This window comes from Clostridium sp. TF11-13AC, assembly GCF_003481065.1.
GTDB classification, from domain to species: domain Bacteria; phylum Bacillota; class Clostridia; order Lachnospirales; family Lachnospiraceae; genus Otoolea; species Otoolea fessa.
The window spans coordinates 433,890-491,560 of the sequence record NZ_QUKJ01000002.1; the positions used below are offsets into that span (position 1 = coordinate 433,890).

Sequence of the window (57,671 nt, forward strand, 5' to 3'; positions counted from 1 at the left end):
TGCGCTATGCCGACGATCCGGAGGCAGATTACTTCCTCATCAAGGAGCTGACGCCCAGCTTTTTAGACGGCATCTCCGGCACATACAAAGATCCCGATGGGTATTTTATCTGTGAGAAAGACCCGGAAGGGTTTGAACAGTTTGAAGCCACTTTCCCGGCAAAAGAAAAGCAGAAGCTGCCGGGACGGCTGTTTTGAGCAGGAAAAATAGGTGGTGTAAAAATCATGGCATCCAGTAAAGAGTACTGATGGATTGCTATGGTGATGCTCCCTTGGAAAACGTCGGCTATGCTGTCATCGACCTGGACGGTGATGGGATTGAGGAACTGGTGATCGGTACAACGGAACGCTTTACAGACGAATTTTATGGAAAGTTGATTCTCGCGCTGTACACACGGGATGGAGAAGACACGAAGCACACAGTGTTTCAAAGCATTGCCCGTGACCGTTATTACTACGCCGGAGAGAATAAATTTGCCAATCTCGGTTCCAGTGGCGCAGGTGACAGTGTGGACATCACAGTGCAGTATGCAGGTGGTACTCTGACCGATATAGGAATTGTCACAGATCCCGCCGATTATGTCCAGATGGAGCTAACACCCATGAGGGAGTGGATACAGACGATTGGTTTGCCGGGTTGCCCGGATGTCTGATAAGGGAAAAGATGAACAGGCTCCATTTGCAGAAAAACTTTCGTTGGCGGATGAGGCTTATTAAAAACTGTTGACCGGCGAAGCGGAGACACTGCTTTCTTCAGCCGTTATCAATGATACAGAGCGGTTTTGGGCAAATTCTCCGGTAGAGCCAATAGAGGCTATAACTTCCGGTTAGTAGACCAAAAACAGAAAGAATCTCTCAAAGCAAGGATTTTTCTTAATGAAAGCAGTCACGAAATTTTTGCGCGTGTCTCTTGACAAGTAACCATTCGGTAACTATAATAGAGTTACCGAATGGTTACTTTGATAAACGAGATAATTATGGCAGGGGGTACAAAGAAACGGATGAACTATATTCGGATCACAAAAGACAATATTGACAAGGAACATATCTGCTGCGCCATGTCCGGTAAGCAGAGTGTTGTAAAAAAGGAATGGCTGCGGCAGCGCTTTGATGATGGACTTGTTTTCTATCGCAGTGAGGAACGCGGTAAATGCTTTATTGAATACATTCCGGCTGAAAACGCCTGGGTGCCGATTGCGGCAGATGGTTATCTTTACATTAACTGTCTATGGGTATCCGGCTCCATGAAGGGACACGGATACTCAAATGATCTGCTGGAGGCGTGTATCTGTGATGCCAGGGTGCAGGGAAAGAAAGGTATTTGCATTTTGTGCGCGGAGGGCCGAAAGCGGGAATTCCTCGCTGACCCGAAATTCCTTACTTATAAGGGTTTCCGTGTGGCAGACATATCCGACTGCGGGATCAATCTTATGTATCTTTCCATTGAATCGGGGGCACAACCGCCGTATTTCAAGGAATGTGCGAAACATCCGGTGATTGAAGAAGCAGGTTTTGTTCTTTATTACACCGATCAATGCCCATATACCTATTATTGGGTACCAAAGGTGCAGGAGGCGGCAAAGGAACATGGTATCCCGTTCAATGCCATCCACATCACTGACAAAGAATCAGCACAGAATGTACCTGCACCGGTCACGACTTATGCACTGTTTCGGGACGGTCAGTTTCTGACACAGAGTATCCAGTCAGATAAAAAATTCCTGGCGCTGGCAGGTTTACAAAATTGATTTTACTCCGCTATTTTTGTGTCGCTTTTGAGTCGCAACATAAACGCTCCGCAAGGATGCGAAGCATCGTCACGCTTCTGTTTGTCGAACTTTACGGAGATATTGGTGCGATCACCCCAAAGGGTGTTGCGAAGGATACCCCTGAACGCTTTGCGTTGTTCAGTGCTCCGTTTATTCGCCTCTGGATTTGGGTCCTGACACCGTTGTAATACACAATAAAGCTATCGCGCGATTCACAAGGAGTGAGTATAAAGCCCTGCAAAAGTGCTTTCGGATTTAAAAAAGGGATTCCGATACTGACAGAAAGGAAAAACATGGAGAAAAAATTGCAAAATCTAACCTCTAACAAAAATGAAACACCCGCACCGCAGGGAGGCAAATGGCCGGACGAGACGATCATTCGCTATATCATCCGTGCTTTTTTGCTGCTTATTGTATTCGCATGGGCGCTGGTAAACCTTGACGCTGTTTTGTGTTTTCTCGGCAAGGTGCTTGCACTGTTCACTCCGTTTCTGATCGGCGGCGCGATTGCTTTTTTGATCAACGTAGTTCTTCGGCCAATGGAATGCTGCTGGAACAAGGCGTGCCGCAAAGCTCCTGCAAAGCTGACCCGCCCCGTGTGCCTGACAGCAAGCACCGTGCTTATCCTTGGAATTCTATTTGCTGTGGTATTTATGATGCTCCCCAGCTTGCGGGAATCCGGCGATGAGTTTATCCAAAACATTCCGATCTATGTGGAGGAAATCGGGCGGTGGTGGGCTGACGTTGTCCAGTTTGCTGCAAAATATAACATTGTCCTGCCCGAATATGTCATAGACTCTGACCTGTTGATTGAGAAGGTCACCGTCTTGATCAGTGACGAGAAAAGCGGGATTCTCACCGTGACATGGGGCGCGGCAACCTCTGTCCTGTCGGTTTTTGTAGATGTTCTCTTGGGGCTTGTTTTTGCACTTTATTTGCTTGCGAAGAAGGAGGTCGTCGCGGCACATTTGAAAAAACTCATTGAGACAGTCCTTCCGCAAAAGACGGCACAGCGGCTTCTTAGTATTGCCGCGCTGACCAATCAGACCTTCACAAATTTTGTCAGCGGCCAGCTTACCGAAGCGGTTATCATCGGTGTTCTGTGCTTCTTTGGAATGCTGATTCTTGGGATTCCGTATGCCGGTGCTGTCTCCGCGTTTGTGGCCGTCACTGCGCTGATGCCGATTTTTGGCGCATGGATTGGCGGCGGCTTTGGTGCGTTTTTGATTCTGCTGGCAGAACCTGGCAAGGCTCTGTGGTTCATTCTCTTTCTGATCGTTTTGCAGCAGGTGGAGGGCAATCTGATTTATCCCAAGGTGGTCGGCAAGTCCGTCGGACTTCCTGGACTGCTTGTGCTGATGGCTGTTACGATTGGCGGCGAAGCATTCGGCATCTTAGGGATGCTGTTCAGCGTTCCCGTCTGCGCCGTGCTGTTCAGCCTTTATCTGGAGTTCATGAAGAAAGCAAGCACCCTTTAAGTTGTGGTCTATTCAACAAAGACCACGGCAATTATCGAGCATATTATTTACGATGAGATGGATGACCATTACGGCGCAGAGCTGGAATATCCCTGGAATGACTGGAAAGCTGTGCTGAGGCGCAACGACAATAATAAATGGTATGGTGTGGTTCTGAAAGTATCTGCTGATAAGTTGGGGGAGTCGGAAGCAGCCGGCATTGATCTAGGGCTGCCGTTCGAGGAAAAACGAAGGGTTTTCGAGGGAGGCAAGTCAAATGGAAGACGTTCGACTTGAATTATTCATTAGTTCTTGATAAGTAACCATTCGGTAATCATAGCGTAGTTATCGAATGGTTACTTTAATGAAGAAAATAATTATGGCAGAAGGCACAAAGAAACGGATTTTGAGAACAGTACTGGAACTGTTTGCGCATACGTGCCCAGTAAAGGATAGAGTTGTATCTTAACCTGAGTATAGTTATAATACAATTATGACAGCTGCTTTCCCAGGATTATCAATGACGAAAATGATGTATGACGATGATAGGCAGCAGGGAATTTCCTGGGTATAAAAAAGCTTGCGAAGCTAATGAGAAGGGATGACATCATGGGACATTTTTATTTTGTAAGACACGGACAGACTGTGTGGAATGTGGAGAATAAAATCTGCGGAGCAACAGACAGTCCGTTGACGGAGCATGGACGGCAGCAGGCGGCTGAAACCGGGAAAAATATTGTAGAAAGCGGAATCAAGGCAGATGAAATTCTCTATTCACCCCTTAGCCGTGCAGCAGATACAGCAAAAATTATTTCTGAAATGAGCGGGATTCCCTGTAGGGAAGAACCAAGACTCATAGAGCAGAACTTTGGAAAATGGGAGTCTACGCCGAGAGACGGCAAAGAGTTTAAGATGGCGAAAGCGTCATTTGCCTGCCGATATGAAGGGGGAGAATCCATGCTGCAGCTTGCGCAGCGTATCTATAATCTGCTGGATGAGATAAAACAGGAGTCTGACCATAAGACATACATTCTGGTGGCACACAATGGAATTTCAAGGATGATTCAGTCGTATTTTACGGATATGACCAATGAAGAATTTGCATCCTTTGGTGTAAAAAACTGCCAGGTGGTGCGGTATGACTTCTAATCTGGAGCGAGGTGGGCAGTAAAGCTTACCGGGAAGCAGCGGGAGAGTAAAAATCACGTAACTGTGAAGGTACTGAACAGTTACAAAATCACAAACTTAAGGAGGAGAGATGAATCCAAATAAAAAGGAGGATGCGAGCTACCTGCAGACGGTTGGCCGTGCCCTAACTATTTTAGAAATGTTCAGACAGCAGAATACACTGTCTCTGCCGTCGATTGCCAGGGAGCTGGGGGTGGGAAAAACCATCGCCTATCGATTGGTACATACTTTGACCGAAGAGGGATTCTTAATACAGGATCCTTTTACGAAACAGTACTCTTTGGGAGAGCAGGTGCTGATATTGGGATTTTGTGCGGTGCATAGGCTGGATGTTAAACGAATTGCTCACGATTTTCTTTGGAATTTCCATGAGCGCACCAAGATCAGCACTTATCTTACTATTCCGTGTGGGAATCAGAGTTTGTGTGTGGATCGTGTGGTTTCAGATAATACTGGGCGTTTGAGTTCAGTGTTTGTGGGGGGAGTATACCCGTTGTTTCGTGGGGCAAGCAATCGAGTATTACTGGCATTTGCTTCGCCTCAATTTCAAAGCAACTATCTCAATAGCTTAGAGTTGGCAGAAGAGGAGAAGACTCAGCTGAAGGAGGATTTGAAAGCTGCTCGAGCTCGTGGATATGATATTACTCATAACAGGCTGACAGAGGGACTGTTTGCCGTCGGATTTCCTATCTATAACTCAGCTAACCAGCTAGTGGCTGGTCTGAGTGTAGGGGGAGTATATGATTTGGAACGACCAGACGCTGTGGAGAAATATATTCAGCAGGGGCGTCAACTGGCTGTTGAGATCAATAATCAAATGGGCTCAAACTATTACAGTAGAATATCTGATTGATTTGTTGAGATGCAAAGAAGAATGATAATATGAGAAATTCGGACAGAAGAAATACTCTTTTGTCTGGGTTTCTTTTTTTATTGCTAAAAATATTGACATAAAATTAATCTGTTAGAAAATGATGTAATATATTGACAAGACTCTGACAAGATGCTAATATAAAAACATAATTCCTATCTAAGTAATGCTGTTTCTATAATAGGAACCTCAAACAAATGAACGATAGAAAGGAGCGTGAGAATCATGAAATACAAAGGTGCAGCAATCCAATATGACTGCCATTTTATGGATAAAGAGAAAAACTTGGCTGCTCTGACGAACTTGGTGCGTCAGGCAGCAGCTCAAGGGGCGAAGCTCATTGTCCTGCCAGAAATGTGTGCGACTGGATACTATTTTGATAGCATGGAACAGGCGGCCGAGATGGCAGAGCCCATAGCAAATGGGCAAACGGTACGATTATTGGAGAATTTAGCAAAGGAGTTAGATTGCTATTTGGTTGCAGGACTTCCTGAGTCGGATGGAGAGAGGTTGTACAATTCAGCGGTTCTTATAGGACCGGAGGGGCTGATTGGCCGACATCGGAAAATGCACCATTATGTTCCTGATAGTACATGGGCTAAAACGGGAGATGAACCGGTAAAGGTGTTTAATACTCCTATTGGAAATATAGGCATACAGATTTGTATGGATCTAAGTTATCCGGAAGGACCTAGGTTAAGCAGGCTTATGGGAGCACAGGTTTTGTGTTCGCCTATGAACTGGAACGAGCCATCTATCCCTTCATCTATCTGGCTGACACGTGCTAAGGAAAACGGTATGTATGTGATTGCTTCTAATCGACACGGAAATGAAAAAGGATTCGATTTCTGCGGCGGAAGCGGGATTATTGATCCAGAGGGCAGAGTAGTGGCGTGTCATCCTTATGGAGATGGAATTGCTATGGCTGAGATTGATTTAGAGATGAAGCCGGATCGAAGCGAGATTCCTTTACGCCGCCCGAAGCTCTACCGTGAACTTCAGTTACAGCGTTATCCATGGTATCAGAGCCAGTATTACCAAGCATATGCTACGGAGCCATTGCTTGAGGGAAAGCAATTTTCAACGGCGGTATGCAGCATGAAACCGGAGAATCGGGAAGAAGGGTTTATGGCTGTAAAGCAGGCTATCAGTCAAGCTGGGAAGCAAGGAGAGCGCTTGCTGGTTCTGCCAGAACTGGTGCTTGGAGGTGTACCTGATGACTTGCAGCAAGCACAGTGCGTGGCCATTCGAGAGGATGATCCGGTGTGGAAAGAACTATCTTCTCTAGTCATGGAGAATCATGTGGATGTGATTCTGGGCTTTGTATTAGAAGAAAACGGGAAGCTATGGAATGCAGCAGCATGCTTGTGCGAGGATGGTTCTCGACATTACTATCGGAAGAGTCATCTGACTGAGAGGGAAGCACAGTGGGCGGAAGCAGGAGACCGTGCCGGACTGGTCCTTGATCGCCCTTATGGCAGAATCGGTGTACTGTTAGGCAACGAAATTTTTATTACGGAAGTACCTCGATTGCTGGCCAATAGCGGATGCGATATTTTAGCTGTTCCAGCGGTGGAAAATCCGTCGTGCCCTCCTGGTATTCCAGAGGTTCAACAGGAGGTGGAACATTATCATCTTGCTAGGGTAAGGGCTAATGAAAATAGTACATACGCAGTCTTTGCGGCTCAAAAAGGAGTGAGCGGCATATTTGGTCCAGATATGTTCCTAGTACCGCGGAATGAAGTGGTGCTCAACGAGAGCGGATTTGCAGATATGACAATGGATACTCGATTTATATTGTCAGATGAAAGTGGATGTCCAGCGATAAACCTGGTTCGAGAAAAGCCAATGCTTGGAACCAGACATACTACATGGTATGACAAGTTGATAGAAGAAACGGATTGTGTGCTTTAAAAGAAGGGAGAGCCATATGAGCGATAAAAAACATGATGTGAATGCTGTGACAACTGAGCCTAACGTGGAAGATCAGGATTATATTTATACTCCGGTTCCTCAAAATAAGCGGTACGGATGGATTAAGATGTTTTTCGTCTGGTTATGTTGGAATGTAGTAGTAGGAGACCTGGCTACAGGTACGGCGTTAGGATCCAGCATGAAGTTTCGGGATGCTCTTATTGCCCTGTCAATCGGCGATATTATATTAGTGGCGGTCATGATTATGACTGTGTATATCGGTTCAAAAACCGGATTGGCAGCAATGTCATTGATTCGGTTTACCGTAGGTCGGGTAGGAACTTATATTTTCTCGGCGATTATCTGTGTGACCTCAGTGGGTTGGTTTGCCACCCAGTTGGGCTTCTTTGGGCAGATTTGGTCTCAGTATATTCCGATAAGCGTACCGATCCTGGCAGTGCTGGGCGGAATTATGATGGCATCTACAGCGATTAAGGGATTTAAGGGAATGGAGAAGTTAAGCACATTTGCAGCGATTCCGTTGCTTCTGTTTATTGTTTTGGCATTGGTTAACTGTGTAAGATTGATTGGTGTAGATTCTTTGTTCTCTTATAGCCCTGCGGGAAGTCAGATTGGCACCATGGCTACTGGCGTGACCACAGTTATTGGCAGCTGGGCAGCCGGAATGGCTACCGTTCCCGACTGCGGTCGATTTGCAAAGACAGATATCGTAAAGATCTCTATCGTTTGGATCGCTGGTCTTTTCTTTGGTCATTTCCTGCTTCCAATTGCTGGTATTGCAGCTGCTCTGCATCTGGAAACATGGGATTTCGGAGTAGTATCTGATTACATTGGCGTACTGGCAACTGGTTCAGGAATCATTGGTGCTCTGCTTATTACTTTAGCTGCATGGACAACTAACCAGCAGAACCTGTACTCTGCATCCAATGCGACATGCAACATTATTGAAGTGAAGAAAAAGAGCACTGTTACCATTGTTCTGGGCGCGATCGGAATTGCTTTAGGTTTCTGTGGTGTGGTGGACTACTTTGTGCCGTATATGACATGGCTTGGTATTGTAATCCCGCCAATGGCTGCAGTTATGGTGGCTGATTATTTGGTACTGCCTTTGTTTGGAGTAAAACATAATTATAATTATAATGACATTTCGTACGAAAACCTTCCACTTATCAAGTGGCCTTCCGTTCTGGCTTGGGGATGTGGTGTAGCAGTTGCTATTTTCTCTCCGGGCATTCAGGCTATTAATGGTATGGTAGCTACGGTTGTGCTGCATGTGGTGTTTAATCTGGTGGCAAATAAGAAGAATTAAGGTGGAAGCATCTTGAGGTAGAATATAGAAAGGGAGGAAGTTATGGAACATATTGGAATGAAATTGACAGAAGAACATGTCCGTTGGGCGGCTCTTGGTGGCTCTATTCTTGGCGGCGGTGGAGGCGGTTCGGCAAAGACCGGAGCTGAGTTCGGAGATCTGGCTGTGCGGTTCAGCCAGCTGGAATTAACCCCGTTGGATCAGATTGATCCGGAAACCGTGGTTGTCACAGCCTCTATGGTAGGAGCTCCTGCCGCACAGGAGAAGTTTGTCTCCCCGGCAGATATGATGCGCTGCGTGGAGCTCTTTACTCAAAGCACGGGTATTCGTCCAGGAGGTATCGTTACTAATGAGAATGGAGGCGGTTCTACGTTCAATGGCTGGCTAGAGGCATCCATGCTGGGAATCCCTCTGATAGACGCTCCCTGCAACGGCCGTGCTCATCCTACGGGAGTGATGGGAAGCCTGAATCTTCATCGTGATCCCAATTATATTACTACCATGACCTGTGTGGGCGGACGAAAGGAATTGGGCCGACACGTGGAATGTACAGTTACAGGTTCTATTGATCATTGTTCTAAACTGGTGCGGGCGGCTGCTGTGGAGGCTGGAGGTCTTGTGGCTGTAATCCGGAACCCGGTGAAGGCTTCGTTCCTGCAAAAAAACAGCGCTGTGGGGGGCTTGTCACTGGCTATTGAGACGGGACGCCGTTATTCACAGGGATTAGAAAAGTCGGTAGAAAATGGTGTGCAGGAGGTTTGTGAATTTTTAGGCGGTGAGATATTGGCTCACGGTCCGGTAGAGGAGTATCAGCTGCGCAGTGAAGGCGGCTTTGATGTAGGTATCGTTAAGATTGGTGGATATGAGATGTCTTTCTGGAATGAGTACATGACGGTGGATGGACCAGATGGACAGCGCAAAGGCACATTCCCTGATCTGATTATGACATTTGACAGCCAGACTGGACGGCCAACGCCTACATCTGACTTGAAGCAGGGCCAAGAAGTTTATCTCATTCATGTGGGTTATCAGCATCTGAAGTTGGCGGCTCCCATGTTTGACAAGGACTTATTGGCGGGCGTAGAGAAGATTATCAACCGTCCTATTGTGGATTGTGTGTCATTCTGATAAGGAGATAAGGGAATCTATGCGAAAGACCCCGCCGCCAAAATACTGGCAGCGGGGCCTTTATAGATAGGACGTAACGGTTCAGTAGGTTTGTGCATTTATTGCGCGTGACTGTGAAGGTACTGAACAGTTACGATAGGACAAGCATAAGATGGAGGAGATTAAGATGGTGAAGATGAAAGTTGGAGCAATAACCATTGGGCAGTCACCCAGGACGGATGTGGTACAAGAACTGTTTCCGCTGATGGGGGAGCAGGTGGAACTAATTCAGGCAGGTGCATTAGATGGACTCACTCGGGAGGATATCCAGGCATTTGCACCAGGACCAGAGGATTATACTTTAATCTCACGACTTCGAGACGGAAGTTCGGTTATGCTTGCCGAACGACATATTCTGCCCCAGCTGCAGCAGTGTATCGAACGGTTGGAAGAGCAGGGCGTAAATTTGATTCTGTTTTTGTGCACGGGGGATTTTCCGGCTGTGTTTCATTCTAAAGTGCCATTGATTTTTCCGTGCAAGGTGCTTAATGGGCTTGTGCCAGCCTTGTCTAATCGAGGAAAGATCGCTGTAGTGGTTCCAACACCGCAGCACGTGGATCAGACAGAGAAAAAGTGGAATCAGTATGTAAAGGAGAGTATTATTATTCCGGCTTCTCCCTACGGTAGCCAGGATGATTTGGATGCGGCGGCTAGAGCTGCAGCGAAAATGGATGTGGATCTGGTGGTAATGGACTGCATTGGCTATAATATCGGAATGAAAGAACAATTTCAAAAATTATCTGGAAAACGGGTGATTTTGTCCCGGACACTTGCAGTTCGGGTTATGATGGAACTGCTGTCATAAGAGGGAGGGAAATGCGATGGAACTGGCGGAAATTGGAAAAAATATTTTAACAAACTGCATGAATGTCAAACCAGGGGAGAATGTACTGATAGTGACCGATGATGAGAAGTATGCCATTGGTCAGGCCTTGTATCAGGCGGCTAAACTTTTGAAAGCAGAAGCTATGTTAATGACCATGACTGCTAGAGAGGTGTCTGGTCAGGAACCACCCGCTGTAGTGGCAGCTGCCATGAAAGCGGCAGATGTGGTAATTTGCCCCATGAAAACATCTATTACGCATACACGAGCCAAAATTGAGGCAGCGGAAGCTGGAGCAAGGATTGCTACAATGCCGGGAATCACGGAGGAAATGTTTGCCATGGGTGCTATGACTGCAGATTACAGTCGTGTTATGGCACTTACAGAGCAGGTGACTGATTTATTGACGAATGCCAATACAGCCCGCATAGAGAAAGATGGACATGTTTTAACGCTGGATCTTCGGGGACGGCGTGGAGTATCTAGCCCTGGTGTCTATCGGGAAAAGGGGCAGGCGGGAAATCTTCCTTCCGGAGAGTCCTACATAGCTCCGATAGAGACAGGAGCAAATGGTACGATGGTAATTGATGGATCTATGGTTGGAATCGGTTTATTAGAACAGCCTTTGGAAGTGAAAGTGAAGGACGGGGTTCTTCAAAGCATCCAAGGAAAAGAAGCAGAGAAACTGGAGATTCTCTTGAGAAATAAGAACAATGCCACTCTGTGTGAACTGGGCATTGGAACCAACTATGCGGCCAGACTGATCGGCGTTATTCTGGAGGATGAGAAAGCTTATCAAACGGTCCATATTGCCTTTGGTACTAACGTAGGATTTGGAGGAAATAATCAGGCAGACTGCCATATGGACGGAATTATTAAGAATCCCACATTGTATTTGGATGACAAGCTAGTTATATTAGATGGAGTTTTCCAGATTTAAGGAGATACTCCAATTGCTGCCTGAGTATTTTGCTCATGAAATTATTTTTAGGAAACCAAGAGAGAAGGAACGTATAATATGAAAACTTATAAAGTTGGTCTGATTCGGGTGCTGACCACAGAGGACGAGGAATTGCTGCAGCTGCATGGAAAGCTGATAGAATCGTATTTCCCTATGTTCCAGGTAGTGTCACGATGTATTCCGGATCAACCGGAGGGAATTCATGACGATGAAACATTCGCTGTAGGTGTACCTAAGGTGGTGAATCTTGCAGTGGAACTGTGGAAGGAAGGCTGTCAGGCTATTATTATCAGCTGTGCCGGTGACCCGGGAGTTCCGGAGGCAAGACAGGCTGTACCGATTCCGGTTATAGGAGCGGGATCCAGTACTGCAGCGTTGAGTCTGTTTTTTGGCAGTCATCCGGCTGTGTTGGGGATTACTGAAGATGTACCGTCAGGATATCAGCGGATATTCGGTGATCGGATTGTAGACAATGCAAAGGGAGATGGGGTAGAAAATGTCCTGGATTTGATGACAGACAGAGGATATGAAGCCACCATGAAAGCAGCGGCTGCGCAGAAAGAGATGGGGGCCGATGTGATTGCCCTTAGCTGTACAGGAATGTCCAGTATCCGTATTGCTCCCTCCATCGAAAAGACAGTAGGAATTCCGGTTCTGGATCCTGTTTTGTGTGAGGGACTGCTGACATTGTTTGAGCTATTGAGAAGAGAAAATATGGAGGATTAGGAGTTAGAATTAGGAAGCTTCGTCTATACTAAAATATAGGCGGAGCTTTTTTGTGTATAATGATTGTATCTTAAATGGAAGATCGATTATAATATAAATAGACAGAAAAACTGGCGGTTTATATAAATATTATGCTGGGTACACATACATTCCCAGCAGCTGCTGAACACAGTAAAAGGCAATGGAGGCACCGGATAACCATAGCTGCAACTGTGGCGCAGAAAGTGAATGAGTGAAATTATGAAACGAATTAACAATGTTATGCCAATTATTTCTGGACCCTGTTTTGGTTTTGCCGGAATTTTTGTACACGAGTTACGGATCGTACTTGCTAAGCTTGTGCTTTCGGGTAAAGAGCAGGAAGTTGTGGAGGAATAGGATCATGTCAAAAGATGAGTATTTGATTACCGATGCGCCGCTGAAAGCGTTGACGGTTTTTGCAATGCCGATGATTCTCGGCAGTTTTTTTCAGCAGGTATACAATATGGCGGACTCCATTATCGTCGGTCAGTTTGTGGGTTCCTCCGCACTGGCGGCGGTTGGCGCCTGTGCAGCGCTGACGAATGTTTTCATTTGTGTGGCACTGGGGGCCGGTGCTGGTGCAGGTGTGCTTGTGAGCCGCTATTTCGGTGCCAAAGAGTATGGAAAAATGAAAACCATTGTGTCTACATCACTGATCAGCTTTTTACTTCTGAGCATCATCCTTGGTGTCTTTGGCTTTTGTTTTTCCCATGGGATGATGAGCGGATTACAGACTCCCGCCGATATTCTGGAGGAAGCAGTGCTGTACCTGCGGGTCTATTTTGTGGGCTTTCCGTTTTTGTTCATGTACAATATTCTCTCTACTATGTTCACTTCCATTGGTGAATCAAAAATTCCGTTGGGACTGCTGATCTTTTCATCAATCCTGAATATTGTAATGGATCTTTGGATGGTAGCTGGTCTGGGACTTGGCGTGTTCGGTGCGGCGCTTGCAACTTTGATCGCACAGGGCATTTCGGCAGTGTTTTCACTTTTGATTTTCTTTTACCGGATGCGGCGGTATAAGAGTATCTTTGCCTGGTTTGACGGACAGGAGCTGCGCTCGATGCTTCGGATTGCTGTTCCGTCGGTTCTTCAGCAGTCTACCGTATCCATCGGTATGATGATCGTACAGGCGGTGGTAAATCCTTTTGGCACACAGGCACTCGCCGGATACGCGGCAACGATGCGGGTGGAGAATGTTTTTTCCCTGATTTTTGTGTCCATCGGCAATGCGGTTTCTCCGTTTGTTTCCCAGAATCTTGGCGCAAACAAAACCCAGCGCATCAAAAAAGGCTACCATGCAGCATTGGTGCTGGATGTGTGTTTTGCGGCGCTTGCTTTCCTTGTCATTGAAACGCTGCACACGCAGATTTCCTCACTGTTCCTTGGAAAAGACGGAACCGCCCTGGCTTATCAGGTGTCTGGGGATTATATGAGATGGCTTGGTTACTTCTTTATCTTTATGGGAATTAAAATGGCGACCGATGGAGTCCTTCGCGGACTCGGAATCATGCAGCCATTCCTCATTGCCAACATGGTAAACCTTGCGATCCGCCTGTCCGTGGCATTGATCGGTGCACCACGTTTTGGCATTGATTTTGTTTGGCTTGCCGTGCCGGCAGGATGGCTTGCCAACTTTTTGGTGTCCTATGCGGCACTGAGAAAATCCTGGCCGGCTGAGAACGTGGAGCCATCCCGATAAATTTGGATGTATGGAAACGAAATACATACTTTTGCCTTGTTTGATTTATGAATATCGATTTTGTTAAAAATAGGTATTTGCTTTAGAGGAAAAAACGAATATAATAACATAAACTGACAGAAGGAGAAATTTGTGATGAAGAGACGGGAAGGTTTTACACTGGTTGAGCTATTGATAGTGGTTGTTATTATTGGAATACTGGTATCAATTTCAATTCCGATTTTTACGGCACAGATGCACAAGGCTAAGGTGGCGGCAGACTGGGCGAATCTTAGGGCATATTATGCGGAAATACAGGCAGATTATATGTCTACCCAGAAGCAGAATCCGAAGGTTAAAGTGATTGATGTAGCAGGGAGCGATTATGACTGGCAGTCGGTGACTTTTTTAGATGGGCATAAGGTTAAGATGAAGGCTGGATACTGTGCAGTTAGGTTTAAGAAGGATAAAGGATATTCAATTGCGTATGATTGTAATAAATCACATGAAAAATGTAAATTGGGTTTGGGGGAGAACTATGACTAGTCAATGATATAGTATTGAGAATACATAAGGAATTTACGCAGAAAGCGTAAATTCTGTGCATCGCGAAGCGTGTTACTGAGAACGCAGTGAACAGTAACAAATTAATAGTAAAGTGGATAACATCTACTTCTAATGCTGGACATCCACCCCAAAGTCAAGTATAATAAACTAGAACGGTTGTACGATTATAATAAACGGGTAATCAGAGCACAAGCGGACATCTGATTTCCCGTTTTTGTGTTGCAATGTATCCGGAAGAAGCTGCCGGCGGCAGGTTCTGTAGGTGAATAGAAAGACAAATAGAAGGAGGTACCCTATCCGATGTCAAGAAAAAATCCGTTCGTCATGCCCATCCTCAAATGGGTAGGCGGCAAACGGCAGCTGCTGGACAGCATCAATCCGCTGATCCCGGAATGTTCGACCTATTATGAGCCGTTTATCGGGGGCGGTGCGGTGCTCTTTGGGAGACAGCCGAACAAGGCGGTGATCAATGACTCCAACGAAGAGCTGATCAATGTATACCGGACGATCAAGGAAGAGCCGGAAGAGCTGATTGCGGCGCTGAGCGCACATAAGGAACAGAACTGCGAGGAGTATTATTATACGGTGCGGGCGTGGGATCGTGACAAGGAGACGTATCAGACGCGGACCAACGTCGAGCGGGCAGCGCGGATTATCTATCTGAACAAGACCTGCTACAACGGTCTCTTCCGCGTCAACAGCTCCGGCGAGTTCAATTCTCCGTGGGGCAGATATAAGAACCCGAATATCACGAACGAGGCGACTATCCATGCGCTGAATACGTATTTAAATAAAGCGAATATCACGATCAAATGCGGCGATTACCGCGAGGCGTTAAAGGGCATCCGGAAGGGCGCGTTCGTCTATTTTGACCCACCTTATATGCCGATCAGCTCGTCGGCGTCGTTCACGGGCTACACGGCTGGGGGCTTCGGGGAGGAAGAGCAGATCGCATTAAAAGAGCAGTGTGACATGTTGAATGCAAAGGGCATCAAGTTCCTGCTTTCCAATTCGTCCTGCGAATTTATCGAGGATTTATATAAAGATTACATCATCGACCACGTGGATGCCAAGCGCGCGATCAACGTGAAACCGGAGAAGCGCGGGGAAATTCAGGAAGTTCTGGTACACAATTATGAGCTTGATTGACGATAAATGGAGAATTTTATTTGATAAATACCGGATTGAGCGGGAAATTGAGAAACATGGGCGGTTTTACATTACCGCCGACCAGATCCGCGAAGTCAAGGAACCGCGTCTGATGACGAAATTTGATACGCGGGAATCCCTGCCGCGGGTGTTTGGAAAGAAAATTTCGATTCTTCCGGTGTCGCGCGGCGGCTATGTGCTGGGCGAGTTTGACTTATATCAGGATTTTCCGGAGATTCCGTCCGGTATCAAGCGGGTGACGAGCGCGAAGATACCCGATTACTTTGAGTCCATCGACCTTCATGACATCCGTTCGGAAGCCAGCGCGATCAACGTTATGAGCATCACGGGGATTCTGGATGATTTTCTGGGCGAAGATCGCATGGTGCAGACGGTTTCGGGGCGGATGGGGTCTGGAAATTTTGAGTTTTATGTCAGCGACTATCAAAAATCAGAGCTGATTGAGAAAAAGCCGCTTATCCAGGTACAGAATTCGCAGGTCGAGATCGACGGCGGATTTGAAAATGAGAATGTATTTACGCTGATCGAGGGAAAAAACGTCGTCCACAGCAATTTTCTGATCCGGCAGCTCTATTATCCGACGAGACTCTGGGCGGGGAAGATACACAAGCGGATCCGTCCGGTGTTTATGGTGTATTCGAATAATATTTTCCGTTTGCTGGAATATGAATTTACGGATCTGCGCTATTACAATTCGCTGCGGCTGGTACAGGAGCGAAATTACAGCTTAGAGGAAATTGAGATCACGCTGGATGATTTATACGATGTCTGGACACGGACGAAGGTCAAACCGGAACCGCCGGTTACCTTTATCCAGGCGGACAGCTTTTACAAGGTTATTTCACTGGTGGAACGGCTGAACGAGAATCCAATGACGGGCGGGGAGATCGCGCAGCTTTTTGGATTTAAGGAGCGACAGTCGGACTATTATTTCAACGCGTGCCGCTATCTGGGGCTGGCGGAGAAGCAGACGGATGAGGACGGCGTGAAAGTGCATATCACGGCGATAGGAAGACGGCTTTTGAAACTGCCGTATAGGGCGCGCCAGCTCGAATACGTCCGCCTGATTCTGGAACACCCGATTTTCCACGATTTATTTGAAGCTGCCCTTCAGATCGGAGATGTTCCGGACAAGGAGTATGTCGCAAAGAAAATGCGGGAATACCAGGTCTGTGGGGAGAATCTGATCGTGCGGAGGTCAAGTTCAGTGCGGGCATGGCTGTACTGGATTCTGACGCTTGTGAACGAAGGGTAGGGAAATGGTGCGGAATTATTATATGTATCCGTTATCATACTAAGGGGGTAATTTCGTCTCAGATGCGGCGGCGTCCGTGCATGTGATGCCAGACCGTTAGAAAAACAGACTATTTGGACAGAGAATAAAATATAGAAAGTTACAGGACAGCATATGGGCAGACAAGAGCAGACAAATCATCTTTTCAGCAATCGCGATCTGCGGATTCTTCTGGTTCCGCTGATCGTAGAGCAGATTTTAAACTCCCTGATGGGTACCGCGGACAGCATTATGGTCAGCAACGTGGGATCGGCGGCGATCTCGGCGGTTTCGTTGGTTGACTCCATCAATATTTTAGTGATACAGGCATTCTATGCGCTGGCGGCAGGCGGCACGATCGTCTGCTCCCAGTACATCGGACAGAAAGATAAGAAAAATGCGGAGGAATCCGCGAGACAGTTATCTTTTGTGGTGGCGTGCATCTCGTCGGCGGTCATGGCAGTCTGCCTTCTGACACGCGGACCGCTGCTGCGGCTGATTTTCGGCAGCGTCGAGGCGGATGTCATGGAGGCAGCGCAGACCTATTTCTTCTACACGGCGCTTTCGTTCCCATTTATCGCCCTCTATGATGCCGGTTCCTCGATCTACCGGGCGCAAGGAAATACAAGGCTTCCGATGACGATCGCGGTCGTCTCTAACGGGTTAAATATCGCCGGAAATGCGGTGCTTATCTGGGGCTTCCATCTTGGAGTTGCCGGTGCGGCGATTGCCACGCTCGGTTCCCGCGTTATCTCGGCAGTGGTGGTGTTCGCCTTTTTGCACAATCCCAGCCAGGAAATTGCGGTGCGTGACTATCTGCATATCCGTCCGGACGGACGCCGGATTATGCGGATTCTCTCATTGGGAATCCCAAACGGTATCGAAAATGCGATGTTCCAGTTTGGAAAACTTGCGATTCAGTCAACCGTCTCGACCCTCGGGACGATCGCGATCGCAGCCCAGGCGATGACGAATATTCTGGAAAACTTAAACGGCATCGCGGCGATCGGTATCGGAATCGGCATGATGACGGTGGTCGGACAGTGTCTCGGCGCGGGGCGCAAGGATGAGGCGATCTATTATATCAAAAAATTGACGGCAGTGGCGGAGGTCGTCATCATCGCAAGCTGTGCGCTCGTATTTCTGGCGACGAAACCGGTCACGATTCTGGGCGGCATGGAGCCGGAGAGTGCGAAGATGTGTCTCTACATGGTCGGATGGATCACGGTGGTAAAGCCGATCGTCTGGACGCTCGCATTTATTCCGGCATATGGAATGCGGGCTGCCGGGGATGTGAGGTTTTCGATGATTCTCTCCTGCATCAGTATGTGGGCGTTCCGGGTGACGCTGTGCATTTATCTCTGCCGCGTCCACGGCTTCGGACCGATCGCGGTGTGGATCGGCATGTTTACAGACTGGACGATCCGGGGCATCGTATTCACATTCCGCTTTATGGGCCGGAGATGGCTCGCGCATAAAGTTGTGTAAAAAACAGAGGGAGCAAAATGAAAATGGAGTTACAAATACTGGATTGGATTCAGCAGATGCGGACGCCGGTGGGCGATGTCTGGATGGTGTTTATTTCGCGGCTTGGAAATGCAGGAATGATTTGGATTCTGTTTACATGCCTGCTGCTTATGATTCCGCGGACGAGAAGATGGGGAGCTGCGCTGGCGGTAGCGCTCTGTCTGGATGCGATCATCTGTAATATCTTACTAAAGCCTATGGTTTGCCGGATCCGTCCGTGCGATGTGAATCAGACAGTTCAGCTGATCATTGCCCGCCCGGCGGACTATTCCTTCCCGTCGGGACATACGGCAGCTTCGTTTGCTGCGGTCGCGGCTCTGTACTTTGCCGGGGCGAAAAAATGGTGGAAAATCACGTTGCCTCTGGCGATCCTGATGGCGTTTTCAAGAATGTATTTATATGTGCATTACCCGACCGATGTTTTGGGCGGCATGATTGTGGGGTGCGCGGCGGGGTATTTTGGAAACCGGCTGGCGGCGCATCTGATACGGTCCTGGAGACAGAAGATGAAAAAACCAGAGGACAGAAAAAATAGATAATTTTATGTAAGAGATGCCAGAAGTTACTGTTCACGCATACGTGAACAGTAATGCCAGAACACCTGTAATTACCCCGTTTTTCTCTTGATATCCTTTATTTCCGATGGTATAATTTATAATCGAAATAATTTCTTTTATGATAGAAAAGGGATGATTATGATGGGGTTAGACCAGAATCAGTAATTTTATTCATTGTTAAAAGGTACGGCGTGATCTATCGACTCCAAAGCTTAGGATGATAGGAACTGCGTTTTTTGATGATGAGGTACCTGGAAAGCGACCAGGGGTAATGTGCTCTCGGAATCTTTCTGTGCTTGATTTTGTGAGATGATTTTTTTGTCAGTTGTGCCCAAATTTCTGAGGCGTTGGCGTTGCGTCCGCCTCTGAAATTCGGGTGCGGCTGGCGGAAAATCAGCCACAAAAGCAGGTGCAGAAAAGACTCCGAGAGTACATTATAGAGTGATGGAGGAGAAAGACATGTTAAATTACAAGAAATATAAGAGAGTTCCGGTGGTAGATTACCCGGAGCGTGAGTGGCCGAATAAAGAGATTGAGAAAGCGCCGATCTGGTGCAGCGTTGATCTGCGCGACGGCAACCAGGCACTGGTTGAGCCGATGGTCGTAGAGGAGAAGATCGAGATGTTCAACCTCCTGGTAAAACTTGGATTTAAAGAGATCGAGATTGGCTTCCCGGCAGCTTCCCAGATCGAGTACGATTTCCTGCGCCAGTTAGTAGAACGCAAGCTTATCCCGGACGACGTAGTTGTACAGGTTCTGACCCAGTGCCGCGAGCACCTGATCAAGAGAACCTTCGATGCCATCCAGGGTATTCCGAAGGCGATCGTACATATTTACAATTCGACTTCTACCTTACAGCGTGAGGTTGTATTCCATGCAGACCGCGAGGAAGTAAAGCAGATCGCGATCGATGGTACCCGCATGGTAAAGAAATATATGAAAGATTACGACGGAAAAGTAATCCTTGAGTACTCTCCGGAGAGTTTTACCGGAACCGAGCTTGATTTTGCACTGGATATCTGCACCGCTGTACAGGAAGAGTGGGGCGCAACTCCGGACAATAAGATCATCATCAACCTTCCGGCAACGGTTGAGATGACGACTCCGAACGTATACGCAGACCAGATCGAGTGGATGAACAAGCATTTTAAGAACCGTGACAGCATTATTTTAAGTATCCATCCGCACAATGACCGTGGTACCGGCATTGCAGCGACCGAGCTGGCTCTCTTGGCAGGTGCAGACCGTGTCGAGGGTACACTGCTTGGAAACGGCGAGCGTACTGGTAATATCGACATATTAAATATCGCTTACAATATGTTCTCCCAGGGTATCAACCCGGAGTTAAATCTGGAAAATGTAAAGGAGATCACCGAGGTTTGTGAGCGCTGCACAAAGATGGCCGTTGACCCGAGACATCCGTATGCAGGCAAGCTGGTATTTACCGCATTCTCTGGTTCCCATCAGGATGCAATCAGCAAGGGTATGCAGGCGCTGCAGAAGAGAAACGACGGCATCTGGGAGGTTCCGTACCTGCCGATCGATCCGAGTGATATCGGACGCGAGTACGAGCCGGTTGTCCGCATCAACAGCCAGTCCGGCAAGGGCGGCGTAGCCTTCGTCATGGATTCCTTCTACGGATTCCGTCTTCCGAAGGGAATGCACAAAGAGTTTGCTGACATTATCCAGAAGATTGCAGAGAAGCAGGGCGAGGTAGCTCCGGAGCAGATCATGGACGAGTTCCGTGCAAACTACCTGGACAGAAAAGAGCCGATGCACTTCAAAAAATGCCAGATCACAGACAAGGAGTACGAGGGCGGCGCATTCGCAACCGTTGCAACTCTTACCTTTACCGCTCATGACACCGAGCGCACCGTTGAGGGCGTAGGTAACGGACCGATCGATGCGGTACAGAGAGCGATCGAGGAGGCACTTGGCATCGAGATCCGTGTTCTGGACTACAACGAGCATGCACTTCGTTCCGGTTCCGGCGCACAGGCAGCGTCCTACATCCATCTGATGGATGTAAAGAGTGGCCGGGCAACCTACGGTGTCGGCATCAGCTCCAACATTACGAGAGCATCTATCCGCGGTATCTTCAGTGCGGTAAACAGATTGTTTTACTAAAAAATAAAATGAATCAATTCAGAGTGACTGCTTGTGTGTGGACAGTCGCTGGTTTGGGCGGTATGCAGAAATGTGTGCCGCTCTTTTTCTGCCTGCCCGTGAACAGTAACAATTGAGTTACTGTTCACAGGTAGGCACTTTTGGAACCGAAAGTGCCGTAAGAAAACGTGGTGGCAGCAGGAATTTGCCGTATTTAAATGCGAAGCCACGGCAAATTCCGTTACTGGGCACGTATGCGTGAACAGTAACACAATTGAAACACGTTTTAGCGTACACTCCGCATTCCAATATTGACAAGAACAAAATCCCGGTGTTACGATATAGAAAACTGAAAAACTGCGTGAAATGACGATATTCGACTGAAAATTTCATGCTTATGAAAAAGAGAAAGGAAGTCCGTGAAAATGATTCTAAGGGCGAAGTATTTAATTACCGGAGATGGCAGAACCTGCTTGCAGGATCAGGCGGTGTATCTGGATAAAGAGGGAAAAATCGGCTGGATAGGAGACGCTGCGGAAGCGGCGGGGCGCTACCCGGAAGAGATGGTAAAGGATTACGGCGAGGCGACGATCCTGCCGGGACTGTTTGATATGCATGTGCATTTCGGCTACTACTACAGCCAGCCGGATCTGGATAATTATGACGATTATATGGTGGCATACTATGCGCTGGAGCAGGCGAAACAGTCGCTGCGGCTCGGTATCACGACGGTGCGCGATCTGTCCTGTCCGCCCAATCTGATGAAGCAGCTGCGCCTGGCAGGTCAGAAGGGATATGTGACGGTCCCGCGGATCATCCATGCGGACGCAGGTATCTGCATGACCGGAGGACACGGACATCAGGATGGGGTCGAGGAGGCGGACAGCCCGTGGGGCGTGCGCGCCGCTATCCGAAGACAGCTGCGCGCGGGAGCTGACTGGGTCAAGATCCTGACGAGCAACCGCGGCGATATTCCGGAATTTACCCAGGAAGAACTGGATGCAGCGGTGGATGAGGCGCACCGCCAGGGGGTGAAGATCGCGGTTCATTCGGGTACGCAGCCGTCGATTCAGATGTGTATTGACGCGGGATTTGACACGATCGAGCACGGAACCTTTTTAACAGAGGCGCAGGCGCGCCAGATGGCGGAAAAAGGAATCGCGTGGACGCCGACGATCACGGCGTACACATATTTGTATGAGCAGACAAAGCAGATGATCGAGGCGGGTGTGGACATGGACAACCCGATCGCCGCCAGAGCCGTTCACGATCAGGCATTTTTCCAACCGGCGTTTGAGGCATACCGGGATAATTTTAAAAAGCTCTATGACACAGGGGTCACGGTGCTGGCAGGCAGCGATATGGTACTTTACAAGGCACCGCCGCTTCCGATTCATCAGGAACTCGGCTATATGGTAGACTATGGAATCACGCCGGTGGAGGCAGTGAGAACCGCAACATACAATGCGGCGAGCGTGCTTGGAATCGAGAAGGAGACGGGTAGCCTGAAAGAGGGCCTGGCGGGGGATCTGCTGGTTGTAAAGGGAGATGTCTCAAAGAATATTCGTGCGCTGGATGATGTGCTGGAAGTGTATCTGGCAGGAAAAATGGTGTATACGGTGTAAAAGATATGAAAAAGCTGTCTTTTTCAGAAGTGCAGGAGTTTTTGTTTCCTGAGATGGGAAAACCAAAAAGAAAATAAAAACATCTTGAAATTCTAAAAGAGACAGCTTTTATTATGTATCTATACCGCGCAGATTGTTTAAAATACGACTTCATTCCCATGAACAAACGGATTCGGCGTGTGTACGGTCAGAATCTTAACGACACGGTTTGTGTTGTTGACCCAGTCATGCGGGGTCTGGGAGTGGATCTGGATGCTGTCGCCCGGATTCAGGCAGTATTCGCTGCCGTCCAGATATACGGTCAGGATACCCTCCAGAACGTAGATAAATTCTTCACCGTCGTGCTGATTCATCTCAAGCTGGTTTTCAGAGCTTGTGGTGGCAGACGGCATCAGGTGGAAGATACGCGGAAGACAGGCAAATCCCTGTGCATTTCCATTGACCAGGTACTGTACGATCTGGGGGTTGATCTGGGAACAGTGCATGGCAAAACTCCGGCTGACCGGGGATTTCTCCTGATCGGCGGAGGAGTCAAAGAACGAAGACAGACTGACTCCGAGAATCGTAGCAAGCTTTGCCAGAGAGTCGATTGCAATCGAAGAGAGACCGCGCTCCAACTGGGAAAGAAAGCCGATGGACAGACCGGACTCTTCGCTGAGCTGTTTCAGTGTGTATTTTTTTGCGGTACGGAAGGCTTTTACCTTGGCACCGATGGTAACATTATGATCCATAGATATATCCCCCTTGCGGCATCATTCTTTAATATAATATATTCACTATACAGGATTTTTGTTGGAACGTCAACCAAAGGGGTAGTTTTGACGGGTAAATTTAATTCGAAATGGAACGATTTTTTGGGAAAAGACCAAAATGGGCGGCGGATTTGGAGAAGTGAATCAGTGAGCGGATAGATGGGGGAGAAAATGGGATAGAGAAAACAGGTGGACAGAAAATAAAAACAGGGGGAGAAACAGAATGAAGGAAATAGTACGTGCTTCGATCGAGGATTGTTCCCAGATCGAGCGCTTCCGTTTGGTGACTCGTCTGGGGAATGCGATTCTTTCCAATGGCGGGGAGGTATTCCGGGCGGAGCAGGCGATGGAGTATGCGGCGCGGGCGCTGCGTCTCGAAGCATTCAATGCGTATGTGATTGCAAATGGGATTTTTTCAAATGTGGTGATTGACGGGCGGTTTTATTCCAGCCGTATCTGCCATGTGCCGCTGGCACCTACGATTCTATGCCGGGTGGATGCCTTGAACGATTTGTCGAGAAAGATTGCGGCGGGTAAATGTGGTCCTTATGAGATGCGGATGCGCCTTGAGCAGATTGAACAGATGAAAGTGATCGAAAATCGGGGAAAGGTTCTGGCGGCAGGAATTGGAAGCGCTGGATTTTGTTACCTGTTCCAGGGCAGCCTGCGCGATACGGCGGCGGCATTTGTGACGGGCGTGCTGCTGTATTTGTTCCTTTTATACGCAGCTCCGCGCTTTTCCTCGTCCCGGATGATGCAGACGATCATGACGAGCAGCGTGCTTGCATTGTGCTGTTGTTTTCTGTGCTGGATCGGGCTGGGAGAAAGCCTGGATCATGTCATGATCGGAGCTGTGTTCACGCTGGCGCCAGGGGTGCCGCTGACTAATTCGATCCGGAATTTTTTGGAAAATGATTATTTATCCGGTCTGATCCGTTTTGTAGACGCCTTTTTGACGGCGGGCTGTATCGCGATCGGAGTTGGTGTGGCACTGCGGTTCTGGATGTTTGCGATGGGAGGTATGCTCTGATGGAAATGGCAGGGGAAATTCTGGGGCAGCTTCTGGCGGCCTGTGTCGGAACTGCCGCCTTTTCGGCGCTGTTTGGAGTTCCGAAGAAGTATTGGCTGGATTGTGGTATCTGCGGGGCAGTCGGCTGGGGCGTGTATCTGGCGGTCATGGCAGCTTATCAGACGCCGATCATCGGGACCTTCGCGGCGAGCGCGGTTTTGACGATGCTGTCGCGCTGTCTGGCGGTACAGCGGAAAGCGCCGACGCTCCTCTTTCTGGTCTGCGGCATCTTCCCGCTTGTGCCCGGAGCGGCGATCTATTATACCGCCTACAACTTTTTTATGGGGCAGGAAGCGCTGGCGCTTCAGTATGGTATGGATACAATCAAGATGGCGGTCGCAATCGGGCTGGGGATCGGAGCGGCATATTCGCTTCCGGGACATCTGTTTGGATGGAAGTGGGAGATAGAGGTGTGGGAACCTGAGAAAGAGGGTAAAAAGTAGCCGCGGTTTACTTTTCCTTTAAAATATAGTAGAATACCCTCATACTATTAAGAAAAATATGATCAGCTGCGGCAGGCGTGGGGTGTTCTGCGGGCTTGATGGAGGGGACAGACATCGATATGGACAGTAAATTTTATGAGCCAGAAGTTCTGAAACAGCTGCAGGGAGAGATTCTGTCGATTCTGGATGATTTTATCCGGATCTGTGAAGACTATCATCTGGAATATTTCGGGATAGCCGGAACGGGAATTGGTGCGCTGCGGCACAAGGGATTTATTCCCTGGGACGACGATATCGATATTGCGATGCCGCGGCGGGATTTTGAGCGCCTGCTCCGGATCGTGGAAAAGAAGATGAGCGACCGGTATCTGGTTCTCAATGCAGAGCGATATCCCAATTATCCGCTGATGACGACCCGTCTGGTGAAGAAGGGGACGGTGTTTGTTGAGGAGGTTATGAAGGATGTGGACTGTCCGTTCGGCATCTTTCTGGATCTGTATGTGCTTGACAATGTGGCGGACAACCCGGTTCTATACCAGATTCAGTCGTGGACGGCATGGTTCTGGAGTAAGCTGATGATTCTGCGGGCGATTCCGCGTCCGACGCTGCAGCAGCGGGGCATCAAGGCGAAGCTTATCTGGGCGGTCTGCGGGATGGTCTACAAGGCGATGAAGCTGCTCCATATCTCGCCTCAGTGGCTGCGGATGCGCTGTGAGCGGGTCTGCCGTAAATACAATAAATACCGGACACGCCGGATGGCATTTCTGCCGGACACAAGCCCATACTGGAATGTCGTGGATCGGACGCGCTGTTATCCGCTCCGGAAGCTGGAATTTGAGGGCAGACGCATGAATTTCCCAGGAAATATCGAGGAAATGCTGACAAAAATGTATGGCGATTTCATGCAGCTTCCGCCGGTTGAAAAACGCAAAACACACACGCCGAGCCGGCTGGAATTTTCAAAGGAAGAGATACTGTAGTGGTAAAATATTTAGCGAACGCCCTGATCGGTGGAGACGGGCAGATTGAAAAACGAAATATGAGCTGGAATATGATAGGGAGCTTTCTCTATGCACTGGCGTCCATGGTGCTGACGATCGCGGTCATCCAGATTGTCGGCGAGGATGAGGGCGGTATCTTCTCCTTTGCGTATTCTACATTTGGTCAGCATATGTTTATGGTGGCCTATTTTGGCATCCGCCCGTTCCAGATCACGGATACGAGGCGGCGGTTTACGTTTGGCGAATATCTGCGGCTGCGCCTGATGACCTGCGGCGCGGCGCTGGTAGCCGGGCTTTTTTATGTGACGGTGATCAACCGGGACTATGCCTTTGTCAAGGCGGTGACGGTATTTTTGATGGTAGCGTACAAGGTGATCGACGGTTTCGCGGACGCTTATGAGGCAGAATTTCAGCGTGACGGACGCCTGTATCTGACGGGCAAATCAAACGCATTCCGGACGGTTTTATCGGTCGGTGTCTTTTTGGGCTGTTTGAATGCGACCCATAACCTGGTCGGCTCCTGCCTGGCGGCAGTACTGGCGCAGCTGGCGGGCGTGTGCCTGTTTGATTTTTCGGTAATCGGTCATCTGTCGCAGGTGGACTGGGAGGTCCGCTCCGGACGTGTCGGGCTGTTGTTTAAAGAAAATGTAGTCCTGTTTTTATCGGTTATCCTGGATTTTTATATTTTTTCTGCCGCGAAATATGCGATCGAGGGCAATATGGCGGACAAGTATCAGGCGGTATTCGGTGCGATCTTCATGCCGACCAGCGTCATCAATCTGGTGGCAGGCTTCGTCATCCGCCCGTATATCACGAAACTCTCGGAACAGTGGGAGCGGAATGCGCTCCCGGAATTTGCCGGGACGGTAGGCCGGCTGGCGGCAATCATCGCGGCGCTTACGGTGCTGGCAGTCGGGGGTGCCTGGATTCTCGGAATTCCGGTTCTCTCAATATTATATCCGAAAATTGCGTACATGCTGCGGGAATGCCGTCTGGCGCTGGTGTTTATCATTCTAGGCGGCGCGTTCAATGCGTATGTGAATCTGTTTTATTATGCACTCATCATTATGCAGGAGCAGAAACGTATTTTTCTGGGTTATGTCGGTGTGACGGCAGCGGCGCTCCTTATTTCTTCGCCCTGTGTACGGGCGGCGGGACTGCTGGGCGGATCGCTTTCGTATCTGCTTTTGATGGCGGCACTGACTGCCTGCTTTGGACTGACGTCGCTTGTGATGTACCGGAGACGGGCACGTGGGATATAGAACTTGTTTAGAATGTACTCTCGGAGTCTTTCTGCACTTGCTTTTGTGGCTGATTTTCCGCCAGCCGCACCCGAATTTCATCAACGTACGCACCGCGTACGCCTCAGAAATTTGGGCACAACTGACAAAAAATCATCTCACAAAATCGAGCACAGAAAGATTTCGAGAGTACATTAGATAGATTTGGAGGAAATGTATGATTAATTTTGCGGTAGGACCGGTTCAGATGGACGAGGAAATCCGGGCGATCGGGGCGGAAGAAGTACCATATTTCCGCACATCGGAATTTTCTGCAATTATGAAGGAAAATGAGCGCCTGATGAAGCAGTTCACGGGGGCGCCTGAGGATGCGCGGGCGATTTTCCTGACAGGTTCGGGCACGGCGGCGATGGAAGCGGCAGTCATGAACCTTTTTACGGAGCGCGACCGCGTGCTGGTCGTAAACGGCGGCAGTTTTGGCGCGCGGTTTGCGAAAATTTGTGAGATCCATGAAGTCCCTCATGAGGAGATCCAGCTGGAGAGCGGACGGGCGCTTCGGGCAGAAGACCTGGCACCATATGAGGGAAAAGAATTTACCGGATTTTTAGTCAATGTCCATGAGACTTCCACGGGCGTTCTCTATGATATGGAGCTGATTTCTGACTTTTGCAGACGAAACCAGCTGATTCTGGCGGTTGACGCGGTCAGCTCGTTTCTTGCCGATCCATTTTGGATGGGAAAATGGGGCGTTGATCTGGTGCTGACCGGCTCGCAGAAAGCGCTGGCACTTCCGCCGGGACTCTCGATTCTGGTGCTGGGGGCGCGTGCGATCGCGAGAGTGCAGGAGACGGCGGTCCGCTCGATGTATTTTGATCTGCGCGACTACCTAAAAAATGGCGAGCGGGGGCAGACGCCGTTTACACCAGCGGTCGGGGTACTTTTACAGCTTCATAAACGGCTGACGATGATCGAAGAAAAAGGGCTTGCGGCAGAACAGGCACGGATCCGCTGTCAGGCGGAGAATTTCCGAAGCAAAATAAAAGATCTTCCGTTTGAGATCGTTTCCAATTCTCTCTCGGCGGCATTGACGCCGCTTCACCCGACGGGCGTGGACAAAGAGGGGAAAACGGTCTCAGCGCATCGGATTTTTGAGATTTTGAAGGATGAATACGGCATCTGGATCTGCCCGAACGGCGGCGCGCTTGCCGACACGGTGTTCCGTGTCGGTCATATCGGCGCATTGACGCCGGAAGACAATGACAGCCTGATTGCGGCATGGAAAGATATGCAAAGGAGGGGACTTCTGTGAAAGTATTGATTCTGGCAGCGGGACGGGGAACCCGGATCTCGCGTTATCTGTCGGGAAAACCAAAATGTACGGTGGATATCGGCGGCGGGCAGTGCCTGATCGAGTACACGATTGACCTGCTTCATTCCCGCGGCATCCAGGATATCGGCATCGTGCTGGGCTATGAGGCGCAGGTGATCCGCGAGGTCTTGGCAGACAAGGGAGTTTCCTTTTTCTACAACCCGTTTTACGATGTGACAAACAGCATCGCGTCTGCATGGTTTGCGAAGGAGTTCCTGACAGGGGACGATCTGCTGATCATGAACGGTGACGTATACCTGGAGGAAAAATTGCTTGACCGGATCCTCGCGCAGGGCAGGAGCCCGGTGATGTTTGCGGACGAGAGCCGCCGGGAGACAGCGGATTATAAGTTCTTCTATGAAGATGGAATTTTGAAAAAATATGGAAAAGAGCTGACCGGGGATGATGTGACGGGCGAGTACATCGGAATCGGACGGTTTTCAGCGGCATTTATGCCGGAATTTATCTGCCGGATGGAGGAGATGATCGACCGCCAGGAGCACGGCGTCTGGTGGGAAAATGTTGTTTACAGCATGACCGGGCAGCAGTCGGTCTATGTCGAGGACGTCAGCGGGCATTTCTGGGCGGAGGTTGATTATATTGAGGATTATGAACGCATCCTGGAACACAGGGGCGTGGAGAAGATAGTGCGCTAGAGCGCTTGATTTGAAAGACAAAACACGGTTCACGGGTAGGCACTTTTGGAACCGAAAGTGCCGTAAGAAAACGTGGTGGCAACAGAAATTTACCGAATTTAAACGGGAAAAATAAGGGAGAAGTACAGATGCAGTTTAACAGGCATTTTATGAATCGAATAGAGAAAAAAGATGTGCTTCGGCTGCTTCTGGCGCTTGTGGCAGTCCTTGTGATGGGCGTTCTGGGCGAGTTTGTCTGCAATCTCCCGGCGCTTCGGGCAAGTGGATGGACGCGGCAGGCGACGCGGACGATCGCTCTGGACGAGGTGCAGGTGAGCGGATTTGAGCGGGTAGAGACAGAAAAGAACGGTTTGGGTGAAATCACCGGAGAGCCGGGGCAAACCATTGGAGAGAATAGGCGGCAGGTGGAAAATACAGAGGTGCTGCAGCTTTCGGATGCAAGCGGTTATCTCCACATTCCGCTGGACGGCAGCTATGTCAGCCAGTTTCTCTACCACTATGATTACGATGGTCTGTTAAATGCCACCGTCCGCCTCGGTTACCGCAACATCTACGGCGAGCAGCGGGAGCACAACGCAAAGATGGTCGTGGACCGCAACTGCCGGGTGCTGAAATTTTCTTCGGTTCCGGTGAATGGGAAGCTGGACTACGTGGATCTTCTGATCACGCGGGAGGATCTAGACGAAGAAGGGCTTTCCTACATGAATTTTGGCGGGATGCCGCTTGCACTGACCGGGTTTGCGACGGTGGCGCGGGCAGGTATCAACTGGTACCGGCTGGGACTTTTCTGGTGTGCGGCGGCGGTTTTGATCGCACTTCTCTGTTTCCGGGATTTCGTGGCAAAGCGCATCGAGGTTGGATTTCTGCTGATCTCCCTGACGTTTGGAACAATATTTTCACTGTCGCTCCCGGCAAATAAGGTGAGCTGGGATGAGGAAGTGCATTTCGCGCAGGCATTCTGGATGGCAAATTACCGGACGCCGGTGCAGGCGGAACCGGCGCTTTTACAGGAGTTTACGACGGGCGTAGATACCTGGCCGTACAATCAGCCGGAGAGTCGGGACGAGCAGGCGGCGCTCACTTCGTATCTGAATCAGAATGCGGGTTACCGGCACGGTGAACATCTCTGGAGTACGGATCTCAACAAAACGACGATGACCGGATATGTGGGTTCGGCGCTGGCGCTGAAAGCGGGAGGGCTGCTTCATATCCCATTTGGAATCCTGTATAAGCTGGGGAGGCTGGGAAATCTCTATGTCTATGCGGCAGTTTTGTATTTTGCCATCAAAAAGACACCGGTCGGCAAGGCGATCCTGGCATTTCTGGCGCTGATGCCCGAGCCGATGATGCTGGCGGGGGCATATTCCTATGACCCGACCGTCACGGCATTTTTGTGGCTGTCTTTCGCGGGCATTCTGGAAGCGGCGCTTGGCGGGCGGAAAATGGACTGGAAAGCGTATGCGCTTATCGTGCTTACCTTTGTCTGGGGCTGCCGCGTCAAGGCGGTATATGCGCCGCTAATTCTTCTGGGACTGATGATTCCGGCAGAAAAGTTCCGTTCTAAACGGGAAATGTACCTGATGAAGGGTGGATTTATCGTGATCTGCGGTCTGATGATGTTATCCTTCATCCTGCCGGTTCTGATCGCGCCGCGCGATATCGGGGATACGAGAGGTGACAGCACCAGCGAGAAAGGGCAGATGGCGTACATTCTGGGACAGCCGCTTGCCTACGCGTGGGTGCTGATCTGCAACCTGTTCCGGACGCTTCCGTCCTATGTGCTGGGCGAAAATTCCCTGGGACTTCTGGGACACACGGGAACGATGTCATTTCCGTGGGCGCTGTACGCCGGTTCGGCGGCCGTTATCCTCACAGCCGGGCAGCCATCTTGTGGAAAACGTCTGTCAAAAAAACAGAAGCTGTGGATATTTATACTCTGCGCGGGAACGGCAGTGCTGGTCTGGACTTCGATGTACATTGCATTCACCAGACCGGGTAATACCTATATCGACGGCGTACAGGGGCGCTATTACCTGCCATTTCTGCCGCTTGTCTGGTTGGTTTTAAACCCGGATCGGGTAATGGTGCGGATGGAGAATAAAAACTATCATGCGCTGGTGTTAGGGGCGGCGGCGCTGATTCTGGCGGCAACGGTTTATCTGGATATCTGGATGAAGTTCTGCCGGTAAGCATAAGCAAGCTAGAAGAAGGCAAAGGTTACTGTATACGGGTAGGCACTTTTGGAACCGAAAGTGCCGTAAGAAAACGTGGTGGTAGCAGGAATTTGCCGTATTTAAATGCGAAGCCACGGCAAATTCCGTTACTGGGCACGTATGCGTGAACAGTAACAGGCAAAGATGTTTGAAACGTTAAAATCGATCATAAGTCTGGTAAAAATAAATTCAAGCAGGTACCGCTCTTGAAAAACGAGAAGGCAGAAGTGCGGCATGAAAGAGCGAGAGAGAAAGGGAAACGAGATGCAGCAGGAAATCATTCATACATTTGCGGTCTGTGCATACAAGGATTCGCCGTATCTGGAAGAATGTCTGCGTTCGGTGACGAGCCAGACGGTCAAATCGGAGGTGATCTGCTGTACCTCGACGCCGAGCAGCTATATCCGGGAGCTGGCAGCGCGGTATCAGGTGCCGCTCTATGTGCGGGACGGGGCGAGCAATATCCGTGAGGACTGGATGTTTGCCTATGGAAAGGCGCAGGGGCGTTTCGTCACGATCGCCCATCAGGACGACCGATACCGCAGCGATTATGCCGAAAAGCTTTTAAAAGCCTGGAAGAAATATCCGGATCTGCTGCTGTTTGCGAGCGATTATCTCACGATCCGCATGACGGAGAAAGAGGGAAAAATGAAAGCCATTCCGGAGCCATTTAACATGGTCTGGCTGGTAAAAAAGATACTGCGCCTGCCGCTGCGGCTTCGTTTCCTGGCAAACCGCACATGGATCAAGCGGAGCAGTGTCTGGTTTGGCAATTCAATCTGCTGTCCGTCCTGCACGTACAATAAAGAACAGATTGGGGACGATATGTTCCATTCGGAGTATGATTTTGCGCTGGACTGGGACAACCTTTACGAGCTGGCGGGCAAAAAGGGACGTTTTATCTGTTCGGAAAAACCGTTGATTGCCTACCGCGTTCATGCGGCGGCGACGACGAAAGCCTGCATCGAGGACAACCGGCGCCCGGCGGATGAGATGGCGATGTTCCGGAAAATGTGGCCGGACTGGATGGTAAAGATTCTGATGCATTTTTACAGAAAAGCCTATAAGGAGTACGAAAAATGAGAAAAGCCGATGTGATTATACCTACGTTCAAACCGGGGGATAAGCTGGAAAAACTTCTGCGGCGGCTGTTGGAACAGAGTGTGCCGGTGGGCCGTGTGATCATCATGAATACGGAAGAAAAGTACTGGGATGCTGAGCGGTTTGAGTCCTTATTTGAGGGGGAAGATACAAAGCTGACCGTGTGCCATATCCGCCAGTCGGAATTTGACCATGGAAGGACGCGCCATGAGGGAATTTTGAAATCAGATGCGGATGTCTGCATCTGCATGACGCACGACTGCGTGCCGTATGACCGGAATCTGGTGAAAGAGCTTCTGGAGGCGCTGGATGCTTCGGAACGTGTGGCGGCAGCATATGCGAGACAGCTTCCGGCGGCGGACTGCGGTGTGATTGAACGGTATACGAGGGACTTTAATTATCCGGCGGTGAGCCGTCTGAAAGGGAAAGAGGACGAGGACGAGCTGGGAATCAAGACGTATTTCTGTTCCAATGTCTGCGCGGCATACCGGCGGGATATTTACCTGAAGCTTGGCGGATTTACGAAGAAAACCATTTTCAACGAGGATATGATTTTTGCCGGACACGCGGTGGAAGCCGGGTATCAGATTGCCTACGCGGCGGACGCGCAGGTCATCCATTCCCACAATTATACGGCGATGCAGCAGCTGCACCGGAATTTCGACCTTGGCGTATCGCAGGCGGATCACCCCGAGGTGTTTGGGCGCCTTCATTCGGAGGGCGAGGGAATCCGTCTGGTGAAGAAAACAGCGAAATGGCTGGTGGAAAATGGTCATGTGCTTCTTCTGCCGCAGCTTGTGATGGCGAGCGGAAGTAAATATGCCGGGTACTGGCTGGGAAAGCATTATAAAAAGCTGCCGGAGGGGCTGATTCGAAGCCTGACGATGAATCCGGCATACTGGGAAGGAGAAGTGGGCGATGGAAGATAAGGCGTTATTGTCCACAGAAGAAGCTTCTGGGGCGGAAAAAGCCGAACTTTTGATAGTCATACCGGCGTACAACGAAGCCGAAAATATAGAGCGGGTTGTGAACCATCTGACTGCCAATTTTCCGCAGTATGATTATGTGGTCGTCAATGACGGATCGCGCGATGAGACGGCGGCGATCTGCCAGAGAAATGGATATAATCTGTTGAACCTTCCGGTCAATCTGGGACTGGCGGGGGCATTTCAGGCGGGACTTAAATATGCCGACAAGTACGGATATCAATATGCGGTCCAGCTCGATGGAGACGGACAGCACCGTCCGGAGTATCTGGAATCCATGATCAAGAAAATGGAAGAAGGTTACGATATCGTCATCGGCTCCCGGTTTGTCGGGGAGAAAAAGCCATTTACGATGCGGATGCTTGGAAGTAATCTGATCGAGATGGCGATCCGCTTCACAACGGGTGTCAATATCAAGGATCCGACCTCGGGAATGCGGATGTTCAGCAAGCGCATGATCCGCGAATTTGCATCGGGGCTTAACTACGGTCCGGAGCCGGACACCGTTTCCTACCTGATCCGCCAGGGCGCGCGGGTGGCGGAGGTGCCGGTCATCATGGATGAACGGATTCTGGGAGTCAGTTACCTGACACCGGTCAATGCGATGCGGTATATGCTTAAAATGCTGATTTCGATTCTGTTAATCCAGAATTTCAGAAAGAGGAGGTAGCGCCATGACGCCAACACTCAGAGTTGTCCTGATCGTCGTGTCGATCCTGACAACCTTTATGATTATGCGGAAGATCCGGCAGTCAAAACTCCAGATCGAGGATTCGATTTTCTGGCTGGGATTCTCGTCCATTCTCATTGTGTTCAGTATCTTTCCGGGGCTGCCGGATCTTTTGGCGGAGCTGGCGGGAACGTACACGACTGCCAATTTTATCTATCTGGCGGTTATTTTCCTCCTGATTGTGAAAATGTTCCATATGTCGATCAAACAGTCGCAGCTGGAGACGAAGGTCAAGGATCTGGCGCAGAAGATTGCGCTGGATGAAAATGAGCGGGGGAAAGAGGCACAAACATCTGTAAAAAAGGTTGTCAGCCAGAAAAACGAATGATATAGTTAAAGATGGCACAGCCGAAAAGGATGATGCCAGTTACGTATTGAAAAATGAATTGAAATACCTGCATAAGAAGGAGATAGAAAAATGGGAAAGATTAAAGTAACACCATGTGACATCAAGGGACTTTATGTAATCGAACCGACTGTTTTCAAGGACGAGCGCGGTTATTTTATGGAGACATACAATCAGAACGATTTCCATGAGGCGGGACTCGACATGGTATTTGTACAGGACAACCAGTCTATGTCTGTCAAGGGCGTTCTGCGCGGACTTCATTACCAGAAACAGTATCCGCAGGGCAAGCTGGTGCGTGCAGTGCGCGGTACCGTATTTGATGTGGCGGTAGACCTTCGTACTGGTTCTGAGACCTACGGAAAATGGTTTGGCGTGGTTCTTTCCGCGGAGAACAAGAAGCAGTTCTACATTCCGGAAGGATTTGCACACGGCTTCCTGGTACTGTCCGATGAGGCAGAATTTGCATACAAATGTACCGATTTTTATCATCCTGGCGATGAGGGCGGTATGGCATGGAACGATCCGGAGATTGGCGTTGAGTGGCCGATCGAGGAAGGCATGGAGTTGATTATTTCGGAGAAAGACCAGAAATGGGGCGGCTTCCGGGATGCATTCAAATTTTAAGAATGGAGTTAGGATAGAATGCGGGAACTGATTTCCCTGTTTCGGGAACTGATAGGAAAAAGAAAATTGGTCACCGAGCTTGCCAAGGCGGATTTCCGCAAGCGCTTTGTCGGCTCGTACTTTGGAATTGTCTGGATGTTTATCCAGCCGATGGTTACGATCGCGATCTATGCGTTCATCTTCGGTGAACATGGCATGAAAAATGCGCCGCCGGTTCCGGGGGCGACCTATGTCATCTGGCTGACGCCGGGTATCATCCCGTGGTTTTATTTCAGCGAGATTTTAAATACGGGCACAAACTGCCTGCAGGAGTACCATTATCTGGTTAAAAAGGTAGTATTCCAGGTGGAGATGCTTCCGGTTATCAAGCTTATCTCCTGTTTCCTGGTACATGCCTGCTTCCTGATCATTATGGCGGGGCTGTACCTGATTGACGGGCGTATGCCGTCTGCAACCTGGATTCAGGTGTTATACTATTCCTTTGCGGCGTCGATGCTTGGACTGGCGCTTACCTATTTTACCAGCGCCGTGCAGGTGTTCTTTAAAGATATGGCGCAGATCGTCGGCATCTGCCTCCAGTTCGGCATGTGGCTGACCCCGATCATGTACGACGAGGCAATCTTCACCAGCCGCGCATCCTGGCTGGAGTGGGTATTCAAGCTTAATCCATTCTACTACATCGCCGCAGGCTACCGCGACAGCATGCTTACGGGAAGCTGGTTCTTCGAGCGGCCGACGATGACGATTTATTTCTGGGTGGTAACATTTATTTTGATGATAATAGGACTGAAGGTATTCAAAAAACTTCGTCCCCATTTCTCAGACGTACTGTAGATGGGAAGGGAGCTGCTGTAGATGGTGTTGACAGCTATTGGATTATCGAGATGCGAACAACGATAATCTGAGAAGCTGCCAGTGCCGCCTCCGGCAGCTCCCTTCTGCGACAACTTATCAATAGGAGTTTACATAAAATGGTTTTCAGTTCAATCATCTTCCTATGGGTTCTTCTCCCCTGCATCCTGCTCCTCTACTACGTGAGCCCCAAACCGTTCAAAAACGGCATCCTGACCGTATTCAGCCTCTTTTTCTATGCCTGGGGCGAACCGCGGTATGTGGTGCTCATGATTTTTTCGGTTCTGCTCAACTACGGTTTCGGGCGTCTGGTGGAGAAATTCGGGAAAAAGAGATGGCTTTTGGCGCTCTGCGTGACGCTCAATCTTCTGATCCTCGGCTATTTTAAATATTACAATTTCCTCGCCGAGGTGCTGAATCCGCTGCTTCGCGGGTTTGATATAGCGCTTCCGGCGATTCAGGTGACGCTGCCGATCGGAATTTCCTTCTATACCTTCCAGGCGCTTTCCTACGTGGTGGATGTGTACCGGGGCGAAAATCAGGCGCAGAAAAATCCGCTCAACATGATGCTTTATATTTCCTTCTTCCCGCAGCTCATAGCGGGACCCATCGTGAAATACCATGACATCGAGGAGCAGATCGAAAACCGGACCGTCACGCTGGAGGGCTTTTCTTACGGCGTGAAACGCTTTATTTTCGGTCTGGGAAAGAAGGTCATCCTGGCAAATACCTTTGCCGAGGTGGTGGACGCGGTCTACGCGTATCAGGCGGCGGATGTGAGCCAGGCGATGCTCTGGCTGACGGCGCTTCTCTATATGCTGCAGATTTATTTCGATTTTTCCGGCTATTCGGACATGGCGATTGGGCTTGGAAAAATGTTTGGCTTTACATTTATTGAAAACTTCCGGCTGCCGTACACAGCGACTTCGATCCAGGATTTCTGGCGGAAATGGCATATTTCCCTCTCCAGCTGGTTTAAAGAGTACGTGTACATTCCGCTCGGCGGAAACAGGAGGGGCACGGCGCGGACGTATGTCAACCTTTGGACGGTCTTTCTGCTGACCGGCATCTGGCACGGAGCGGGCTGGACGTTCATTTTCTGGGGCATTTACCATGGCTTTTTCAACGTGCTGGAGCGCTGTTTTCTGGGAAAATGGCTGAAGCAGGAGAAATTCCGGCCGTTGGCGCATATCTATGCGGTGTTTGTCGTGCTGATCGGCTGGATTTTCTTCCGCGCGGACACGATCGGGCAGGCATTTTCCTTTATCCGGTATATGTTTGTGCCGCACAGCGCAGTCGTTTTGATGGAACGCTACATGAACCGGAAACTCTGGATGTTTCTGGCGGCGGCGCTGCTGGCATGTGGTCCGGTGCAGTGGTTTTGGATGAAATGGAAAGGGCGCGTGCTGGCGCAGGATGGCTCGGTGACGGTCGCAAGCTGGATCGGCTACATGGCGATCCTGTGGTTTTCCATTTTGCTGCTTGTCAACAATACATACAATCCATTTATTTATTTCCGTTTTTAAAAGCAGTGTAGAAAGCATGCTTGCCTGTGCAATGAGAACATAAAAATGAAAGCATGGGCGGCAGGGCGTGAAAGTACAGAAAGATGGATTCATGCAGGGAGAAGAAAACGAGAGATATGAATCGAGAGACAGGGACAAAAATACTTCTGATTGGTTCCTTTGCGGCGAGCCTGGTGCTGCCGACGCTTGTCTATCCGGCGGTTAGGAGCCATCTGGACCAGCAGAATTATGAAAACAGGGAATTGGCATCCTTTCCGGAACTGTCGGCTGCCAATTTTGACAATATTCCGACGGAATTTGAAGCGTATTACAACGACCATGTTCCGTTTAAAAATCTGTTTGTCAAGGCGAAGACAAAGCTGGATCTGGAGCTTTTAAATGAAAGCTCGATTTCGGATGTGACGGTCGGAAAAGAAAACTGGCTGTTTTACACCGTTTCGGAGGACGGCGAGGATGCGCTGGCGGATTATCAGCGGACAAATCTCTATACGGCGGATGAGAAAACAGCGCTGGCGGACGCGATTACCTCGGTAAACGAGAAAATGAAAGAGCGCGGCATCCGGTTTGTGATGTTTGAGGCACCCAACAAGGAAAGTGTCTATGCGGAATATATGCCGGATTCGGTCCGGGTATACGGAAGTGAGTCGCGTCTGGATGCGGCGCTCCCGGAGCTTGCGGCGCAGGGACTTCCGGTGTATGACATGAAGCCGGAGCTTCTGAAAGAGGCGGACACGTATCAGCTTTATTACAAATATGATACGCACTGGAACCAGATCGGCTCTTTTATCGGAAGCCAGCAGATTGCACAGACTTTGCTTGGAACCTCTACACCGCTCAGTGCAGTCTCGATTGAGGCGGCAGGACCGGCGTCCGGAGACCTGGCGCGGATGCTTAACATGGCAGCAGAGTACAGCGACGATACCGAATATGTGATTCAGAATTATCTGCCGGAGGTGACGGCTACGACGGTGGATATGAACGAGGACAACAGCTTTGCAGTATTTGAGTCGGATTCGCCGAATGATAAAACACTTCTGGTGGTAGGCGATTCCTTTAGCCAGAACCTTAAATATTTTATGCCGAAGCTATACCGGAAAACGGTGTTTGCGACCTTTGACACATACACGGAGGCGCTTCTGGATGAATACCAGCCGGATGATTTTGTCTATCTGACGGTCGAGCGCAACCAGGAGCTGTTTGAGGATGTGGAGACGGTTGTCTGGCGGGATGAGGTGCCGGAGAAGGACGGGTAAGGTGCCGGATGTCCGGGCGGAAGGGGGATGCAAAGTTTTTTTAAAACTAAATAAAAAGAATCACTCGTAAAGTGCTAGTTCGGGTGATTCTTTTTTTATGCCTCTTGATTCCATATTTTGTTGCGCGAGGGTTATTATAAAAAAATGGAAGAGGATGTAAAGAGGGAAATTTTGAAAAGCGAAGGTAGAAGGCTTGAAAATCAGGGGTGGATAGATTAAAATAAATGGATAATATATTATACAAAACAAATAAAAAATAGCATTAATGGATAATATATTATCCATGATTTAAATGGAAAAAATTAAAATAGAATTTCCCTAAAGTTTGTGTTTATGGGATAATAAAGGAGAAAGGATAGGGCGGATGGAGACAGGAAAGAAACTTCAGGTTATGTATGAAGACAGACTGGTAGGAACTCTTGCATTAACAGCGAATCACAAGGTGGCATTTGAGTATGATGATGCATGGCTGGAAGAGGGATTTTCGATCAGTCCGTTTTCACTGCCTTTGAAAAAGCAGGTGTTTATTCCAAATAAGGATTATTTTGAAGGTTTGTTTGGGGTGTTTGCGGATAGCCTGCCAGATGCGTGGGGGCGCCTGCTTTTGCGGCGTCTTTTGCTGGCGCATAAGCAGCAGCCAGACGATTGGACAGTGTTAGACCGGCTGGCGGTTGTGGGAAGATCTGGGATGGGGGCGTTGACCTATCGTCCGCAGCGGGAACTTTCGGTTGAGGAGAAAAATGATAATCTGGACGAACTTGCGGAGGCCTGCCAGAAAATATTAAATACCGAATACTCGGACAAATTGGATGAACTGTACCGGCTGGGCGGTACAAGCGGAGGTGCGCGCCCGAAAATCATGACGCAGATTCAGGGAGAGGACTGGCTGATTAAATTTCCGGCACATATAGATGGAAAAGATGAAGGGAAGATGGAGTATGACTATGCGTGCTGTGCAAAACAGTGCGGAATTGTCATGAGTGAATCGAGATTGTTTCCCTCAAGGCGATGCAAAGGATATTTTGGAACCAGACGATTTGATCGGGAAATAGAAAATGGGATGGTAAAGCGGGTTCATATGCTGACGGCAGCGGCGTTATTAGAACTGGATTTTGAACAGCCAAGTCTGGATTACCATCAATTGATGAAATTAACGAAAATATTGACGAATGGGAAGGCAGAAGATATAGAAAACATGTTCCGCCGTATGTGTTTTAATGTGTTTGCCCACAACCGGGATGATCATTCAAAGAATTTTACTTATATATATCGGGAGGAGGAAGAGCAATGGCGCCTGGGACCAGCGTATGATCTGACGTACAGCAACACATATTATGGGGAACATACGACCAGCGTAGATGGCAATGGACGAAATCCGGGTGAGAAGGAGCTGCTTGCAGTTGGGCTTGCAGCCGGAATGAAAAAAACGAGATGCATGGAAATGATAAAACAGATTCGTACATGTGTGCAGGACATGTTAGGTCATTATCTTTAGAGAGGCAGGAGAGCAATATGGAAGCACTTATCTGGGAAACTGCAGATGAACTGGATCAGAAACTGGCATCACGGCTGCGTAACATCCGGAAACGCCGCGCTATTTCACAGCAGAGACTGGCGGACATGAGTGGGGTGAGTTATGGCTCAATTAAGCGATTTGAGGCGACGGGGCAGATTTCCCTTTTGTCACTCACAAAAATCGCGATGGCACTGGATTTGGCGGAAGAGCTGCGGGGGCTTTTTACGCGGGTTCCGTACAAAAATATTGAGGAGGTAATCCGCGAATCCCGTTAAGCCACCGTTCACGCATTGTGTAGGCAGCACCCATCCGCGTAGCCCTGCCAGAACCGTTCGCAGGCGACCGCGCGAGACGCCCGAATGAGCCAAGGTACATTCTTTTTTAGGCGGGATGCACAAATCCGCAAATCGCCGCCGGACGTTTTTGTTTATATTTCAAGTATGGCTGTTTTTGTAACTTTTGTACATAGTCAGGGTGTCAAAATTGGTACTTATTACATATATTAACTTATGTTTATATAATTGCAAATGACTTATAAGTTTATACCACTTCCGGGGATGGTACTTTTTGTTTGACAGTGTTATATTATTGCCATCGAAAGAAACAAGAGATTTTCACAGACGGATATCGTAATAGTATCATAAGAATATTGCAATGGATTTCCGCCTATCATATGAAAAAATATAATTTTATTTGATGGAGGTAATTATCATGATGAAAGCAACAAGAACATTCAATAACGGTTTATATCAGGAGAATTTATATCAGGCATATTACAACACACCAGCAGAAAAGCATGTAGTTTCCGAGTCCTTAGAGCAGGAAGCAATGCCGGTACTGGTACATCGTTTAGCTGCACAGTTAGGTTATACCGAGTCTGAGGCAGAAGTAGAAAAAGAGTTTCTGTGCGAAATGTAATGGATAATCTGCTCGCAAGCTTATAACCATCCGGCAGAATTGGATGAGTTACCACCAACCTAAAGCATTTACGACAGAACAAGGCTTCTGAAGCCAGAAAAAGAAAACCGTCTGAGAAAGAATGAAAGATTCTTTTACAGACGGTTTTCTTTTTTTTACCGAATCGCGTTTTTCATTGATTTCACGTATTCTGCCACATACGGCACACGGGATATCGCTTTCTTCTTTTATCAGATTTACCATCGCGCCGATATCGGTCGTGATCTCACTCCGGACGCCGGTGCCACCTTGATTCATGGAGTGATTCCATGCGCTTTGCGAGATACCTGCATATCTCCGGCAACTAACATAAGCCCTACGTCGCAGAGTACTAGGCTGAAAATATATCCAGTTTTTGGCTGCGCCATCAGAGGTCCATTGGGCAGCCTGCATCTCGACCCGGTTCTCAGCCTCCCGGACTCTCTGTGCGCGCATATGCTGCTTTGATCTCCGCTTCAACGGTTTTGGTGTGTTCGATTTTTCATCAATATACTACGATGATGTAAAGTGTCAAATATTTTTTGAGAAAAAATTAAATTTTTTTAAAATTATGTGATTCTTTGGAAGTATGTCCCAGCCTTGCCAGCAGCAAAATAGCGAAGAAAGTGATCATTTCCGACGCCAGGAAAGACAGCCAGACGCCGTTCAGCCCAAACAGGCGCGCCAGTGTGACAGCGCAGGGGATGATAGCGACGGCCCCGCGCAGCAGAGAACCGGCGATGGCTGGTTTTGGCTGCGCGACGGCGGAAAAATAGGCAACCAGCAGGATGTTGATGCCAGCAAAGAGAAAGCCCAGGAAATACAGCCGGAGCCCGCTGTGGGCGTAATGCAGAAGTTCGGCGTTCTGCTCCTGGTTGAAGATCTGGATCAGTGGATCGGTCATGCTCCAGGTCAGCACCAGAATGATCGCTTCCACGATCAGGCAGGCGATGACGCCCCAGGTCAGGAACTGGCGGCTCTGCGTGTGATCGCCTTTTCCGTAGCTTTCGCTGATGAGCGGCTGCGTGCCCTGCGCGAGTCCGTTGAACAGGCACATGGCAACGACGGAGAGATTGGCAGTGACGCCGTAAGCGGCGACACCGACATTTCCGGCGAGTCCCAGAAGCAGGAAATTAAAGACGATCGCGATCACGGCGGAGGATATTTCGCCGACAAAGGCGGATACGCCGAGCTGGCAGCAGGCGATCAGGTGGCGCAGGGATGGAGCGCGAAAACGGAATCCGACCTGATTGTGTTTTCCCAGGTAGTGCGTGCCGCAGATGCTCATCGTCACAAGCGGGCAGAATGCCGTCGCTAACGCCGCGCCGGTCAGTCCCAGACCTGCCGGAAACATGAAGATGTAGTCAAACACGATGTTGAACATACTTCCGGCGATGGAGCCGAGCATCGCGATCGCCGGAGCGCTGTCATTGCGCGCAAACGCCGTGAATGCGTAGTTGGACATAAAAAAAGGCGAGGCAGCCAGAATAATGCGGAGATACTGCTTTCCGAGCGCGGTCAGCCCCGCGTCTGCGCCGAGAAGCTGCAAGATTTTATCCGGGATGAAAATGCCTGCCAGCACCAGCGGAATGCTGATGAGAATATCCCAGGTTACGGCGGAGAGAAAATAGAAGCTGGCGTTTTTGCCCTGCGCACGGTCGATCGCATAACGGGTCGCCGATCCGATCCCGATCATTGCTCCAATCGCATAGATCAGTCCGTAAACCGGTAAAATCAGATTTAAGACCGCCAGACCATCTGCACCGGAGTAGACCGAGATAAAATAGGTGTCTGCGAGGATGTAGACGGAAATTCCCAGCATGCCCGCCATGCTTTGGAAAATGTATTTAAAAAATTTCTGTAACATAAAAAATCTCCCTTGTATGTATTCTCATAAACGGTAACGACCATTGTACCGAAGAATGGAAATAAATACAAGGGAGAATGTGTTTTTTTACAGCTTCTTGGCCCGCTCTTTAATATTCTGATGGAAGTTGATGATGTCATGCTCATACTCCTCATCCATCAGCGGCGAGGTAATCATAAAATCGGCAGTCGCTTTATTGTTGGCGATCGGGATATCGTAAACCTGGGCGATTCGAAGAAGCGCCTTGACATCCGGATCGTGCGGCTGGGCGGTCAGGGGATCGGAGAAGAAGATGATAAAATCAACCTGTCCCTCGACGACTTTTGCACCGATCTGCTGGTCGCCGCCCAGAGGACCGCTGTTATAGCCCTTGACCGGAAGCCCGGTATATTCCGTAATCATGCGGGCGGTTGTGCCGGTTCCGCATAAGAAATGTTTTTTGAGGATCTCTTTGTTCGCCTCACACCAGTCGATGAGTTCACGTTTTTTATTGTCGTGTGCGATGAGTGCAATATTTTTTTGTTTTCGAATTGTCATTGTTAAAAAATCCATAGAATCATCCTCCTTTGCCATGATTTTTGCATAGCATCTGGATATTGTCAAGAAAATACAAAACATTTCACAAAAAAATACGAATGTTTTTCGTGAGTACATAGAAAGAGGTGTGTTTTTCTGCGTACAGGAATTGCAAGAAACATAGAAAACATGCTATACTACGAGAATAGTGGAACAGGAGGAACGAAAAAGATATATGTCTGCTGAAAATACAACAAACACAGGGGCACAAGAGGCGGAGAACGCAGAGAAGTACGCGGTCGAAGTGAAAAATGTGACCAAGATATACAGGCTGTATGATAAACCGATCGACCGGCTGAAAGAATCGCTGAGCGTCAGCCATAAAGAATACCACAAGGATTTCTACGCGTTGAGCGATCTTTCCTTTACGGTTGAAAAAGGTCAGACGGTCGGCATCATCGGTACGAATGGTTCGGGTAAATCGACGATCCTTAAGATCATTACCGGCGTTCTCACGCCGACGACCGGCGAGGTGACGGTGCGCGGCAAAATTTCGGCGCTGCTGGAGCTGGGAGCCGGATTTAACCAGGACTACACCGGTATCGAAAATATCTATATGAACGGTACTATGATGGGATATACCAAAAAAGAGATGGATGCAAAGCTGCCGGAGATTCTCGATTTTGCCGAGATTGGCGATTTCGTCTATCAGCCGGTCAAGACGTACTCGAGCGGTATGTTCGTGCGTCTGGCATTTGCGCTTGCGATCAACGTCGAGCCGGAGATCCTGATCGTTGATGAGGCGCTCTCGGTCGGGGATGTCTTTTTCCAGTCCAAGTGCTACCGCCGCATGGAGGAGATCCGCAAAAACGGCACGACGATCATCATGGTAACCCATGATATGGGAAGTATCATCAAATACTGCGATAAGGTAGTGCTGCTCAATAAGGGAGAATTTATCGCACAGGGTTCGGCGGGCAAGATGGTCGATCTCTACAAAAAGATTCTGGCAGGACAGATGGACGCGCTGCGCGCCGAGCTGGAAGTGATGAACGATTTTTCCGGGGACAAGGTAGTAAAAGCGGAGAAAGCAGGAGCCGGAAGTGCGGAGAATGGTGCATCTGGAAATGAGGCTGGAAATAACGATGCCGGAAATATAAACGGCTCCGGGGCAGTGGATGGCACCGCAGAAAATGGAGTCGCTTCAGCATCGGACGGCACCGGAAATCCGGCTGCTTTGAACGGAGAAACGGCGAAAAAGCCGGGCTTAATGCGCGACAAGCTGACGATCAACGCAAACCGCGAGGAGTACGGCGACGGAAGGGCGCAGATCTTCGATCTGGGACTGGTGGACGCGCGCGGCAATATCACTAACCTGCTCTTAAAAGGCGAAGAGTTTACCATCCGCGAGCGCATCCGTTTCAATGCACCGATTCAGGCACCGATCTTTACTTATACGATCAAGGATAAGAAAGGAACCGACCTGACCGGCACGAACACCCTGTTTGAGGGAACGGATGTCCATCCGGTCAAGGAGGGCGATATTTACGATGTCGCGTTTACGCAGAAGATGACTCTGCAGGGCGGCGAATACCTGCTGTCCATGAGCTGTACCGGATTTGAAGGCGGCGAGCACGTGGTTTACCACCGTCTCTACGATGTGGCAAATATTACCGTTATTTCTAATAAGAACACGGTCGGTGTCTACGACATGGAGCCGGATGTAGCGGTCAGGTTATCGCCGGCCGGAGAGGCAGCGAAGCAGGCGGAGTCGCTTAGTGCGGATGAGGCGGCACAGGAAGATCTGCAGGCATGATAAAAGGAGAAATAAGATGAAAAAAATCAATCAGGAGCTGATTGCTCTGTTTGATAAATACGGCAGTGACCGGCGCCAGGCGCTGCGGGAAAATAAGAAGCTTTCCTATCTGTACGCACTGGCAGATTTGCGGGAAAACCTGTTGGACTGGTGCCAATTTGACCCGGAACAGCAGGCGCTGCAGATCGGGGCGGACGCGGGCGCGCTGACAGGGCTGCTTGCCAGACGTTTATCGTCGGTAACGGTGCTGGATGCTTCCGAAGAAAATCTGGAGGTAGTACGCCGCCGCTTCCAGACAGAGCCCGAGCTGGCGGCGAAGATCCGCTATGTCTGTGCGGATGTGGAGACGTATGCGATGAAAGCGGAAAAGCGTGGCGGGACATATGGATATGTAATGCTGATCGGGGGGTTGACGGCGGCAGATAAAGCGGGACGCGCGGCACAGATGACAGCCGCAAAACAGCTTCTTTCTGCTCATGGAACCTTGATTGCGGCGGCTTCCAACTGGTTTGGCGTGAAATACATGGCAGGCGCAGAGCGGGAGACGGGCGCACTTTCCTGGAACGAAATGAAGCAGCTGCTTCCGGGCGGGGAATTTTACTATCCGATGCCGGATTACCGGACGGCGGGAGAGATTTTTTCAGATGCCTATCTGCCGAAAAAAGGCGATCTGACCGGTGTGTTACCGGTCTATGACTGTCCGCAGTATATGCTGATGGATATGGGGGCGGCGCTCGATGCAGCCTGCGAGGACGGACGGTTCCCGGAATTTGCGAATGCATTTCTGGTTTTTTGGCAGAGACAGGCTGCGCCGGAAGCTGAGAATGCTTCACAGGACGTTATCTATGTGAAATACAATCGCACCCGCGAAGACTGCTTCCAGATCCGGACAGAGATCCGTGAAAAGAATGGAACCCGCGAGGTCTGGAAGACGGCGCTCTATCCGGAGGGAAAGGCGCACATCCAGTCCTTCGAAGAAAAATATCAGGTGCTTGACCGTCAGAATCCGTCCCTGAAACTGGCAAAACCGGAGCTTCAGGACGAGGGAATGACAGCAGTATTTCCGTATTTAGAGGGAAAAACGCGGGCGGAACTTCTGGGAGAAATTCTGACTGCCCAGGGCGCGGATGCGGAGGTTTCCGCGATCCGGGCTGCGATGGATGAGATCTACAACATCCGCCCGGAGGAACGCAAACCATTTGCGGTGACACCGGAATTTATCAAGGTATTTAATGCGCTGGGCGAGCTGGATTCCTATCGGGATAAAGAGACAGAAAATGGCGGCGGATGGGCTTCTTTAGGGGCAGTTCTTGCGGACGAGAGCTACAGCGCCTCCAACATTGACGCCCTTTTTGAAAATATGCTGGTGACGGCGGACGGAACTTATGCGATCGACTATGAGTGGGTCTTCTTATTCCCGGTTCCGGCTGGTTTTGTGAAATACAGGACACTGGTTTATTTCTACCGCCGTTATAAGAGTCTGTTGGGCGGTCAGGCCGAGCGGGAATTTATCGGACAGTTCCCGGAGTATGTGAAGGCGGATGAGAAGCTGCTTTCGCTTTACGAGGCGATGGAACGCGGCTTCCAGGAGTACGTGCACGGGGAAAACCAGCGCACTTACCAGGAAGATTACATGGTAAAGACGAAGACATTAGCCGATCTTTCCCATGTGGACGGAGAACTTGCAAGGGCAAACGAACGTCTGGATGCGCTCCGGGCAGAAAATTCGGAAAAAGATACGGCACTCCGCAAAGTGCAGGAGGTACAGCGCCTGACGAATAACCACGTGGCGAATCTGGACGTTATCATTTCTGATCTGCGCCATGAAAATGCAGAGCTTGGCAAGACGCTGACCTACTTAAATGGTCATGAGGCGGTCATTTTCAAGGTGCGCCGCAAGCTCGGACAGGCATTTAACCGGTGCTATCCAAAGGGCACGGTACGCCGCAAGAAGCTCGGCTACTGGAAACGGACGATTCTCCATCCGGGTAAAATGATGAAGATGTACACCACAGAGGAAGGAAAGAACCTTATCAAAGGTGATTTTGAGATCGGTGAGGAGTATCTGACCTACGGAAAAATCCACCTTCCGAAGGAAGAAAATCCGACGGTTTCCATCGTAATTCCGGTATACAACCAGATTCACTATACCTATCTGTGCCTGCAGTCGATTCTGGAGCATACGAAGGATGTGAGTTATGAGGTTATCATCGCAGATGACGTTTCAACCGATGCCACCGAGCATCTGGCGGAGTTTGCCGATAACCTGGTGATCTGCCGCAATCAGACCAATCAGGGATTCTTGCGCAACTGCAACCAGGCGGCCAAGGCGGCGCGCGGCAAATATGTGATGTTTTTAAACAACGATACCCAGGTAACAGAAGGCTGGCTCAGCTCCCTGGTAAATCTCATTGAATCTGACTCCACCATCGGTATGGTAGGGTCTAAGCTGGTATATCCGGATGGACGTTTACAGGAGGCAGGCGGCATCATCTGGAGCGATGGTTCCGGCTGGAATTACGGCCGCCTCGACGATCCGGATAAGGCAGAATATAACTACGTCAAGGATGTAGACTATATTTCCGGCGCAGCGATCCTTTTATCCACCGCACTCTGGAAGCAGATAGGTGGTTTCGACGAGCGGTTTGCCCCGGCGTACTGCGAAGATTCGGATCTGGCATTTGAGGTGCGGAAAGCGGGCTACCGCGTCGTTTACCAGCCAAAATCCAAGGTCATCCATTTCGAAGGCATTTCCAACGGAACGGATGTCAACGGAACCGGTCTGAAACGGTATCAGGTGGAAAACAGCGAGAAACTCAAAGAAAAATGGAAAGAAGAGTTCAAGAATCAGTGCGTCAACAACGGCAATCCGAATCCATTCCGCGCACGCGAGCGCAGCATGGGCAAAAAGATCATTGTCGTGATCGATCACTATGTGCCGACCTTTGACAAAGACGCCGGTTCCAAGACAACGTTCCAGTACCTGAAAATGTTCCTGAAAAAGGGGTATGTTGTTAAATTTATCGGAGATAATTACCTCCATGAGGAACCGTATACGTCTACGCTGCAGCAGATGGGAATCGAGGTCCTCTACGGACAGGAATACCTGACCGGTATCTGGGACTGGCTGGTGAAAAATGGAAAAGATATCCACGTGGCATATCTGAACCGTCCGCATATCGCGACAAAATATGTGGATTTTATCAAAGAACACACGGATATCAAGATGATTTATTACGGTCACGACCTTCATTTTATGCGTGAGTTCCGCGAGTATGAGCTGACCGGCGATGTGAAGAAGCGTCAGGAATCCGAATATTGGAAATCGATCGAGTTTTCACTCTTCCACAAAGTGGCGGTGTCCTACTATCCGTCCTACGTTGAGGAAGAGGCGATCCACGCCGTTGATGAGACGATTCCGGTCAAGGCGATCACGGCATATGTCTATGAGGAGTTTTTACAGAATCTGAACAAAGACTTCGCCAAACGGGAAGGACTTCTGTTTGTCGGCGGCTTTGCGCATCCGCCGAACGCAGACGCGGTGCTCTGGTTCGCGAAAGAAGTATTCCCGAAGATCCGGGAACAGATCAAGGTCAACTTCTACATCGTCGGTTCCAAAGTGACCGACGAGATCAAAGCGCTGGAACAGCCTGGAAATGGCATCATCGTCAAAGGCTTTGTAAGTGAAGAAGAACTGGCAGACCTGTACCGGAACTGCCGGATTGTAGTGGTACCGCTCCGCTACGGCGCAGGGGTTAAGGGCAAGGTGGTAGAAGCTATCTATAACGGTGCCCCCATCGTCACCACCTCCGTCGGCAGCGAGGGAATCCCGGAGGTAGAGAAAGTCCTCCTGGTAGAGGACCAGCCGGACGAGTTTGCCGAGACCGTCGTAGAGCTCTACAACGACGAAAAACGCCTGGAAGACTTAGCAGAGAAAACGCAGGTTTATATCCGCGAGCATTTCAGTATTGATGCGGCTTGGGATGTGATTAAGGAAGATTTTGAATAAAAAATAGCAAAAGATAGAAAATTATATATAATAAAGAAAACGATCAGGGGAATGTGCTTCTGATCGTTTTCTTGCGTAAGGATAATTTAAAGTTATCCAAGGAAGGAAAGAGCCAGCTACGCCGGCAGGCTGCAGGCTCTTTCCTGGACTACCGGGTAGAGCATTCTATATTACCGATCGTTCTTCCGCAGCGCTTCCACCCGTCCATACTTCCGATACATCAAAAGCTCAAATACCACCATACAAGCCCATCCAATCGTCGTACCAATCGCTACAGCCTGAATTCCCAGCCGTCCAAACAGCGCATAACTGATCACAACGCGGATCGGAATCTGCACCAGAGTCGCGAACAGGGTGATCATCAGGTGCCCGATTCCCCGGTAATATCCCTGAAAGGTATTGGTGATACCACTGATGAAGTAAAAGCTAGCCATCGGCACCAGATAGGACATGCCCTGACGCAGCGCCTCCGTTTCATTCGGCTTCAAGAAAATGCCGAGCAGCGGGTGACGGCAGAACAGCACGACCACCGCTGTCAAAATAATATAAATTTCTGCAATCACCAGCATTTTCCGAAGCCCTTTCGGAATCCGGTCATACTCTTTCGCGCCGAGGTTCTGTGCGGAGAACGTCGTGATAGATGCCGCGAGGCTGTCGCCCGGGGCGAGCACATAGCTGTCGATGATGGAGACGGCATTAAAAGCGGCAACTGCATCGACGCCGAGTGCATTGACGCCGGACTGGACGAGCAGGCGGCCGACGTAGAGAATCGTCTGCTGGACGGCGGAAATGGAGCTGAAATCGATCGTTTTTTTGAGCATCGAGGTTTTCAGTTTCAGATCCCGGATGCCGAGGCGTAAGAGGGGCACTTTCGCCCAGATATAGACGAAGAGGGCGAGCGCAGAGACCGCTTGCGAGATGATCGTAGCGATTGCCGCACCGGAAACACCGAGGCGGCAGATGCCAACCAGGAATACATCCAGGAATACATTGACAACGGTCGTCAGGATCAGGACATAGAGCGGCGCTCTGGAATCTCCGATTGCGCGCAGGGCGGCGGAGAAAATATTGTAAAAAAAGGTAAAAATAAGACCCAGTGAGATAATCTGCAAATACAAGGACGCCGGTGCCGATATCTCTTCCGGTGTCTGGGTAAGGCGGATAAACAGGCGGCTTCCTGCCAGTGAAATACCGGAGAGGACAATGGTTAAAAGCAGCCCGGAGAGCACCGAGGTCGCAAATTCATCCTTTAAATCCTGATAGTCTTTCGCACCAAAATAGCTTGCCATCAGAATTGATGCGCCGAGCGACAGCCCGACAATCAGAAAGGTCAGAATATTCATGATCGGACCCGCCGCACCGACTGCCGCCAGCGCCTCTTTTCCGTAAAACTGTCCGACGACTACCGAATCGACCGTGTGGTAGAGCTGCTGGAAGAGGTTGCCGAACACCAGCGGAACCGCGTAGGCGATCAGGTGTCCGGTTATATTCCCTTTTGTCATATCACGAGCCATAAGCATTTCCTCCAAATCCCAATTTATAACTAAGATTGTAGCACGGAACAGAGTGTCTGCCAAATAAAAAAATTCGTCGAATCATGCCAAAAAATCAACAAATCGTTGCAAGTTCCGCAAATATCTGCGATGAAAGGGAAAAGCTTCATGCGTTCAATGAGGTTGAGACGGCATTTTTCTTCTTCTGACGATATTCAGAGGGAGATAAGCCGTACATTTTACGGAATGCTTTGCCAAAATAGCTGATACTGCTAAATCCACATTGAAAAGAAATGTCGGAGATACTGGCAGTACTGCCAGAGAGTTTCTGGGCTGCATTCTGAAGGCGGTAGCGGTTCAGGTACTCAATGGGCGAAACCTGACAGAAACCGGAAAAGCATCGGAAACATTCGCTGCGGCTGATACTGGCGGCACCGGCGATATCGTCAATGGTAAGGGGCTGTTCAAAGTGCGATTGGATATAGCTCACCATTTTTCTCATGCGGTGTTCGCGTATGAATTCATCATTGTCAGTAGGAACCGGGAAGGACCGATGCAATAGAACCAGAAGATTACGCCATATGTGTAAAATGTCTTCCATGCACAGAAGCTCATAGGCGTATTTATCTGGATCGGAGCGGTGGATGTGCATAAGGCGTTCAAGAATTTCACTTCCTTCTTCATTTTCAGGGAGGATTTTCCAGTTGCCCATTTTTTTCAGGGAAGATGGGTTGAAATAGTTCTGGTACAGAAATGAGGTACCAATCGTATGAAAGAGCGAAGCAGGAAATTCGATATTGAAAATGATGGATCCTGGAATTAATTGTCGGGCAGAATGAAGGGCCCGTGAAGTAATAAAGATTCCCTCTCCCTGATGCAGGCGGAAAACCTGCTGATCTACCTGATATTCAATCCCGCCTTTTAAAATAATTGCTAATTCAAATTCTGGGTGCCAGTGACAGAGAAATTCCCCATCTACAAAATAATCCATTTCGTCGATAAAACGGGCAAGCGGAAAGTCCGGATTATCATAGTGAATACGTTCCTGAAGCTGCTGATTTACAATTACTTCCTGATTGATCATAATTCAAAATCTCCTTTCATCAGGTGTTGAATGGGATAATTCTTGCTTTCTCATGGAAGATGAAATTATATTACCAAAACATGAGAGAATTGAGATTGCAGCATGCAACCTGCTTAGGGTAAAATAATGCCAGAAATAAAAAATGGTTTGTGAATCAGTATAAGCTGAATATAGACAAAATGTCAATATGGTCCTTGAAAATACAATATAAATTGGTTGTTTTTGTGTAGAATGACAATGGAATTGCTTGTGACTGGAAAAAATGAAGGACGAAATACCGAAAAGGTAAAAATGATAGGCCAGATTCATAAGAGTTCTATCGGGGACTATTCTATCAAAATCAAGAGACTATTTTACTATTATTGAAAATGGGGATGGAAAAATGAAAGAGATACAGATTTTGGGGAAAATCTGGAAACGGGGAAGGAGATTTAAAATTGGAGGAGAAAAAATTATCATTTAAAACCCGATTGTCGTATTCATTCGGAGATCTGGCGTGCAACATATTATTTGCAGCAACTGCGAATATGGCGTCCTATTTTTATACCAACATTGTGGGAATGTCAGCGGCGGTTGTTGGAACGATTCTTTTGCTTTCCAGAATGTTTGATGGATTCAGCGATGCAATTATGGGAGTAATTGTAGACAGGACGAAATCAAAATATGGAAAAGCAAGAGTCTGGGTGCTGCGGATGATTATTCCGTTTGGCGCTGCAGCGGTGCTGATGTTTATGGTTCCGGCGCATGCAAGCGCGATGGCACAGGCTATATATGTATTTATTACATATAATTTTGCTGTAACGATCGTTTATACAGCTTTGAACTTACCATATGGTGCAATGGCCGTGCTGATGACAACCAGCCAGAATGAACGTACCGTTCTGAATATGTACCGTATGTGTATCGCACCGATAGGTGCAGTTGTTGTAACGGCCTTTACACTTCCGATGGCAAATCGTCTGGGGGGCGATCAGAGAGCATGGATTATGATTTCCATTGGATATGCAATTATTTCAATGATTCTTTTATTCATCTGCTTTCTGAACTGTAAGGAACAGGTATCCGAGGATCCGACAGCGGTAGCAGATACGGCGGTGCCGGTTGGAAAGAGCATCGGAGCGTTATTTAAAAACCGTTATTGGCTGATTATTGCAGGAGTATTCATTCTCTGGGGAATGTATTTCTCGCTGAATGGAATGATGGTTTCCTATTATGCACAGTACGCGCTGGGAAATAATGAGAGGGTAACACTTTTGACACTGGCAGAAAAGATTCCACTTATTTTATCGGTTGTTTTAGTGGCTCCATTCGTAAAGAAGTTGGGAAAGAGAAACTGTTCAATAGCAGGAAGTGTATTATTTTTAGCCGGTGCGGCGATTATGGCAGCACAGCCGTACAATCTGACGACCCTGACGGTTGGACTGATTGTACGGGGATTAGGCGGAGGAACTGTAGGCGCACTGATTTATGGACTTCTGGCAGATACGGTTGAATACGGACACTGGTATACAGGTATCCGGAATGAAGGACTTTGCTATTGTGCATCAGCAGTTGGTTATAAGCTGGGTGGTGGCCTGACAAATGCGGTTTGTGGATTTGTAATGTCACATGCAGGATTTGATGGGCTGGCGGCAAGCGTGCCGGAGTCGGCAGTGGCGGCAATTCAGAATCTGTATCTGATGGTTCCGTTTATTGCCTGGGGAGGGATTGCAGTATTGCTTTTCTTCTATCATCTGGATAAAGAATATGCTTATGTAGAAAGCGAGCTGGCAGAAGGACGCTGGCGCCTTGGTTCGACCAGACAGGAAGCAGCGGAACTGTAGGAAAATGGAAGAAGAAACGGAGAGATGGGACATGGATTTATTTATCGATACAGCAAAAGTAGAGGAGATACGGGAAGCAAATGACATGGGAATTATCTGTGGGGTTACGACTAATCCGTCCCTGATAGCAAAAGAAGGACGAGATTTTAATGAAGTAATTCGTGAGATTGTTTCGATTGTAGATGGTCCGATCAGTGGTGAAGTAAAAGCAACCACAACGCAGGCAGCAGAAATGGTTAAAGAAGGCCGGGCGATAGCAGCGATTCATCCGAATATGGTCGTAAAAATTCCGATGACAGGAGAGGGATTAAAAGCGGTGAAGACGTTAGCGGCAGAAGGCATCAAGACGAACGTGACGCTTGTGTTTACTGCGAATCAGGCGCTTCTGGCGGCAAAAGCGGGGGCAACTTATGTATCTCCGTTCTTAGGACGCTTGGATGATATTTCGGAGCACGGAACGGAACTGATCCGGACGATTGCAGAAATGTTTAAAAATTATCCGGAAATACGCACCAGAATCATTGCGGCAAGCATCCGTAACCCGATTCATGTGACAGAATGCGCGCTGGCAGGCGCGGACATTGCAACTGTACCGTATGGTGTGCTGAAGCAGATGCTGGCACATCCGCTGACAGATGCAGGAATTATCAAATTTCAGAAAGATTATCAGGCTGTGTTTGGAGAGTAAAAGCAGCGGATGGAAAGGAGAGAAATATGATTACATATGCAGCAAATATAGAACCGCTTTTTCCGGGAAAGGATATTTATGAGAAAATTCCGCTGATTCGTAAAGCAGGGATTTCCGGAATTGAGTTCTGGAGCTGGGCAGACCGTGATGTGAAGCGGATTCGTGAACTATGCGAAGATCAGGGAGTAAAGGTGACTGCTTTCAGTGGTCAGCAGGATTATTCTCTTTGCGACGGAAGGAAACGCAGCGAGTATATTGAGTGGGTAAAACGTTCCATCGAAACGGCTCATTATCTGGAGTGTGATTCCCTGATTGCATTCTCCAATCATTTTGAAAATGGGAAAAGCTCAGATTTGAGAAATATATACAGCTGGCAGGAGGAAGTTGCCAATATCAAGGAAACACTGGGACTGCTGGCACCGATTCTCAAAAAAGAAGGCATTACACTTCTGCTGGAGCCGCTCCATAACCATGGAGCGGATGGCGGAATGGCCATTACGGATACAAGCCAGGGAGCAGAGATTGTAAGAACCGTAAATTCCCCGAAGATCCGTCTGCTGTGCGACTTCTTCCATATGCAGCTGATGCATGGAGATTTACTTGAAAATGTAATTCGGAATCTGGATATTGTACCGTATGTACATATTGCAGATGCACCGGACCGCCATGAACCGGGAACCGGGGAGATTAATTATAGTTATCTGATGAATGAACTGAGGGAAAGAGGTTTTCAGGGAACTGCGTGTCTTGAATTTTTCCCAGAGAAAAATACATTTGCAGCGGTTGAGCAGGCAATGAAAATTTGTGGATTTGAATATGCGGGAGAAGAGAAGCACGGAGCACCGGCATGGGGATCCGGCAGGAAAAAACCGATGAAAAAGAGCTGATCTTAATGCTCTGAAAATATAAATGAAAGAAAGAGAGGATGAGAACATGAAACAGGTTCAGTATGGAATGGTAGGTGGCGATCTGAAAGCACTGATTGGTGAAGTGCATCGTAAGGGACTGGCGTTTGATCCGAGAGCAGAGCTGGTGTGCGGATGTTTTTCAGCGATTGATGAGCTGAACGTAGAATGCGCGGATTATTATAACGTGGACAAATCGCGAATCTATTTCGATTACAAAAAAATGGCAGAGGCAGAGGCCGGTAAAATTGATTTTGTGGCAATTTGTACGCCGAATTTTGTGCATTATGAAATTGCAAAGTGCTTTCTGGAGCATGGAATCGGCGTTATGTGCGAAAAACCGCTGTGCTTTGAAGTGGCAGAAGCAGAGGAACTGGCTGCATTGGCAAAAGAGAAAGACCTTCTTTTTGCAGTGAACTACTGCTATTCGGGTTATCCGATGGTAAAGGTAATGAAAGAAATGGTAGCGAGAGGCGAACTGGGAGATATCGTTTCTATCAATGCAGAGTACACGGCGGGCTGTTTCTTAAATGTGCTTCATGAAGATTCCCAGATTAACAGTAAGATCTGGCGTTCGGATCCGAAACTTTCCGGCATTTCCAACACCTGTGCGGATGACGGTACCCACATTGAACATCTGGTTCATTATGTTACAGGACTGAAAATTAAAAAAGTAGCAGCTACGGTTGACCGTTTTGGAAAAAAATTGGATTTCAATGACAATATTCTGGTGGAATATGAGAATGGTGTCCATGGTTCCTATTGGTTCTGCCAGGTGGCATGTGGTAAATCTAATGAAATGGTATTCCGTGTATATGGAACAAAGGGGGGCTTAGAGTGGCAGCAGATTCGCCCGGATGAGGTTATCTTCCATAAATATGGAGAGGCAACACAGGTTTTGACACGTGGAGGTAGTTATTTCTCAGATGAAGAAAAACGTCATTTCCGTCTCCCGTTCGGACATCCGGAAGGATACTACGTTGCGGAAGCTAATATTTATAAAAATATTATCAATTATCTGATCAAACGTAAAAATGGTGAACCGCTTACAGCGGACGATCTGGACTTCCCGGATGTTGAAACTGGTGTATCGGGCGTTAAATTCGTTCATGCAGTTATGAAGAGCGGCGACAATGATTCGAAATGGGTAGAAGTAGAATAAGAAAAGGAGGCAGGAGCATATGCAGTCAATTATCTATAAAGGACCTGGAAAATTTGCGATTGAAGATAGACCGAAACCAATCATCAAAAAAGCAGATGATGTGATGATCAAAGTGCTGGGAGTGTGTATCTGTGGTACAGATATTAACATTTTTGCAACTCCGCAGAAACATCCGTCCCGTCCGGGAATTATCTTTGGACATGAATTTTGCGGACAGGTTGTAGAGGTAGGAGAAGCGGTTACAAGCTTAAAACCGGGCGATAAAGTAATCGTAGACCCGCATGGACCGTGTGGTTACTGTGATGCCTGCCGTGCCGGACTTCCGGAAATGTGTAAGAATCTGTATCTGGATGAGCCGGGACTGGAAGGCCAGGCGAATGCGATGGGCGTATTTAAGGATGGCGGATTAACCAGCTATACACTGGTTCCGGAAAAGTTTGCGTATAAAATCGCAGCTGATACACCGGCAGAACTGATGGCGCTGGCAGAGCCGCTGGCATGCTGTGGATATTCCCTTGAAAAGCTGAATATCCATGTGGGAGATACCGTCTGCATCCTGGGTGGCGGTCCGATTGGACAGCTTTATCTGGCACTGGCGAAGGCAAGCGGAGCAAGAAAGATTATTCTTTCTGAGCCGATCGAGTACCGCAGAAATAAGGCGCTGGAATTAGGTGCAACCAGAGTTGTGGATCCGAATGTTGAGGATATCAAACAGGTGTGCATGGAAGAAACAAACGGTGAAGGTGTCGATCATTGTATTGAAGCGGTTGCCGCAATGTTGATGGATTGTATCGACTGTGTACGCCCGAGAGGAAAAGTGCTTCAGTGCGGACATGATGAGACTGCATTAGCTCCGATCAAGGTTGGAGAGGTTCTGAAAAAAGAAGTAGAAATTCATGGCGTATTCCTTGGAAAATATTACATGGAAAAGACAGCCCGTATCATCGAAAGCGGTG

The 57,671-nt window shown here is 48.9% G+C and carries 53 protein-coding genes (2 of these 53 cut by a window edge); 47 read left to right on the forward strand and 6 right to left on the reverse strand.

Going from position 1 to position 57,671, the window contains the following annotated elements; genetic code table 11:
- The 22 genes from DXD12_RS06360 to DXD12_RS06465 all read left to right on the forward strand — a co-directional run.
- Positions 1–197: the end of an N-acetyltransferase gene (locus DXD12_RS06360; RefSeq protein ID WP_118637810.1), read on the forward strand. 430 nt of this gene lie to the left of the window's left edge; 197 of the gene's 627 nt are visible here — the last part of the coding sequence; its start codon lies off the left edge, out of view; the stop codon is at positions 195–197.
- Between the two features lie 50 nt (positions 198–247).
- Complete coding sequence (locus tag DXD12_RS06365; RefSeq protein WP_118637812.1) at positions 248–652, forward strand: hypothetical protein; 405 nt, start codon at positions 248–250, stop codon at positions 650–652.
- A gap of 348 nt (positions 653–1,000) precedes the next feature.
- On the forward strand, positions 1,001–1,747 hold the full coding sequence (locus tag DXD12_RS06370) for a YoaP domain-containing protein (protein WP_118471486.1): 747 nt from the start codon (positions 1,001–1,003) through the stop codon (positions 1,745–1,747).
- Between the two features lie 314 nt (positions 1,748–2,061).
- Complete coding sequence (locus tag DXD12_RS06380; protein ID WP_118637814.1) at positions 2,062–3,246, forward strand: AI-2E family transporter; 1,185 nt, start codon at positions 2,062–2,064, stop codon at positions 3,244–3,246.
- Positions 3,247–3,249: 3 nt separating this feature from the next.
- Entirely contained in the window at positions 3,250–3,522 is a 273-nt protein-coding gene (locus tag DXD12_RS15625) for a hypothetical protein (RefSeq protein WP_243022403.1), read from the forward strand.
- 312 nt (positions 3,523–3,834) lie between these two features.
- Complete coding sequence (locus tag DXD12_RS06390; RefSeq protein ID WP_118469243.1) at positions 3,835–4,374, forward strand: histidine phosphatase family protein; 540 nt, start codon at positions 3,835–3,837, stop codon at positions 4,372–4,374.
- A 109-nt stretch (positions 4,375–4,483) separates the two neighbouring features.
- Positions 4,484–5,266, forward strand: coding sequence for an IclR family transcriptional regulator (locus DXD12_RS06395; protein WP_118471480.1), 783 nt, complete (start codon positions 4,484–4,486; stop codon positions 5,264–5,266).
- Between the two features lie 243 nt (positions 5,267–5,509).
- On the forward strand, positions 5,510–7,198 hold the full coding sequence (locus DXD12_RS06400; protein ID WP_118637816.1) for a nitrilase-related carbon-nitrogen hydrolase: 1,689 nt from the start codon (positions 5,510–5,512) through the stop codon (positions 7,196–7,198).
- Positions 7,199–7,214: 16 nt separating this feature from the next.
- Positions 7,215–8,528: a cytosine permease gene (locus DXD12_RS06405; protein WP_118523477.1), complete on the forward strand. Its 1,314-nt coding sequence runs from the start codon at positions 7,215–7,217 to the stop codon at positions 8,526–8,528.
- Between the two features lie 42 nt (positions 8,529–8,570).
- On the forward strand, positions 8,571–9,656 hold the full coding sequence (locus tag DXD12_RS06410) for a DUF917 family protein (protein WP_118469235.1): 1,086 nt from the start codon (positions 8,571–8,573) through the stop codon (positions 9,654–9,656).
- A gap of 166 nt (positions 9,657–9,822) precedes the next feature.
- Positions 9,823–10,500: an AroM family protein gene (locus DXD12_RS06415; RefSeq protein ID WP_243105353.1), complete on the forward strand. Its 678-nt coding sequence runs from the start codon at positions 9,823–9,825 to the stop codon at positions 10,498–10,500.
- 16 nt (positions 10,501–10,516) lie between these two features.
- The gene (locus DXD12_RS06420) at positions 10,517–11,458 is read left to right on the forward strand and encodes an aminopeptidase (RefSeq protein WP_118637818.1); all 942 of its coding nucleotides are present in this window, start codon (positions 10,517–10,519) and stop codon (positions 11,456–11,458) included.
- Between the two features lie 78 nt (positions 11,459–11,536).
- Positions 11,537–12,205: an aspartate/glutamate racemase family protein gene (locus DXD12_RS06425; protein ID WP_117796841.1), complete on the forward strand. Its 669-nt coding sequence runs from the start codon at positions 11,537–11,539 to the stop codon at positions 12,203–12,205.
- A 240-nt stretch (positions 12,206–12,445) separates the two neighbouring features.
- Positions 12,446–12,583 (forward strand): hypothetical protein, encoded by a 138-nt coding sequence (locus DXD12_RS15270; RefSeq protein ID WP_182457033.1) that lies wholly within the window; start codon positions 12,446–12,448, stop codon positions 12,581–12,583.
- 4 nt (positions 12,584–12,587) lie between these two features.
- Positions 12,588–13,931 (forward strand): MATE family efflux transporter, encoded by a 1,344-nt coding sequence (locus DXD12_RS06430; RefSeq protein WP_118637820.1) that lies wholly within the window; start codon positions 12,588–12,590, stop codon positions 13,929–13,931.
- A 135-nt stretch (positions 13,932–14,066) separates the two neighbouring features.
- Entirely contained in the window at positions 14,067–14,456 is a 390-nt protein-coding gene (locus tag DXD12_RS06435; RefSeq protein WP_117796843.1) for a prepilin-type N-terminal cleavage/methylation domain-containing protein, read from the forward strand.
- A 321-nt stretch (positions 14,457–14,777) separates the two neighbouring features.
- The gene (locus DXD12_RS06440) at positions 14,778–15,626 is read left to right on the forward strand and encodes a DNA adenine methylase (RefSeq protein ID WP_117796844.1); all 849 of its coding nucleotides are present in this window, start codon (positions 14,778–14,780) and stop codon (positions 15,624–15,626) included.
- The gene (locus DXD12_RS06445) at positions 15,613–16,902 is read left to right on the forward strand and encodes a hypothetical protein (RefSeq protein ID WP_118637822.1); all 1,290 of its coding nucleotides are present in this window, start codon (positions 15,613–15,615) and stop codon (positions 16,900–16,902) included. Before DXD12_RS06440 ends, DXD12_RS06445 begins: the two co-directional genes overlap by 14 nt.
- 153 nt (positions 16,903–17,055) lie before the next feature.
- Entirely contained in the window at positions 17,056–18,408 is a 1,353-nt protein-coding gene (locus DXD12_RS06450) for an MATE family efflux transporter (protein ID WP_107000719.1), read from the forward strand.
- A gap of 23 nt (positions 18,409–18,431) precedes the next feature.
- Positions 18,432–18,986, forward strand: coding sequence for a phosphatase PAP2 family protein (locus DXD12_RS06455; RefSeq protein WP_333491420.1), 555 nt, complete (start codon positions 18,432–18,434; stop codon positions 18,984–18,986).
- A gap of 477 nt (positions 18,987–19,463) precedes the next feature.
- Positions 19,464–21,131 (forward strand): 2-isopropylmalate synthase, encoded by a 1,668-nt coding sequence (leuA, locus tag DXD12_RS06460; RefSeq protein WP_107000717.1) that lies wholly within the window; start codon positions 19,464–19,466, stop codon positions 21,129–21,131.
- Positions 21,132–21,535: 404 nt separating this feature from the next.
- On the forward strand, positions 21,536–22,735 hold the full coding sequence (locus DXD12_RS06465; protein ID WP_107000716.1) for an amidohydrolase family protein: 1,200 nt from the start codon (positions 21,536–21,538) through the stop codon (positions 22,733–22,735).
- A 137-nt stretch (positions 22,736–22,872) separates the two neighbouring features.
- Here the strand turns inward: DXD12_RS06465 and DXD12_RS06470 are convergent, their stop codons facing one another.
- Positions 22,873–23,466, reverse strand: coding sequence for a cupin domain-containing protein (locus tag DXD12_RS06470; RefSeq protein WP_022360036.1), 594 nt, complete (start codon positions 23,464–23,466; stop codon positions 22,873–22,875).
- 244 nt (positions 23,467–23,710) lie between these two features.
- Here DXD12_RS06470 and DXD12_RS06475 point away from each other — a divergent pair, with 244 nt between their 5' ends.
- The 18 genes from DXD12_RS06475 (at position 23,711) to DXD12_RS06565 (ending at position 41,334) form a co-directional block, all read left to right on the forward strand.
- A complete protein-coding gene (locus DXD12_RS06475; protein WP_107000715.1) occupies positions 23,711–24,517 on the forward strand; it encodes a threonine/serine exporter family protein in 807 nt (268 codons plus the stop codon).
- Positions 24,517–24,999: a threonine/serine exporter family protein gene (locus DXD12_RS06480; RefSeq protein ID WP_233430212.1), complete on the forward strand. Its 483-nt coding sequence runs from the start codon at positions 24,517–24,519 to the stop codon at positions 24,997–24,999. The genes DXD12_RS06475 and DXD12_RS06480 overlap by 1 nt, the downstream gene beginning before the upstream one ends.
- A 119-nt stretch (positions 25,000–25,118) precedes the next feature.
- Complete coding sequence (locus tag DXD12_RS06485) at positions 25,119–25,979, forward strand: LicD family protein (protein WP_233430211.1); 861 nt, start codon at positions 25,119–25,121, stop codon at positions 25,977–25,979.
- Positions 25,979–27,262: a lipopolysaccharide biosynthesis protein gene (locus DXD12_RS06490; RefSeq protein WP_347561370.1), complete on the forward strand. Its 1,284-nt coding sequence runs from the start codon at positions 25,979–25,981 to the stop codon at positions 27,260–27,262. Before DXD12_RS06485 ends, DXD12_RS06490 begins: the two co-directional genes overlap by 1 nt.
- A gap of 196 nt (positions 27,263–27,458) precedes the next feature.
- A complete protein-coding gene (locus DXD12_RS06500; RefSeq protein WP_118637824.1) occupies positions 27,459–28,550 on the forward strand; it encodes an aminotransferase class V-fold PLP-dependent enzyme in 1,092 nt (363 codons plus the stop codon).
- A complete protein-coding gene (locus tag DXD12_RS06505; RefSeq protein WP_118637826.1) occupies positions 28,547–29,266 on the forward strand; it encodes a phosphocholine cytidylyltransferase family protein in 720 nt (239 codons plus the stop codon). The genes DXD12_RS06500 and DXD12_RS06505 overlap by 4 nt, the downstream gene beginning before the upstream one ends.
- Positions 29,267–29,415: 149 nt before the next feature.
- Positions 29,416–31,455, forward strand: a complete 2,040-nt coding sequence (locus tag DXD12_RS06510; protein ID WP_118637967.1) for a DUF2142 domain-containing protein — start codon at positions 29,416–29,418, stop codon at positions 31,453–31,455.
- 258 nt (positions 31,456–31,713) lie between these two features.
- The gene (locus DXD12_RS06515; protein WP_118637828.1) at positions 31,714–32,562 is read left to right on the forward strand and encodes a glycosyltransferase family A protein; all 849 of its coding nucleotides are present in this window, start codon (positions 31,714–31,716) and stop codon (positions 32,560–32,562) included.
- Positions 32,559–33,509 (forward strand): glycosyltransferase, encoded by a 951-nt coding sequence (locus DXD12_RS06520; protein ID WP_118493858.1) that lies wholly within the window; start codon positions 32,559–32,561, stop codon positions 33,507–33,509. The genes DXD12_RS06515 and DXD12_RS06520 overlap by 4 nt, the downstream gene beginning before the upstream one ends.
- On the forward strand, positions 33,499–34,236 hold the full coding sequence (locus DXD12_RS06525) for a glycosyltransferase family 2 protein (RefSeq protein WP_107000710.1): 738 nt from the start codon (positions 33,499–33,501) through the stop codon (positions 34,234–34,236). The genes DXD12_RS06520 and DXD12_RS06525 overlap by 11 nt, the downstream gene beginning before the upstream one ends.
- 4 nt (positions 34,237–34,240) lie before the next feature.
- The gene (locus DXD12_RS06530) at positions 34,241–34,624 is read left to right on the forward strand and encodes a DUF2304 domain-containing protein (protein ID WP_107000709.1); all 384 of its coding nucleotides are present in this window, start codon (positions 34,241–34,243) and stop codon (positions 34,622–34,624) included.
- Between the two features lie 90 nt (positions 34,625–34,714).
- Positions 34,715–35,269 carry a dTDP-4-dehydrorhamnose 3,5-epimerase gene (gene rfbC / locus DXD12_RS06535; protein WP_022360048.1) on the forward strand — a complete coding sequence of 185 codons (555 nt, stop codon included), beginning with the start codon at positions 34,715–34,717 and terminating at the stop codon, positions 35,267–35,269.
- 18 nt (positions 35,270–35,287) lie between these two features.
- Positions 35,288–36,103 (forward strand): ABC transporter permease, encoded by an 816-nt coding sequence (locus DXD12_RS06540; RefSeq protein ID WP_022360049.1) that lies wholly within the window; start codon positions 35,288–35,290, stop codon positions 36,101–36,103.
- Between the two features lie 137 nt (positions 36,104–36,240).
- The gene (locus tag DXD12_RS06545) at positions 36,241–37,647 is read left to right on the forward strand and encodes an MBOAT family O-acyltransferase (RefSeq protein ID WP_118629149.1); all 1,407 of its coding nucleotides are present in this window, start codon (positions 36,241–36,243) and stop codon (positions 37,645–37,647) included.
- Positions 37,648–37,763: 116 nt separating this feature from the next.
- Entirely contained in the window at positions 37,764–38,900 is a 1,137-nt protein-coding gene (locus tag DXD12_RS06550) for a hypothetical protein (RefSeq protein ID WP_181357195.1), read from the forward strand.
- Positions 38,901–39,264: 364 nt separating this feature from the next.
- Positions 39,265–40,395 carry a type II toxin-antitoxin system HipA family toxin gene (locus DXD12_RS06555; RefSeq protein WP_118637830.1) on the forward strand — a complete coding sequence of 377 codons (1,131 nt, stop codon included), beginning with the start codon at positions 39,265–39,267 and terminating at the stop codon, positions 40,393–40,395.
- Positions 40,396–40,412: 17 nt separating this feature from the next.
- Positions 40,413–40,691, forward strand: a complete 279-nt coding sequence (locus DXD12_RS06560) for a helix-turn-helix transcriptional regulator (RefSeq protein WP_107000705.1) — start codon at positions 40,413–40,415, stop codon at positions 40,689–40,691.
- Between the two features lie 436 nt (positions 40,692–41,127).
- Entirely contained in the window at positions 41,128–41,334 is a 207-nt protein-coding gene (locus tag DXD12_RS06565; RefSeq protein ID WP_107000704.1) for a hypothetical protein, read from the forward strand.
- 48 nt (positions 41,335–41,382) lie between these two features.
- Here DXD12_RS06565 and DXD12_RS15835 read toward each other — a convergent pair whose 3' ends face one another.
- From DXD12_RS15835 to DXD12_RS06585, 3 genes are all read right to left on the reverse strand, one after another.
- The gene (locus DXD12_RS15835; protein ID WP_347561371.1) at positions 41,383–41,808 is read right to left on the reverse strand and encodes a hypothetical protein; all 426 of its coding nucleotides are present in this window, start codon (positions 41,806–41,808) and stop codon (positions 41,383–41,385) included.
- A gap of 97 nt (positions 41,809–41,905) precedes the next feature.
- A complete protein-coding gene (locus DXD12_RS06580) occupies positions 41,906–43,219 on the reverse strand; it encodes an MATE family efflux transporter (RefSeq protein WP_118637832.1) in 1,314 nt (437 codons plus the stop codon).
- An 87-nt stretch (positions 43,220–43,306) separates the two neighbouring features.
- A complete protein-coding gene (locus DXD12_RS06585; RefSeq protein ID WP_117796860.1) occupies positions 43,307–43,771 on the reverse strand; it encodes a methylglyoxal synthase in 465 nt (154 codons plus the stop codon).
- A 199-nt stretch (positions 43,772–43,970) separates the two neighbouring features.
- Here DXD12_RS06585 and DXD12_RS06590 point away from each other — a divergent pair, with 199 nt between their 5' ends.
- The gene (locus tag DXD12_RS06590) at positions 43,971–45,551 is read left to right on the forward strand and encodes an ABC transporter ATP-binding protein (protein WP_117796861.1); all 1,581 of its coding nucleotides are present in this window, start codon (positions 43,971–43,973) and stop codon (positions 45,549–45,551) included.
- Between the two features lie 16 nt (positions 45,552–45,567).
- Entirely contained in the window at positions 45,568–49,560 is a 3,993-nt protein-coding gene (locus DXD12_RS06595; protein ID WP_118637834.1) for a glycosyltransferase, read from the forward strand.
- A 170-nt stretch (positions 49,561–49,730) separates the two neighbouring features.
- Here the strand turns inward: DXD12_RS06595 and DXD12_RS06600 are convergent, their stop codons facing one another.
- A complete protein-coding gene (locus DXD12_RS06600; protein ID WP_118637836.1) occupies positions 49,731–51,074 on the reverse strand; it encodes an MATE family efflux transporter in 1,344 nt (447 codons plus the stop codon).
- Between the two features lie 145 nt (positions 51,075–51,219).
- A complete protein-coding gene (locus DXD12_RS06605; protein WP_118637838.1) occupies positions 51,220–52,137 on the reverse strand; it encodes an AraC family transcriptional regulator in 918 nt (305 codons plus the stop codon).
- A gap of 437 nt (positions 52,138–52,574) precedes the next feature.
- On the opposite strand from DXD12_RS06605, the gene DXD12_RS06610 reads away from it, so the two are divergent.
- The 5 genes in view from DXD12_RS06610 to DXD12_RS06630 are tightly spaced (at most 46 nt apart) and all read left to right on the forward strand, a layout consistent with a single transcriptional unit that may run on beyond the window.
- Positions 52,575–53,960, forward strand: coding sequence for a glycoside-pentoside-hexuronide (GPH):cation symporter (locus tag DXD12_RS06610; protein ID WP_118522175.1), 1,386 nt, complete (start codon positions 52,575–52,577; stop codon positions 53,958–53,960).
- 31 nt (positions 53,961–53,991) lie between these two features.
- Entirely contained in the window at positions 53,992–54,648 is a 657-nt protein-coding gene (gene fsa / locus DXD12_RS06615) for a fructose-6-phosphate aldolase (protein WP_118522250.1), read from the forward strand.
- A 26-nt stretch (positions 54,649–54,674) separates the two neighbouring features.
- Positions 54,675–55,535, forward strand: coding sequence for a sugar phosphate isomerase/epimerase family protein (locus DXD12_RS06620; RefSeq protein ID WP_118522174.1), 861 nt, complete (start codon positions 54,675–54,677; stop codon positions 55,533–55,535).
- Positions 55,536–55,581: 46 nt separating this feature from the next.
- Positions 55,582–56,715, forward strand: coding sequence for a Gfo/Idh/MocA family oxidoreductase (locus tag DXD12_RS06625; protein WP_118522173.1), 1,134 nt, complete (start codon positions 55,582–55,584; stop codon positions 56,713–56,715).
- Positions 56,716–56,734: 19 nt separating this feature from the next.
- On the forward strand, positions 56,735–57,671 hold the 5' portion of the coding sequence (locus tag DXD12_RS06630; RefSeq protein ID WP_118629161.1) for an alcohol dehydrogenase catalytic domain-containing protein. 116 nt of this gene lie beyond the right edge of the window; 937 of the gene's 1,053 nt are visible here — the first part of the coding sequence; the start codon lies at positions 56,735–56,737; its stop codon lies off the right edge, out of view.

What these genes read in the sequence shown, in the direction of transcription:
- DXD12_RS06500 (WP_118637824.1), top strand. Translation starts at nt 27,459, where the DNA reads ATGATTAATTTTGCGGTAGGACCGGTTCAGATGGACGAGGAAATCCGG.
- DXD12_RS06585 (WP_117796860.1), bottom strand. Translation starts at nt 43,771, where the DNA reads ATGGATTTTTTAACAATGACAATTCGAAAACAAAAAAATATTGCACTC.
- DXD12_RS15835 (WP_347561371.1), bottom strand. Translation starts at nt 41,808, where the DNA reads ATGCGCGCACAGAGAGTCCGGGAGGCTGAGAACCGGGTCGAGATGCAG.
- DXD12_RS06370 (WP_118471486.1), top strand. Translation starts at nt 1,001, where the DNA reads ATGAACTATATTCGGATCACAAAAGACAATATTGACAAGGAACATATC.
- DXD12_RS06365 (WP_118637812.1), top strand. Translation starts at nt 248, where the DNA reads ATGGATTGCTATGGTGATGCTCCCTTGGAAAACGTCGGCTATGCTGTC.
- DXD12_RS06465 (WP_107000716.1), top strand. Translation starts at nt 21,536, where the DNA reads ATGATTCTAAGGGCGAAGTATTTAATTACCGGAGATGGCAGAACCTGC.
- DXD12_RS06390 (WP_118469243.1), top strand. Translation starts at nt 3,835, where the DNA reads ATGGGACATTTTTATTTTGTAAGACACGGACAGACTGTGTGGAATGTG.
- DXD12_RS06580 (WP_118637832.1), bottom strand. Translation starts at nt 43,219, where the DNA reads ATGTTACAGAAATTTTTTAAATACATTTTCCAAAGCATGGCGGGCATG.
- DXD12_RS06380 (WP_118637814.1), top strand. Translation starts at nt 2,062, where the DNA reads ATGGAGAAAAAATTGCAAAATCTAACCTCTAACAAAAATGAAACACCC.
- DXD12_RS06540 (WP_022360049.1), top strand. Translation starts at nt 35,288, where the DNA reads ATGCGGGAACTGATTTCCCTGTTTCGGGAACTGATAGGAAAAAGAAAA.
- DXD12_RS06560 (WP_107000705.1), top strand. Translation starts at nt 40,413, where the DNA reads ATGGAAGCACTTATCTGGGAAACTGCAGATGAACTGGATCAGAAACTG.
- DXD12_RS06550 (WP_181357195.1), top strand. Translation starts at nt 37,764, where the DNA reads ATGAATCGAGAGACAGGGACAAAAATACTTCTGATTGGTTCCTTTGCG.
- DXD12_RS06425 (WP_117796841.1), top strand. Translation starts at nt 11,537, where the DNA reads ATGAAAACTTATAAAGTTGGTCTGATTCGGGTGCTGACCACAGAGGAC.
- DXD12_RS06515 (WP_118637828.1), top strand. Translation starts at nt 31,714, where the DNA reads ATGAAAGAGCGAGAGAGAAAGGGAAACGAGATGCAGCAGGAAATCATT.
- DXD12_RS06510 (WP_118637967.1), top strand. Translation starts at nt 29,416, where the DNA reads ATGAATCGAATAGAGAAAAAAGATGTGCTTCGGCTGCTTCTGGCGCTT.
- DXD12_RS06555 (WP_118637830.1), top strand. Translation starts at nt 39,265, where the DNA reads ATGGAGACAGGAAAGAAACTTCAGGTTATGTATGAAGACAGACTGGTA.
- DXD12_RS06600 (WP_118637836.1), bottom strand. Translation starts at nt 51,074, where the DNA reads ATGGCTCGTGATATGACAAAAGGGAATATAACCGGACACCTGATCGCC.
- DXD12_RS06520 (WP_118493858.1), top strand. Translation starts at nt 32,559, where the DNA reads ATGAGAAAAGCCGATGTGATTATACCTACGTTCAAACCGGGGGATAAG.
- DXD12_RS06525 (WP_107000710.1), top strand. Translation starts at nt 33,499, where the DNA reads ATGGAAGATAAGGCGTTATTGTCCACAGAAGAAGCTTCTGGGGCGGAA.
- DXD12_RS06400 (WP_118637816.1), top strand. Translation starts at nt 5,510, where the DNA reads ATGAAATACAAAGGTGCAGCAATCCAATATGACTGCCATTTTATGGAT.
- DXD12_RS06410 (WP_118469235.1), top strand. Translation starts at nt 8,571, where the DNA reads ATGGAACATATTGGAATGAAATTGACAGAAGAACATGTCCGTTGGGCG.
- DXD12_RS06595 (WP_118637834.1), top strand. Translation starts at nt 45,568, where the DNA reads ATGAAAAAAATCAATCAGGAGCTGATTGCTCTGTTTGATAAATACGGC.
- rfbC (WP_022360048.1), top strand. Translation starts at nt 34,715, where the DNA reads ATGGGAAAGATTAAAGTAACACCATGTGACATCAAGGGACTTTATGTA.
- DXD12_RS06470 (WP_022360036.1), bottom strand. Translation starts at nt 23,466, where the DNA reads ATGGATCATAATGTTACCATCGGTGCCAAGGTAAAAGCCTTCCGTACC.
- DXD12_RS06435 (WP_117796843.1), top strand. Translation starts at nt 14,067, where the DNA reads ATGAAGAGACGGGAAGGTTTTACACTGGTTGAGCTATTGATAGTGGTT.
- DXD12_RS06405 (WP_118523477.1), top strand. Translation starts at nt 7,215, where the DNA reads ATGAGCGATAAAAAACATGATGTGAATGCTGTGACAACTGAGCCTAAC.
- DXD12_RS06480 (WP_233430212.1), top strand. Translation starts at nt 24,517, where the DNA reads ATGGAAATGGCAGGGGAAATTCTGGGGCAGCTTCTGGCGGCCTGTGTC.
- DXD12_RS06530 (WP_107000709.1), top strand. Translation starts at nt 34,241, where the DNA reads ATGACGCCAACACTCAGAGTTGTCCTGATCGTCGTGTCGATCCTGACA.
- DXD12_RS06430 (WP_118637820.1), top strand. Translation starts at nt 12,588, where the DNA reads ATGTCAAAAGATGAGTATTTGATTACCGATGCGCCGCTGAAAGCGTTG.
- fsa (WP_118522250.1), top strand. Translation starts at nt 53,992, where the DNA reads ATGGATTTATTTATCGATACAGCAAAAGTAGAGGAGATACGGGAAGCA.
- DXD12_RS06625 (WP_118522173.1), top strand. Translation starts at nt 55,582, where the DNA reads ATGAAACAGGTTCAGTATGGAATGGTAGGTGGCGATCTGAAAGCACTG.
- DXD12_RS06440 (WP_117796844.1), top strand. Translation starts at nt 14,778, where the DNA reads ATGTCAAGAAAAAATCCGTTCGTCATGCCCATCCTCAAATGGGTAGGC.
- DXD12_RS06455 (WP_333491420.1), top strand. Translation starts at nt 18,432, where the DNA reads ATGGAGTTACAAATACTGGATTGGATTCAGCAGATGCGGACGCCGGTG.
- leuA (WP_107000717.1), top strand. Translation starts at nt 19,464, where the DNA reads ATGTTAAATTACAAGAAATATAAGAGAGTTCCGGTGGTAGATTACCCG.
- DXD12_RS06445 (WP_118637822.1), top strand. Translation starts at nt 15,613, where the DNA reads ATGAGCTTGATTGACGATAAATGGAGAATTTTATTTGATAAATACCGG.
- DXD12_RS06545 (WP_118629149.1), top strand. Translation starts at nt 36,241, where the DNA reads ATGGTTTTCAGTTCAATCATCTTCCTATGGGTTCTTCTCCCCTGCATC.
- DXD12_RS06565 (WP_107000704.1), top strand. Translation starts at nt 41,128, where the DNA reads ATGATGAAAGCAACAAGAACATTCAATAACGGTTTATATCAGGAGAAT.
- DXD12_RS15270 (WP_182457033.1), top strand. Translation starts at nt 12,446, where the DNA reads ATGAAACGAATTAACAATGTTATGCCAATTATTTCTGGACCCTGTTTT.
- DXD12_RS06415 (WP_243105353.1), top strand. Translation starts at nt 9,823, where the DNA reads ATGGTGAAGATGAAAGTTGGAGCAATAACCATTGGGCAGTCACCCAGG.
- DXD12_RS06485 (WP_233430211.1), top strand. Translation starts at nt 25,119, where the DNA reads ATGGACAGTAAATTTTATGAGCCAGAAGTTCTGAAACAGCTGCAGGGA.
- DXD12_RS06395 (WP_118471480.1), top strand. Translation starts at nt 4,484, where the DNA reads ATGAATCCAAATAAAAAGGAGGATGCGAGCTACCTGCAGACGGTTGGC.
- DXD12_RS06420 (WP_118637818.1), top strand. Translation starts at nt 10,517, where the DNA reads ATGGAACTGGCGGAAATTGGAAAAAATATTTTAACAAACTGCATGAAT.
- DXD12_RS06590 (WP_117796861.1), top strand. Translation starts at nt 43,971, where the DNA reads ATGTCTGCTGAAAATACAACAAACACAGGGGCACAAGAGGCGGAGAAC.
- DXD12_RS06620 (WP_118522174.1), top strand. Translation starts at nt 54,675, where the DNA reads ATGATTACATATGCAGCAAATATAGAACCGCTTTTTCCGGGAAAGGAT.
- DXD12_RS06450 (WP_107000719.1), top strand. Translation starts at nt 17,056, where the DNA reads ATGGGCAGACAAGAGCAGACAAATCATCTTTTCAGCAATCGCGATCTG.
- DXD12_RS06605 (WP_118637838.1), bottom strand. Translation starts at nt 52,137, where the DNA reads ATGATCAATCAGGAAGTAATTGTAAATCAGCAGCTTCAGGAACGTATT.
- DXD12_RS06475 (WP_107000715.1), top strand. Translation starts at nt 23,711, where the DNA reads ATGAAGGAAATAGTACGTGCTTCGATCGAGGATTGTTCCCAGATCGAG.